Here is a 41,841-nt window from a genome sequence, read left to right on the forward strand (position 1 = left end):
CCCCGCCCTGCGACGAGCACGGGGCGGACTGCCCCGAGCTGGCCTGCGTGATCTGCGGCTGGGCGCTCGTCGGCCCCGTCGAGATCGCCCTCGTCCCGCGGCGCGCTCGCGCGCTGGGCGCCTGAGCTGGGCCGCACCCACCCCGGCGCCTCAGCCGGCGCCCGCACCCACCCGGCGCCTCAGCCGGCGCCGCCAGCCAGGCCGATCACCACGATCCCGCTCAGCGCCACGCTGACGCCGGCGATCTGGACGCGCATCAACCGCTCCCCCAGCACGACCCTGGCGAGCACGGCGGTCGCCACCGGGTAGAGCGACCCGAGCACGCTCACCACCGCGAGCAGGCCCTCAGTGGAGGCCTTGGCGAAGGTGCCGTTGGCCGCCGCGTCGGCGATGCCGATCGCGGCGAGCACGGGCAGGTCGCTCCAGCGCAGCCGCGCGTACGCCGTCTCGAAGCGCTCCCCACCGGGCGGGCGGGCGGAGCGTCGGGCGGCCGCCAGCAGGAGGACGAGACCCATGGTCGCGGCGGACACCCCGCGCTGGGTGAGCAGGGTCATCGGGACCGACGTACGTCCGGCCCGGGCGACGAACCACAGCACGAGCCCGAAGCCGACCGCCGCCACGAGGGCGAGCGCCACGGCGCGGACGCGGGCCGCCTCGGGAGCCTCCCCTCCGGCGGGGCGCAGCTCGGGACCGGAGGCCAAGACCACGCCCAGGATGGCGAGGGCGATCCCGAGGTCCTGTTCCGGCGAGGGCCGGTCCCCGCCGACCAGCCCGATCATGACCGGGACCACCACACCGGCCGCCGCGATCGGTGCGACCACTCCCATGGTCCCGGAGGCGAGCGCGGCGTAGAACGCGACGAGGGCCAGCGGCCCGACGACACCGGCCGCCGCGGCCCACGGGAGATAGCCGTGCGGTGCGTGCTCGGCGCCAAGCCACAGCACCCAGACCACGATCACGACGAGGGCCAGGCTCTGCGACACTGCGACGACGACGGTGGCCCGCAGCCGCCGGCTCACCAGCCCGCCGGCGAAGTCCGCCGACCCCCACAGGGCGCTGGAGAGCAGCGCGAGGATCGCGGCCATCCCCCGCAGCCTACGAGTCGCCCGACGGGGACGACCCTGCCGACGAGGCGTCCGGCGTGGCGGCGGGCGAAGGGGCGCCCGATCGAGGGACGGCGACCTACCCTCGAGGAGTGAGCGGCCAGGACCCGGGTGAGCCCCCCGAGGACTTCCAGCGGGCTGTGGCGGCCCTGCGCTCGGCCCGGCTGCGCCCCGAGGTCGTCCTCCAGGAGGCGCCGGCGCCGCAGCGGCTGGCGCCGTGGGCGGTGGCCCTCACCGCCGACGTCCTCCCCCCCGACGGCGGCGGCGAGGCCGAGCCGGAGGAGCTCGGCACCGGACGCTTCGTCCTGCTCTACGACCCCGACGGCCATGACTCCTGGGACGGGGTGTTCCGGGTCGTGACCTTCGTTCGTGCCGCGGTGGAGCCCGACGTCGCCGGGGACCCCATGCTGCCCTCGGTGGGGTGGTCCTGGCTGGTCGAGGCGCTGGAGGCCCACCAGGCCGACTACGCGCAGCCCAGCGGCACCGTCACCCGGGTCGCCTCGGAGTCCTTCGGCTCGCTGAGCGACCGCCCGCCGAGCGCGGAGCTGGAGATCCGGGCGTCCTGGACCGCCGCCGACCCCGAGCTCGGTCCGCACCTGCAGGCGTGGGGCGACCTGCTGGCCACCGCCGCCGGGCTGCCGCCGCTGGCGGCCGGCGTCGTGGCCCTCTCGCGGCTGCGCCGCGCCCGCTGAGTCACTCTCCCGGCCTCTTCCCAGCGCGCGTCCGCGCACTACAGGTGTGCCCGCACCGATCCGATGAAGGACAGGAGCGCCGGTACGCCCCACCCGGGGGTGAACGCCGGGGGCCGGAACCGGAGAACCAACGTGAGCGCACTCGTCGAGAGCCGGGGTACGCCGTACGCCGTACGGACTCCTCGGTTCACGGCCCTGGCTGTCATCACGGACGGCCGGCTGCGCGAGGTCGTCGTCCGGGGCCTGCACACCCTCGGCGCGCTCGAGGTCGTGGAGGCCGCGAGCATCGCCGAGGCCCGTGCGCGTACCCGCGCGGTCCCCCCGCTCGACCTGCTCGTCGTCGAGGTCAGCCTTCCCGACGGCTCCGGCGTCGCCCTCCTCTCCGAGCTGCGCGCCCAGGGGTGGCAGCGGGGCATCGCGCTCGCCGCCGACGGCGACCCCTTCTCCGTGCGCGCCGCGCTGTCCGCAGGGGTCCGCGGCTTCCTCGTGACCGAGGGGGACTCCCTGCACGGACGTACGTCCACCGGCTTGCCCCGCGGCATCCAGGACCTGTCGGCCCGCGAGGTCGAGGTGCTCCAGCTCGTGGCCGGCGGCCGATCCAATCGCGACATCGGCGAGGCGCTGCACCTGTCCGCCCTCACCGTGAAGAGCCACCTGGCCCGCATCTCCCGCAAGCTCGGCACCGGCGACCGCGCCGAGATGGTCGCCCTCGCGCTGCGGGCAGGCATCATCCGCTGACTCCCCGCCTCCCGGGCAGGTCGCGCACGCGGCCCTAAGGTGAGGCCCGTGACGGGGAGCGAGGAGCGCACGGTCGTCCCCCTGCTCGCGCCCCGGGACGGGCTGCCTCCGGTGGTCGAGGACCCGGTCGAGCTGGCCGAGACGGTCGCCGCCCTCGCCGCCGGCACCGGTCCGGTCGCGGTCGACGCCGAGCGGGCCTCCGGCTACCGCTACGGGCAGCGTGCCTACCTCGTGCAGCTGCGTCGCGAGGGCGCCGGCACCGCGCTTATCGACCCGATCGGCTGCCCCGACCTGTCCGCGCTCGGGGCGGCGCTCTCCGACGCCGAATGGGTCCTGCACGCCGCGAACCAGGACCTGGCATGCCTGGCCGACGTCGGCCTGCGCCCGCCGCGGCTGTTCGACACCGAGCTCGGCGCGCGGCTGGCCGGGCACCCCAAGGTCGGGCTCGGACCGCTCGTCGAGGAGGTGCTCGGGCTCTCGCTGGAGAAGGGCCACTCCGCGGCGGACTGGTCCACCCGGCCGCTCCCCGAGCCGTGGCTGCGCTACGCGGCGCTCGACGTCGAGGTCCTCGTCGACCTGCGGCACGCCCTGCACGCCGAGCTCGAGGAGCAGGGCAAGCTCGCCTGGGCGCTCGAGGAGTTCGACGCGGTGCGCAACGCCCCGCCGCCTCCGCCGCGGCCGGACCCCTGGCGCCGAACCTCCGGTCTGCACCGGGTCCGCAGCCCCCGAGGTCTCGCCGCGGTCCGCGAGCTGTGGACCACGCGGGACGCGCTGGCCCGCCAGCGCGACGTCGCCCCCGGGCGCCTGCTGCCCGACAGTGCCATGGTCGAGGCCGCGCTGGCCGCCCCGACGACCCTGGAGGCGCTCCTCGCCGTGCCCGGGTTCAACGGCCGGGGGGCACGCCGCTACGGCCCCCGCTGGCTCGAGGCCCTGCTGCGCGCGTACTCCTCCGACTTCCCGCCGGTCAGCCTGCCGAGCGAGGCTCCGCCGCCGGCGCGGTCCTGGCCCGACCGCGACCCGGCGGCAGCGGCGCGGCTCGCGGCGTGCCGGACCGCCGTCGCGGCGATCGCCGACGAGCACCGGCTGCCCGTGGAGAACCTGCTGGCGCCGGACACCGTGCGACGACTGTGCTGGACGCCGCCGGAGGACCTCGGCGAGGGTGCGGTGGCCGAGGTGCTGCGGGCGCACGGCGCGCGCACCTGGCAGGTGCAGCTCACCGCCCCCGTCCTCTCCGCCGCGCTGCGGCGGGTGCGAGACCACGCGTGAGTGCTCGGCTGCGCCTCGAACCGGTCGGCCTGGAGCGGGGCCGCGCGCTGGTCGAGGGCCACCTCGACGCGCTCGCGCCGTTGCACGCGGGGGCCGGCTGGCCGCACGCCGACACCATGGACGGCCTGCGCATGTCGCTCGCGGAGCCCATCGACGACGAGCAGACCGCGCTGCTCGCAGTGCTGGTCGACACCGACGAGGTGGTCGGCGAGGGGGGCTGGAAGGGGCCGCCAGGACCCGACGGCGTGGTGGAGATCGGCTACGGGTTGGCGCCGCCCTACCGGGGCCGGGGTCTCGGCAGCGAGCTGGTCGGGCTGCTCACGGCGTGGGTGCTCGACCAGGAGGGCGTACGGCGCGTCGTCGCGGAGGTCCTGGCCGACAACCTGCCCTCCCGGCGGGCGCTGGAACGTAACGGCTACCGGCTCACCCACGTCGACGAGCCCTACGTCTGGTACGCCTACGCGCCCTGACCGGGGGTGCTGGCCAGACTTTGTTACTGGTGAGTAGCATGGTTGGGTCAGGGTCCGCCGCCGCCCCCCGGAGCCGTCCGTGAGTCCTCGAACCAGCCGCGACGTCGTGTTCGTCGACGGAGTCCGTACGCCCTTCGGCAAGGCCGGGCCGACCGGCCTGTACGCCGAGACCCGTGCCGACGACCTCATCGTGACCCTGATCCGCGAACTGCTGCGGCGCCACCCGCAGCTGCCGCCGGCGCGCGTCGATGAGGTGGCGGTCGCCGCCACCACCCAGATCGGCGACCAGGGGATGACCATCGGTCGCTCGGCGGCCATCCTCGCCGGGCTGCCGAGCAGCGTCCCGGGCTTCGCGATCGACCGGATGTGCGCCGGCGCGATGACCGCGGTGACCACGGTCTCGAGCGGGATCGCCTTCGGCGCCTACGACGTCGCGATCGCCGGCGGTGTCGAGCACATGGGCCACCATCCGATGGGCGAGGGCATGGACCCGAACCCACGCTTCGTCGCCGAGCGGCTCGTCGACGCCGACGCCCTCGTCATGGGCAAGACCGCCGAGCGGCTCCACGACCGCTTCCCGCAGCTGACCAAGGCCCGGGCGGACGCGTTCGCCGCGGCCAGCCAGGAGAAGCTCGCCAAGGCGTACGCCAACGGCAAGATCCAGCCCGACCTGGTGCCGATCGCGACCCGCTCCGCCGAGCTCGGCTGGGGGCTGGCCACCACCGACGAGCCGCCGCGCCCGGGGACGACCGTCGAGGCCCTCGCCGGCCTGCGCACGCCCTTCCGCCCGCACGGCAACATCACCGCCGGGAACGCGGCCGGCCTCAACGACGGGGCCACAGCCTGCCTGCTCGCAGCCGCCGACACCGCCGCGGAGCTCGGCCTGGCCACCCGGATGCGCCTGGTCGGCTATGCCTTCGCCGGTGTCGACCCCGAGGTGATGGGCGTGGGCCCGATCCCCTCCACCGAGCGGGCCTTGGCCCTCACCGGCCTTCGCATCGAGGACATCGGTCTCTTCGAGCTCAACGAGGCCTTCGCGGTGCAGGTGCTCGCGCTGCTCGACCACTTCGGCATCGCCGACGACGACCCGCGGGTGAACCCCTACGGCGGAGCCATCGCCGTCGGCCACCCGCTGGCCTCCTCCGGGGTGCGCCTCATGACCCAGCTGGCCCGTCAGTTCGAGGACCACCCCGAGGTGCGCTACGGCATCACGGCCATGTGCGTGGGTCTGGGCCAGGGCGGGACGGTCATCTGGGAGAACCCGCACCACGACGCATCGAAGGGCTGAGGCATGGCTGACGCACCGAGCACCACGACGCTGGCGGGACCGGACGACGAGGTCGTCACCAAGGCGCTGCTGCGTTACGTCGAGCTCCCCTACGGGGCCGGGACGGCCGCGCTCATCACCCTCGACAACGGACGCGACCACACGCGGCCCTCGACCTTCGGTGCCGGCGGCCTCGCCTCGCTGTCCGCCGCGCTCGACGAGGTGGTCGCACGCAGCGACCTGGTCGCGGTCGCGGTCACCGGCAAGCCGTTCGTCTTCGCGGTCGGCGCCGACCTCACCGGCATGGGGCGGCTGCGCGACCGGTCGGACGCCCTCGCCGTCGCGCGCACCGGGCACGCGGTCTTCCGCCGTCTCGGGGAGCTGTCGATCCCCTCCTTCGCCTTCGTCAACGGCGCGGCCATGGGCGGTGGTCTCGAGCTCGCGCTGCACTGCACCTACCGCACCGTGTCCGGGAACGCGGCCGCGCTGTCCCTCCCCGAGTGCTTCATCGGCCTGGTCCCCGGCTGGGGCGGCACCTACCTGGTGCCGAACCTCGTCGGGGCCGCCGGTGCCGTCACGCTCATCATCGAGAACCCGCTCAGCCAGAACCGTCAGCTGCGGCCGGCCCAGGCGCTCGAGCTCGGCATCGTGGACCGGCTCTTCGAGCCGGCCGACTTCCTCGAGCAGTCCCTCGCCTTCGCGGCCCGGGTCGTCACCGGCGCCGAGCGCGTCGAGCGCGCGCCGGTCGACCGCTCCCCCGAGACCTGGGGCGAGGCGGTGGCGGCCGGTCGCGCCCTCGCCGAGGAGCGGCTGCACGGCGCCGCCCCGGCGCCGCTGCGCGCGCTCGACCTCATCGAGGCGGCGCGCACCCGGACCAGGGACGAGGGGTTCGCCGCCGAGGACGAGGCCCTCGCCGACCTGGTGCTCAGCGACGAGCTGCGGGCCTGCCTGTACTCCTTCGACCTGGTCCAGCGGCGCGCCAAGCGCCCGGCGGGCGTACCCGACGCCGCTCTCGCGCGGCCGGTCAGCAAGGTCGGCGTGGTCGGCGCCGGGCTCATGGCGGGGCAACTGGCCCTGCTGTTCGCGCAGCGGCTGAAGGTGCCCGTCGTCCTCACCGACCTCGACCAGGCGCGCGTCGACAAGGGTCTCGCCGGCGTGCGCGGCGAGGTCGACAAGCTGCTGAAGAAGCGACGGATCAGCCCGGACGAGGCGAACCGGCTCAAGGCGTCGGTGACCGGCTCGACCGACAAGGCGGCGTTCGCCGACGCCGACTTCGTCATCGAGGCCGTCTTCGAGGAGATGAAGGTCAAGCAGCAGGTCTTCGCCGAGCTGGAGGCCATCGTCTCCGACACCTGCATCCTGGCCACGAACACCTCGTCCCTGTCGGTCACCGAGATGTCCGAGCACCTGGACCACCCGGAACGCGTGGTGGGCTTCCACTTCTTCAACCCGGTGGCGCAGATGCCGCTGCTGGAGATCGCCCGTACGCCGCGAAGCGACGACGCCACCGTCGCGACCGCGTTCGCCGTCGCCAAGGCCCTGAAGAAGTCCGCGGTCCTGGTCAAGGACTCCCCCGGGTTCGTCGTGAACCGGCTGCTGACCCGGTTCATGGGCGAGGTGAACGCGGCGATCGACGAGGGGACGCCCATCGAGGTCGCCGACCACGCGCTGGACCCGCTCGGCCTGCCGATGTCGCCGATGATGCTGCTCCAGCTGGTCGGTCCGGCCGTCGCCCTGCACGTCGGCGAGACGCTGCACGACGCCTTCCCGGACCGCTTCGGGGTCTCGCGGAACCTCGCCCGGCTGGTCGCCTCGGGTCGGACCGCGGTCTACACATGGGGCGAGGACGGCCTGGTCGTCGACCCGGAGGTCGCAGATCTCTACGAGCTGGGCTCGCAGCCGTCGTCGGCGGAGCAGGTCCGGACCCGAGCCGTGGACGCGCTGGCGCAGGAGGTCCGGCTGATGCTCGACGAGGGCGTGGTGACCGCGGTGCAGGACCTCGACCTGTGCATGCTGCTCGGCGCCGGCTGGCCGTTCCACCTCGGCGGGATCTCGCCCTACCTCGACCGCACCGGCGCCTCTGAGCGGGTCACCGGTGCGCGGTTCCTGCCCCCCGGGGTCGCCAGCCTGCCGGCCTAGCGCCCATGTCGCTCCCCGCCGGCGTGGCGCTACGGCAGCAGCAGGCTGATGAGGCGGCAGCCGTCCGTGCCGTCGTCGCCTCGGCGTTCGGCGACGCGGTCGTCGGCGACCTGGAGGCCGCGCTGGCGAGACGGGCCGGCAGCATGGCGTACGTCGCGGTGGCGCCGGGCGGCGTGCTCGGCCAGGTACGGCTGACGTGGGGCTGGCTGGACGCCCCCGAGCGGCTCGTACCGGTGCTGGTCCTCAGCCCGCTGTCCGTGGCCCCGGCCTGGCGACGGCGCGGTGTGGGTCGCGCGCTGGTCGCGCGAGCGATCGCCGCAGCGGGCGAGGCGGGCGCCCCCCTGCTCTTCCTCGAGGGGGACCCCGCCTACTACGCCCGCTGCGGCTTCGAGCCGGCCGGTCCACTGGGCTTCCTGCGGCCCTCGGTACGCATCCCGGAGCCCGGGTTCCAGGTGGTGCGGCTGCCCGGGCACGAGTCCTGGATGACCGGAGCGCTCGTCTACCCCGACACCTTCTGGGAGTACGACCGCGTCGGGCTCCGGGACGGCGGAGCCGAGGTCGCCCGCCCCTAGCGTCACGGCCAGGTAGGGCCTCGGTACCGGCAGAGCTCACCCCCGGATCTCCCCATGGACGAACGCGGGGCGAAGCTTGCGGCGTTCGGTCGTCACCCGAACGCATGGCGTCACGGGCGTCACCGGTTCGAGGGAGCCCCGCGGCGGCGGTGAGTCGATACCGTCGGAGCGTGATCCCGCAGGACGTCCCGGTCAGCGACGCCGAACGGGCCGCACTGCGGCAGTGCGTGCTCGCCGTGGCGGTGCTGCACGACGTCGACCTCGAGCCCGACGACGCCGGCGTACGCCTGTCGTCGGGCCGGCTGGTCCCGTGGGAGACGCTGTCACTGGCGCTGCGGCCGGTCGACCCGAGCGCACCCGCGGCGCGGGCCCGGCTCGCCCGCTGGCTGGTGGCGCTGCGGATGATCTCGTGGCGCTCGCCCGACGACCTCGCGGAGCGCGCGAGACCGGTCGGCCTGCCGGTGGGGCACACGTTGCACCCCGGCCTGTCCTGGGTGCGCGAGCCGGTCCGCGGGGGCGCCGTGCACCTGGGGCTGGGGTTCGTGGGGGTCGGTGCCGACCCCGAAGGGGTCCACGTCCTGCCCGCGGGAGTCGTCGAGGTGGCCGCCGGGGACGCGGGCCTGCTGAGTGAGTGGTGGTCGCGGGCGCGAGGCTACGTCGAGGAGATGGGCGCGCTGGCCGCCCAGCGCTACCTTCGCCGGCCGGACGGCCCCCTGCGTCCGATGGGCGACGCCGACGTGGTGACCTTGCTGGCCTCCGAGGAGCTGCGCAGCGTCCTCGCGGCCGGACGGGCGCAGGGGCTGCGCGCCGCCGCGGTACCCACCCGACGCCGGGGTTGGCTGGACCTGTCCAGGACCGACCCGGCCTTCGCGCTGTGCGCGGCGTCGCTCGCCGAGCCCGACGATCGCGGGTTCCCGCGCCCGCTGCTCATCACCCGCGAGGAGGTGACGATGGCTCGCGAGGGCGGGGACCCTGTCCTGCAGGCGCTGCGCGAGCAGGCAGCCCCGGACCCCATCGTCTCCCCGATGGGCTGGGCCTGACCGGCGGCTCAGGTGGGGCTGTGCTCGGCCTGCGCCTCCAGGCCGGCCACCGCCTCGACGATCCCGCGAGAGATGTCCTGTGCGGTGAGGCCGAGGTCGTCGAGCAGCTCCGCGCGCCGGCCGTGCTCCAGGAATCGGGCGGGCAGCCCAAGGTCGCGGACCGGGGTCGGCACGCCACGGTCGCGCAGCAGCTGGGCGAGGGCGCTCCCGACCCCGCCGACGCGGACCCCGTCCTCGATGGTGACCACGAGACGATGCCGTTCGGCCTGGGCGAGCACCTCGGCCGGCATCGGCTTGACCCAGCGAGGGTCGACGACGCTCACCCCGATGCCCTGGTCGACGAGGCGACCGGCGACCTCGACCGCCAGCGCCGCCATCACCCCCACCGGCACCAGCAGCACGTCCGGGTCGCCGCTGCGCAGCAGGACGTCGACGCCACCCCGACGCTCGACCGCCGGCAGGTCGACGCCCACCGGACCGGTCGGGAACCGCAGCACGGTCGGCGCGTCGGAGACGCCGACGGCCTCCCGCAGCTCCTCGCGCAGCGTGACGGCGTCGCGCGGCGCAGCGATGCGCAGACCGGGGACGACCTGCAGGATCGCGAGATCCCACATGCCGTGGTGCGAGGCGCCGTCGGGGCCGGTCACGCCCGCCCGGTCGAGGACGAAGGTGACCCCGGCCCGGTGCAGGGCGCAGTCCATGAGCAGCTGGTCGAAGGCGCGGTTGAGGAACGTCGAGTAGACCGCCACCACCGGGTGCAGACCCGCGAACGCCAGCCCGGCGGCCGACGTCGCGGCGTGCTGCTCGGCGATGCCGACGTCGAAGACCCGTCGCGGAAAGGCCTCGGCGAAGCCGGACAGGCCGGTCGGGGCCAGCATCGCCGCCGTGATGGCGACCAGGTCGGCGCGCTCGCGCCCGAGGGTGAGCAGCTCGGCGCCGAAGACCGCGGTCCAGGTCAGGGGCGCCTCGTTCACCGGCTGCCCGGTCAGCGGGTCGATGACCCCGACCGCGTGGAACTGGTCGATCTCGTCCTGCTCCGCCGGCTCGTAGCCGAGCCCCTTGTGGGTGATCGCGTGCACGATGACGGGCCCGCCGTAGGTCCGCGCCAGCCGCAGGGCGTGCTCCACCGCCGCGATGTCGTGGCCGTCGACCGGGCCGACGTACTTCAGGCCCAGGTCCTCGAACATCCCCTGCGGCGCGACGATGTCCTTCAGGCCCTTCTTGACCCCGTGGAGGGTCTCGTAGATCGGAGGGCCGACCACGGGGGTACGCCCGAGGACGCTACGGCCCCAGTCGAGGAACCGCTCGTACCCCCCGGTCGTGCGCAGCGTCGCCAGGTGGTGGGCGAGCCCGCCGATGGTCGGTGCGTAGGAGCGGGCGTTGTCGTTGACGACGATGACCAGGGGCCGATGCTTGGCCGCGGCGATGTTGTTCAGCGCCTCCCAGGCCATGCCACCGGTGAGCGCGCCGTCGCCGATGACGGCCACGACCGACCGGCGCCCGAGCTCACCGGTGATCTCGTAGCCCTTGGCGATGCCGTCCGCCCAGGACAAGGCGGTGGAGGCGTGGGAGTTCTCGACGACGTCGTGGTCGGACTCGGCACGGCTCGGGTAGCCCGACAGCCCGCCGCGGGTGCGCAGGGAGTCGAATCCCCCGGCCCGCCCGGTGATGATCTTGTGGACGTACGCCTGGTGGCCGGTGTCCCACACGATGCGGTCCCGCGGCGAGTCGAACACCCGGTGCAGCGCCAGGGTGAGCTCCACCGCGCCGAGGTTGGGCCCGAGGTGGCCACCGGTGCGCGAGACCTCCTGGACCAAGAAGGTGCGGATCTCCGCGGCCAGCTCCTGGCACTGCTCGAGGGACAGCGCCCGCAGGTCCTTGGGCGAGCCGATCCCGGCCAGCAGCCCCACCGAAACACCTCCTGGACGCGCGCGTCGCGCGAGCCCCCAGTCTAGGTCGCGCGCTCCCGCTACGCCCCCGCACGCAGCGCGGACAGGCGCCCGATCGGGTCGTCGAGCAGCCCTTCGAAGGCTCGCTCGGCCGCGCCCAGCAGCGTCGAGTCGTCGCCCAGCCCGGGTGCGATGAGGCGCACCCCGTCGCTGGACGGCCGGAGCCCGCTGGCCAGGGCCTCTCGCAGCTCGTGCTCGACGTAGGGCAGCAGGTGCTGCATCTGCCCGCCGAAGATGACCACCGCCGGGTTGAAGATGTTGACCATGTTGGTCACGCCGAGGCCGAGCACCCGGCCCACCTCACGCAGCCCCGCCAGGGTGGCTGCCTCGCCACGGGCGGCCGCCGCCACCACGTCGCCGAAGGAGGCGTCCGCCGGGTGTCCGGTGGCCGCGCGGACGGCATCCTCGCCGACCTCCGTCTCCAGGCAGCCACGCCCCCCGCAGTGGCACGGCCGGCCACCGGGGTTGATGACCATGTGGCCGACCTCCCCGGCGTAGCCGCTCACGCCGGACATGGCCTGCCCGCCGGTGATGATCCCCCCGCCCAGGCCGACCTCGCCGGAGAGGTAGATGAGGTCCTGGACGTCGGCGGCGCCGCCGCGTACGTGCTCGGCCAGCGCGCCGAGGTCGGCGTCGTTGCCGACGCTGATCGGGACCGTCGCCGCGACGTGCTTGGCGACCAGGTCGGCCAGGGGGACGTCCACCCAGCCCAGGTTGGGGGCCAGCCGAACCAGCCCGTCGTCGCGCCGGACGATGGCCGGCACCGCGATGCCCACACCGACCAGGAGCGAGCGCCCCGGTGTGGTCTGGCTCAGCGCGCGGGTCGCAGTCGCTGCGCGCCGCAGCAGCTTGACCGGCTCGTAGTCCTGCGTGCTCAGCCCGAACTGACGCCGGTCCAGGATCTGCCCGCCCAACCCGACCCGGGCAGCGACGACGCGGTCGACGCCGATGTCGAGCGCGAGCACGTAGACCCGCTCCCGCTCGGGGGTGACGACCAGCGACGGGCGCCCCGCTCCGTGCCGCTCGCCGAGGGTCTCCTCGCGAATGAGGCCCGCCTCGGCCAGCTCCGCCGCCAGGGTCCCGATGGTGCTGCGATTGAGGCCCGTGGCGGCCGTGAGCCTCGCCCGTGAGGTCGGACCCTGGACGTGGACGGCGCGCAGCAGAACCGAGAGGTTGTGCCGCCGAACCTCGTCCTGGGTCCGACCGGGGCGTGCGTGCGAGAGCTCGTTCACCCCGCTGCCGCGGCTCGGCGCCGGGAAAGCGCGTCGACCGTCGCGGCGACGAGGAGGACCAGGCCGGTGAAGATGTACACCCACGCGGCCTTGAGCCCCAGCAGGAGCATGCCGTTGCTGATGACCGCGACGACCAGGCCACCGATGACGGCGTCGATCACGCGGCCCTTGCCACCGAACAGCGAACAGCCGCCGATGACGGCGGCGCCGACGGCGAGCAGCAGGTCCGTGCCCGTTCCGGTGGTCGGCGAGATGGAGTTGTTGCGGCTGGCGTAGAGGATGCCCGCCACTCCGGCCATGGTCGAACAGATCATGAAGCAGATCGTCTTGACCAGCTTCACGTTGATGCCGGCGCGACGGGCAGCCTCGGCGTTGCCGCCGATCGCGTAGACGTGGCGCCCGAAGGGCAGCCGCACGAGCAGGAAGGTCAGACCCAGCAACAGCACGAGCATGAGGACGACGACCTGGGGCACGCCCTGGATGGTGACCGCCTTGTTGAAGCTGCGGTCCTTGTTCAGGATGTAGGTCGCGTACCCGAGCAGGACGGCGAGTATCAGCGACTTCAGTCCCCAGACCAGCACGCTCTGTGTCGCCAGCCCGCTGCGGCGCCGCGAGATCATGCGCGAGTAGCCGAGCAGGGCGTACCCGCCCACGCAGACCGCGAAGAGCAGCCACCCGGCCCAGATCGGCAGGTTGTTGTTGTTGATCGCGAGCACCTGCTTGTCGGTGATCGGGACGGTGCCGCCCTCGCCGATGATCGCGAGCATCACGCCCTGCAGGCTGAGGAACGTCGCCAGCGTCACGACGAAGGACGGGATGCCCAGTCGCGTGACGACGAGCCCGATGAACAGGCCGATGACGGCGCCGGTCAGCAGGCAGGCCAGGATGCCGGCCCACCACGGCCAGTGGTGGTTGAACAGGGTCCATCCCATGACCGCACCACAGGTGCCGGCGGTGACGCCTGCGGACAGGTCGATCTCGCCGAGCAAGAGGACGAAGATCAGGCCCATTGAGATCGTGGTCACCGCCACGCCCTGGTTGATCAGGTTCGCGAAGTTCGCGGCGGTCTTGAAGGTGTCCGGGCGAAGGGCCGAGAAGATGACGAACAAGACGATCAGGCCGAGTACGGCGGGCAGCGAGCCGACATCGCCGCCGCGCAGCTTGTCGCGGTAGGCCTTGAGGCTGTCGACGACTCCGAGCTCTTGGGCCTGCGCGCTCTCCGCCGTGGCGACAGCGGGTGCGGTGGTGGTCATTCCTCGTCTCCTGACATCACGTGAGGGAGGACGTCCTCGGGGATGGGGGGAAGCGTCTCGGTGCCACCGGGAACAGGCTCTGGGCGCGGCAGACCGATGTCACCGCTGCGACCGGCGGTGATCAGCTCCACCACCTGCTGGTTGTTGACCGACGCGGCGTCGATCTGCGCCACCATCTGGCCGAGGTAGAGGACGGCGATGTCGTCCGCGACGGCGAACACGTCATTGAGGTTGTGGCTGATGAGGATCACCGCGAGGCCGCGGTCGGCGAGGCGGCGTACCAGACGCAGCACCTGCTCGGTCTGGGCCACACCCAGGGCGGCGGTGGGCTCGTCGAGGATGACCACCTTGGAGTTCCAGAGGACCGCCCGCGCGATGGCCACGGTCTGGCGTTGGCCACCGGAGAGGCTGGCCACGACCTGCCGGATGGAGGTGACCGTGCGGACGGACAGCCCGGCGAGGGTCTCCCCCGCCTTGCGCTCCATCTCGGTCTCGTCGAGCAACCCGTTCTTGGTCTGCTCGCGGCCCAGGAACATGTTGTGGACGATGTCGAGGTTGTCGCACAACGCCAGGTCCTGGTAGACGACCTCGATCCCGAGGTCGTTGGCGTCGCGCGGGGTGTGGACGTGGACCTCTTGGCCCTCGAAGGTGTAGACGCCCGAGTCGAACCCGTGGATCCCGGCGAGCCCCTTGATCAGGGTGCTCTTGCCGGCGCCGTTGTCGCCGACGAGCGCGGTGACCTTGCCCGAGTAGACGTCAAGGTCCACGCCGCGCAGGACATGGACCGGCCCGAAGCTCTTGTTCACGTCGCGCAGGGTCACCAGGGGGCCGCCCCCTGTCCCGGTCTGCGGCGACGGGCGTTCTGCTGTGACGGTCATGCACACCTCGTCCGGAAGGTCTGGAACCGGGGCCGGCGGCGGGTTGCGCCGCCGACCCCGGTCGGTCGGTCAGGAACTGCTTCTGACGCTGTCCAGTGTCGGACTAGCTGATGCCCTCCTGGGTGCAAACGGCAGCAGCGGCACCAGTGCAGACATTCTTAGCGGTGGTGTAGCCGGAGTCGATGACGACCTTCACGTTGTCCTTGAAGATCGCGACGGGCGTCGCGGCCGCGAAGGCCACCATCTTCTTGGTCTGGGTGTCCTCGATCTGGCTCGTGGCGATGCTCGAGGCGTCCTGACCGTTGATCAGCGCGATGGCGATCTTCGAGGCCAGGGCGGCCTCGAGGTTGGTGTTCTTGAAGACGGTCACGCACTGCTGGCCGAGCAGCACGCGCTGCAGGCCCTCGTCCGTCGCGTCCTGACCGGTGAAGGGGATCTTGCCGAGCACGCCCTCCTTGGCCATGGCCGCGGCCACGCCGCCACCCATGCCGTCGTTGGCCACGATGGCACCCTGGATGTTGCCCTTCTGAGCGGTGTAGAACTGCTCCCACACCGTCTGGGCGACGTTCGGGTCCCAGTTGCCGCTCTGGTCGCCGACCAGCTTGTAGGCACCCGAGGCGATCTTGGCCTTCAGCGCCTGGACGTAGCCCTGCTTGAACAGCGCCGCGTTGTTGTCGGTGGCGGCACCGTTGATGTAGACGATGTTGGCCTTGGTGACGCCCTTGTCGGTCAGGCACTTGATGAGGCCCTGACCCTGCAGCTCGCCGACCTTGACGTTGTCGAAGGACACGTAGTAGTCCGCGCCGCCGCCCAGCGTCAGCCGGTCGTAGTCGATGGTCTTGATCCCGGCCGCCTTGGCCTTGTTCAGGCACGCGGTGCCGCTCTGCGAGTCGAGGTTGACGATGATGAGCACCTTGACCTGCTCGGTGATCATCGCGTCGCAGATCTGCCCGAACTTGGGCACGTCACCCTCGGCGTTCTGGATGTCCGACTGGATGTTGGCGGCGTCGAAAGCCTTCTTCAACGACGGACGGTCGTTGTTCTCCCAGCGGGCCGAGGACTTGGTGTCGGGCAGGATCACACCGACCTTGCCAAGCGAGGCTCCGCTCGCCGCCGTGGAGGTACCCGTGCTCGCGGCCGCGCTGGTGCCGGCGCTCGAGCCGCCGCTCGAGCCGCTGCTCGAGCTGCTGCTACAGGCCGCAAGGGCCACGGCCGCTACCGCGAGTGCGGTGACGGCCAACAGGGAACGCTTGCGCATCGTGAGACCTGTTCCTTTCGGTGGATGACGCGGAATCGGTTGCTGAGAGACAGACCGAGCGTTGGCCCCGACAGGGGCGGCGCCGACGGACGGCCGGAAAATGTTGGCGGACACAACATATGGATCGTGTGCAACGTCAGCAAGCGTTCTCGTACAACGTTCTGGGCACAGCGATCACAATTCCGTAACGGGGCGTTAACCCGGATGGGCCGCGCCCCGAGTCCGGGCGTACCGCTCGCGCACCTCTGGGGCAGGGTCGCGCTCGACGACGCTGACGGCGCCTAGCGGCCAGTGCGGGGGCTCCACTCCGCCCGCCAGCGCCCAGGCCGCCTGGCGGGCGGCACCGTCGGCGACGTACTCGCCCGGGGGTGGCACGTGGACCGCGACCCCGAACAGCGCCGCCGCGACCTCCTGGACCGCGGGTGAGGCGGCCGCGCCGCCGATCAGGAACACCCGGCGCGGGCGTACGCCCTGCCGGACGAGCGCGTCCACCGCGTCGGCGAGGCCGCAGAGCATGCCCTCGACGCAGGCGCGGGCCACGTTGGCCGGCGTGAGGTTGCTCCTGGTGATCCCGTGCAGGCTCCCTCGCGCGTCGGGCAGGTTGGGGGTGCGCTCCCCGTCGAGGTAGGGCAGGAGGACGAGGCCATCGGCTCCCGCCGGGGCAGACAGCGCGAGGTCGCTGAAGGCGGCCGTGTCGACGCCGAGGAGCGACGCGCCCGCCGTCAGCACCCGGGCCGCGTTGAGCGTGGCCACGAGCGGCAGGAAGCGACCGGTGGCGTCGGCGAACCCCGCGACCTGGCCGCTGGCGTCCGCGGCGGGTGTGTCGCTGACCGCGAAGGCCGTACCCGACGTACCCAGGGACACCGCCACGTCCCCAGGGCTCAGTGCGAGCCCGAGCGCCGCGCCCATGTTGTCGCCGGTCCCCGGGGCGAGCAGAACGCCGTCCGGGGTGCTGCCCACGACCTCGGCCGGCGCGGCGACACGGGGAGGCACCGCCGGGTGTCCCAGCGCGCGCACCAGCAGGTCCTCCCGGTAAGCCCCCGCAGGCCCCGACCAGTACCCGGTGCCGGACGCGTCCCCGCGGTCGGTCGTCGGCTCCTCGCCGCGGCCGGCCAGGCACCAGGTGAGCCAGTCGTGCGGGAGCAGCACCCGGGCGGTGCGCGCGGCGTGCTCGGGCTCGACCCGGGCCATCCAGCGCAGCTTGGTGACCGTGAAGCTCGCGACCGGCACCAGCCCCACCGTCCGCGCCCACTCCTCGGGACCACCGAGCTCGGCGATGAGGTCCGCGGCGTCGGGCGCCGATCGGGTGTCGTTCCAGAGGATCGCGGGGCGGATCACCGCCCCGGCGTCGTCCAGCGCGACCATGCCGTGCTGCTGGCCGGCCACCCCGATGACGGCGACGTCGTCGAGCAGGCCCGCACTCGCCTCGGTGAGCGCGCGCCACCACGCCTGCGGCGGGCATTCCGTCCCCTCGGGGTGTGCCGCACGGCCGCTACGGACCAGCGCACCGGTGGCGACGTCACGCACGACGACCTTCACCGACTGCGTGGAGGAGTCGACCCCGGCGACGAGCGGCATGGCAGGTGACCCTAGCGAGCACGCGGTCCCCAGGAGCCGCCGAGCCTCAGAGACGCGGGACGAAACGCTTTCCCCGCAACGCCTGCTCGACCAGGTCGACCGCCCGCGACAGGGCCAGCAGCCGAGCGCCCTCGGCCTCCCACGCCTGCAGCGCCTCGGCGACGACCTCCGGGGAGACCACGTCGCGCAACTCGGTACGCGCGCTGCGATAGCCGTCCCGGGCGGCGCCGAGCGCGCCGGCGACGTGGTGCGCCGTGAACCGCGCGAGCACCACCGGATGTCGACGCAGGATCTCGTGCGCCCGGAACTCGGGTGGTGCCTGGTCGAGCAGCCAGGCGGCCGCCGACTCGACGAAGCCGTCGGACTCCGGCGGCTCCACCTCGCGCGGCCATCCCGGGGGAACGCTCATCGCCGGCTCCGGTGGAGCGTCGCGATGGTCGTGTCAGACGGATCGTGCGCCAGGGCGCCCGAGACGTCTGACACGACGTCAGGAGGCGAGGAGCTGGCGCAGCACGTACGGCATGATCCCGCCGTGGCGGTAGTAGTCCGCCTCGCCGGGGGTGTCGATGCGCACGACGGCGTCGAAGGTCGTGACCGTGCCGTCCTCGGCGATCGCCGTCACCTGCACGGTCCGCGGCGTGGCGCCCCCGTTCAGCGCGGTCACGCCGGCGATGTCGAAGGTCTCGCGTCCGGTCAGCCGGAGGCTCGCCGCGCTCCGCCCGTCGGGGAACTGCAGTGGCAGCACACCCATCCCGATGAGGTTGGAGCGGTGGATGCGCTCGTAGGACTCGGCGATGACCGCCCGTACGCCGAGCAGCGCGGTGCCCTTGGCCGCCCAGTCCCGCGAGGACCCCGAGCCGTACTCCTTGCCGGCGACGACGACGAGCGGGACGCCCGCCTCGGCGTAGGCCGCGGCGGCGTCGTAGATGGTGGTCTGCTCCCCCGTCAGGTGGTTGCGGGTGAAGCCGCCCTCGACGCCGTCGAGGAGCAGGTTGCGCAGCCTGATGTTCGCAAACGTCCCGCGGATCATCACCTCGTGGTTGCCCCGCCGCGACCCATAGGAGTTGAAGTCGCGCCGCTCGACGCCGTGGTCGGCGAGGTAGCGGCCAGCCGGGCCGTCCGGCTTGATGTTGCCCGCCGGGGAGATGTGGTCGGTCGTCACCGAGTCACCGAGCAGTGCGAGCACGCGCGCGCCTCGGATGTCCGTGACTGGCTGCGGGTCGCGCGGCATGCCGTCGAAGTACGGCGGCTTGCGCACGTAGGTCGACCCGGTGTCCCACGCGAAGGTCTCCCCCGTCGGCGTCGGCAACGACGTCCACCGCTCGTCGCCCGCGAAGACGTCGGCGTAGTCCTTGGTGAACATCTCGGCGGCGACGCAGGTGTCGATGACCTCCTGCACCTCCTGCGGCGAGGGCCACACGTCGGCGAGCAGCACCGGGTTGCCCTGGGGGTCGTGGCCGAGCGGCTCGGTGGCGAAGTCGTGGTCCATCGTGCCCGCGAGGGCGTATGCGACGACCAGCGGCGGGGACGCCAGGTAGTTCATCTTCACGTCGGGCTGGATGCGTCCCTCGAAGTTGCGGTTTCCCGACAGGACCGCGACCGCGGCCAGGTCGCTGTCGTTGATGGCGCGGCTCACCGGTTCCGGCAGTGGCCCCGAGTTCCCGATGCACGTGACGCAGCCGTAGCCGACGAGGTTGAACCCGAGCTTGTCCAGGTAGGGCGTCAGGCCGGCGCGGTCGTAGTAGTCCATGACCACCTTCGACCCCGGCGCGAGGGTCGTCTTCACCCACGGCTTGGTGGAGAGGCCTCGCTCGACGGCGTTCTTCGCGAGCAGGGCGGCCCCGACCATCACCGAGGGGTTGGACGTGTTGGTACAGCTGGTGATGGAGGCGATGACGACGGCACCGTGGTCGATCTCGCACCGCGTCCCGTCGTCGAGCACGACCGGCGTGGGTCGGGCGGCCCGCCCGCCGGGTGCGCTCGTGGACGGGGCGTCGCTGGCGGGGAAGGACTCCTCGTCGGCCACGTCGACCCCGTTGTCCTTGACGTAGCCGGTGAGCGCGCTGCGGAACGCCCACTTCGACTCCGACAGCGGGACCCGGTCCTGCGGACGCCGGGGACCGGCGATCGAGGGGACGACGCTGCCGAGGTCGAGCTCGACGTACTGGCTGTACACCGGCTCGTGGGCAGGGTCGTGCCACAGCCCCTGGAGCCGCGCGTACGCCTCGACGAGCGCGACGTGCTCCGCCGGGCGGCCGGTGAGCCTCAGGTAGCGCAGCGTCTCCTCGTCGATCGGGAAGATGGCGCAGGTCGATCCGTACTCCGGGCTCATGTTGCCGATGGTCGCGCGGTTGGCGAGCGGTACGGCGGCCACGCCCTCGCCGTAGAACTCGACGAACTTGCCGACGACGCCGTGCCGGCGCAGCAGCTCGGTGATGGTGAGCACGAGGTCGGTCGCCGTCGCCCCCTCCGGCAGCTCGCCGGTCAGCTTGAAGCCGACGACGTTGGGGATGAGCATCGACACGGGCTGGCCGAGCATCGCGGCCTCCGCCTCGATACCGCCGACGCCCCAGCCGAGCACACCGAGCCCGTTGACCATCGTCGTGTGGCTGTCGGTGCCGACGACGGTGTCCGGGTACGCCCGCAGGACGCCGTCCACGGTGCGGGTCATCACCACGCGCGCGAGGTACTCGATGTTGACCTGGTGCACGATCCCGGTGCCGGGCGGAACCACCTTGAACTGCTCGAACGCGGTCTGACCCCAGCGCAGGAACTGGTAGCGCTCCCGGTTGCGTCCGTACTCGATCTCGACGTTTCGGGCGAAGGAGTCGGGGGCGCCGAAGACGTCGGCGATGACGGAGTGGTCGATGACCAGCTCGGCCGGTGCAAGCGGGTTGACCCGGCCCGGGTCTCCCCCGAGGTCACGGACGGCCTCGCGCATCGTCGCCAGGTCGACCACGCAGGGCACGCCGGTGAAGTCCTGCATGACCACGCGCGAGGGGGTGAACTGGATCTCGGTGTCCGGCTCCCCCGCGGGATCCCAGTCCACCAGGGCGCGGACGTGCTCGGCCGTGATGTTGGCGCCGTCCTCGGTGCGCAGCAGGTTCTCGAGCAGGATCTTCAGCGAGTACGGCAGGCGGGCGGCCCCCTCGAGGCCCGGGATCCCAGTGGTCCGGAAAACCTCGTACCGCTGCCCGCCGACCTCGAGGCTGCCACGGCTGCCGAAGCTGTCGATGCCCGTCATGGAATCCCCTTGTCCCGCACCATCGTCTCGCCACCAGGTCCCGTCAGTATCCCGTGCCCAAGTATCTTGATGTCAAGATACTTGGGTCACCAGGACAGGCCGGCGCGGGCCAGCTCCGCCTCCAGGGTGAGCCGGTCCACGGCGTCCAACGGCTCGTGGCCGAGGCGGCGTGGGGTCGGGACGTCCAGGGCGAAGCAGGCAGCCACGAGCAGGTCGTCGTAGGCGATCCCGGCCGCCCGCAGCCGGGTGAGCTTGCCGGGCTGGTTGGAACGCTCGGCCCGTGCGTAGTCGGCGGCGAGGCGGTGCAGGTCGGCACCGATGCGCTCGATCGGCGGCCGGCTCGTCCGCAGCCCTCGCCCATGGTTCAGCCGGGCCGCGACCAGCGGACCGAACAGGTGGATCATCGCCCACAACGCCAGGACGGGGGCGACGACCACCGCGGGGTAGAGCAGGAGGGGCACGAGGGCGCCGTCACCTCCCCAGATCGTCCTCGATCCGCGTGGCACTCGATCCTCGCACCAGTTGGCTCCCGGCACACCTCCTGGCGCCTCAGGCGCCGACGGGGACGAACGCCCCGACGCACTCCACGTGGTGGGTCATCGGGAAGCAGTCGAAGGCACGCAGGTCGGCCAGCGCGTAGCCCAGGTCGGTGAAGGTGCGTACGTCGCGCGCGAACGCAGCGGGGTCGCACGCGACATAGGCCACGGCACGCGGGGCCAGCCGGGCCACCGCCTCGACGACATGGCGTCGGGCGCCCGCGCGCGGCGGGTCGAGAACCACCAGGTCGGCGCGGCGCACGTGCCCTGCGGCGAGCCAGTCCTCGACGGCGGCCTCGTGCAGGCGAACCGTCGGCAGGTCGTGCAGGTTGCGGCGGGCGTCGCCCACGGCGATCGCCGAGGCCTCCACGGCGTCCACCCGTCCGCCGGCGCCGAGCCGGGCGGCCAGGACGCCGGCGAACAGCCCGACGCCGGCGTAAAGGTCCAGGGCCTGCTCCCCCGGCCGGGGGTCGAGAAGCTCGATCGCGGTCGCCGACAGCACTTCGGCCGCACCTGGGTGCACCTGCCAGAAGCCGTCCCCGGAGACCCGCCAGGTACGTCCGCCAGCCGCCTCCGTCACCCGGGAACCTGAGACCGGGCGGCCGTCGACGCTCACCACCGTGCCGGCCACACCCCCGACGGCGACGGCGACCTCCCCTGCCCCGGGCCAGGTGCGCCGGAGGACACCGGTGGCGAGGACCCGAGTATCGGCGATCGGGCAGTCCTCGAGGACCTCGACGTCGTGCGAGCGGTGGCGGCGAAGCCCTGCCCGCTCCGAGGCGGCGTCGATCGCGAAGCGCTCCCGGGTCCGCCAGCCGAGGCCCTCGGGGGCGCCCGCCACCTCCTCGACCCGCACCTCACGCTCCACCCCGCCGAGGCGACGAAGCGACTCCGCGACCACGGCGGCCTTGAGCTCGCGCTGGGTGGCGAGGTCGGCGTGCTGCCAGTCGCACCCGCCGCAGCGCCCGGGCCCGGACGCGGGGCACGGGGGGACCACCCGTCCGGGCGAGGGCGTGATCACCTCGACCGCGTCGGCTCGCAGGTACCGTGCCGACCGGCCGGTGACGACCGCGCGGACCCGCTCGCCGGGGAGGGTGTGGCGGACGAAGACCACCTGGCCGTCGGCGCGCGCGACGCAGTGGCCCCCGTGGGCCACGGGGCCGACATCGAGCACGAGCTCGGCGGGCGTGGCGGGATCTGGGGTCACGGAGCGTCAGCGGCGGCGGGGGCGCTGTCCTGCTTCGGCTTGGTCGCCGATGCGCTGGTCACCTGCGAGGAGCGCAGCTGCCAGGGGACGCTCGTGACCATGACGCCGGGCGTGAACAGCAGGCGCCCCTTCAGCCGCAGGGCCGACTGGTTGTGCAGCAGGTGCTCCCACCAGCGGCCGACGACGTACTCGGGGATGTAGACGATCACCAGGTCGCGCGGGGAGCGGCGGTGGATCCCGCGGACGTAGCTCAGCACCGGACGGGTGATCTCTCGATACGGGGAGTCCAGGACCTTGAGCGGTACCGGGATGCCACGCCGGTCCCACTCGCTGGCCAGCCGCTCGGAGTCCCCGCTGTCGACGTTGACGGTCAGTGCCTCGATGGTCGTGGGTCGCGTCGCCCGGGCGTAGGCGATGGCCCGCAGGGTCGGCTTGTGCAGCTTCGAGACCAGGATGATCGCGTGCACCCGCGACGGCAGCGCGACGTCGGACTCGTCGGCGACCAGCTCGCTGCTCACCTTGTCGTAGTGGCTTCGGATGCCGCGCATGAGGAACCACAGGAACACCATGGCCACGACAGCGATCCAGGCGCCGTGGACGAACTTCGTGATGAGAACGATCACGAGAACGGTGCCGGTCATGACGAACGCGAAGGCGCTGATCCCCCGGCGCCGCATGGTCCGCCGTCGTTCGGGGCCGCTGAGATCCCCTGCCGCCAGCAGCCGGTTCCAGTGCCGGACCATGCCTCCCTGGCTGCAGGTGAACGACACGAACACACCGACGATGTAGAGCTGGATCAGCGTCGTCGAGTTGGCGCCCGACGCCCAGATCAGCAGCCCGGCGAACCCGGCCAGGAGCAGGATGCCGTTGCTGAACACGAGGCGGTCGCCACGCTTGTGCAGCTGGCGGGGCATGTAGCTGTCCTGGGCCAGGATCGAGGCCAGCACCGGGAAGCCGTTGAACGCGGTGTTGGCGGCCAACACGAGGATGATCGCGGTGATGAACTGCACGTAGTAGAAGGGCAGGTTGGTGTTCCCACCGAAGACCGACGCCCCGATCTGGGCGATGACCGTGGGGATCGGCTGGTCGGAGGGATAGCCGACGAGGTCGCTTGAACGGCTGGCGTCGACGTAGTGGACGTGCAGGGCGATGGCCAGGAAGGTCACGCCCGCGAACATGGTGAGGGCGATGCCACCCATGAGCGCCAGCGTCGCGGCCGCGTTCTTCGACTTCGGCTTGCGGAAGGCGGGCACGCCGTTGGAGATGGCCTCGACACCGGTCAGGGCGGTGCAGCCGGAGGCGAAGGCGCGCAGCCCCAGGAACAGCAACACGAGCGTGGACGGGTTCACCAGCTCCGGTTTGATCGGGTACTTGGCCGTCGAGGCGAGCAGGTGCTGGCCGGACGCGAGCCGGGCGACCCCAACAACGACCATGCCGATGATGCCGATCATGAACCCGTACGTCGGGATCGCGAAGGCGACGCCGGACTCGCGGATGCCGCGCAGGTTGAGCAGCACGATGATCGTGACGATCGACAGCGTCGTCGCCACCTTGTGCGCGTCCATCCACGAGAACGCCGGCGTCGAGGCCAGGTTCTCCACTCCGGCGGTCGTGCTCACGGCCACGGTCAGGACGTAGTCGACGAGCAGCGCCGCCGCGACCACCAGGCCGAACTTCGGACCCAGGTTGGTGTTGGCGACCTCGTAGTCCCCGCCGCCGCTGGGATAGGCGTAGACGTTCTGCCGGTACGCCGCCACCACGGTGAGCAGCACCAGCATCACGCCGCCGGCGGCGTACCAGGTGAAGTGCAGATACGCGGTGCCGGCCAGGGCCAAGACGATGAGGATCTCCTGCGTGGCATAGGCCACGGACGACATCGCGTCGCTGGCGAAGACCGGCAGCGCGATGCGCTTGGGCAGCAGCGTCTCGCCCAGCCGGTCGCTGCGCATGGCACGACCGACGAGGAAGCGCTTGGACCACTCGGCCAGGTGGGTCACGACGGGAAGCGTAGGGCTCCCGGGGCCGGCGCTCTCGAAGTCCTCGATGTGGCAGGCTGTCCGCCGTGCAGGTGGTGATCATGGGATGCGGCCGGGTGGGGTCGACCCTGGCCGCTCAGCTGGACTCCATGGGTCACAGCGTGACCGTCGTCGACCAGGAGGAGCACGCCTTCCGGCGCCTGCCCGCCGAGTTCGCCGGCCGCACCGTGACCGGGGTCGGGTTCGACCGCGACGTCCTGGAGGAGGCCGGCATCGAGCACGCCGAGGCCTTCGCCGCGGTGTCCTCCGGCGACAACTCCAACATCCTCGCGGCGCGCGTGGCGCGCGAGACCTTCGGCGTCGAGAACGTCGTGGCCCGCATCTACGACCCGCGACGCGCCGCGGTGTACCAGCGGCTCGGGATCCCCACGGTCGCCACCGTCGTCTGGACCTCCGACCAGATGATCCGCCGGTTGCTGCCCTCGGGCGGGCTGGTGGAGTGGAGCGACCCGACCGGCGCGATCCGCCTGGCCGAGATGCACGTCGACCGGGGCTGGATCGGGCACCGGATCCTCGACATCGAGGAGGCCTCGGGATCGCGCGTCGGGCTGATCACGCGGCTGGGCACGGGCACCCTGCCGCACAAGGACATGCTGTTCCAGGAGGGTGACCTGGTCCACGTGCTCGTCAGGGACGAGGACCTCACCCGGGTCGAGCTCGTGCTCGGCGCCAGGCCGGAGGCTGAGTCCTGATGCGCGTCGCCATCGCCGGTGCCGGCAACGTGGGGCGCTCGATCGCCGCCGAGCTCGTCGCGAACGAGCACGAGGTGCTGCTCATCGACCGGGACACCGACACGATCCGCCCGTCGTCCATCCCCGGCGCGCAGTGGCTGGAGGGCGACGCGTGCGAGATCGAGTTGCTCGAGCGGGCCGGCCTGCCCTCGTGCCAGGTCGTCGTCGCCGCGACCGGTGACGACAAGGTCAACCTCGTCGTCTCGCTGCTGGCCAAGACGGAGTACGGCGTCCCGCGGGTGGTGGCCCGGGTCAACCACCCGAAGAACGAGTGGATGTTCAACGAGGCGTGGGGGGTCGACGTCGCGGTGTCGACGCCCCGGATGCTCTCCGCGCTCGTCGAGGAGGCCGTGTCGATCGGCGACCTCGTCCGGCTGTTCACCTTCCGCCAGGGCGGGGGGAACCTCGTCGAGCTCACCCTGCCGCCGTCCTCGCCGTACTCGGGGACGCGGGTGGGCGACGTGCCGTGGCCGATGGACGCGGTCCTGGTCGCGATCATCAGGGACGGACGCGTGCTGCCGCCGTCCTCCGACGACTCCATCGAGTCCGGGGACGAACTGCTGTTCGTCACCACCTCGGACGTCGAGCCGATGCTCGAGGACCTGCTCTCCCCGCACGCCCACGGCCACCAGCACGGCTGAGCCAGCACGCGCCGCGGCCGGCCGACGCCCTCAGTCCGCGACGGCCTCGGGCGCCGGCTGCGCGGCGCGCTCGGGCTCGGCGGCCGCCTCGCGAACGGGGTGGGTCGAACGAAGGATCAGCCACGTGACGATGCAGGTGGGGATGAACAACGGGAGCCCGAGCGGGATGTTCGCCAGACCCAGCGCCGTGGTGGCCGACGCGGCATAGAGCGGAACCTGGACCGCGACCCTGATGCCGAACATCGCGGCCCACACCAGGCTGGCCCACGAGTACGCGCGCAGCCGCGCGGGGTCCCGGCGCCAGCGCACGCCCTCGCCCAGCAGCGGGCCGAGGATCAGCCCGAGCAGCGGCCAGCGCAGCAGGACCGACACGAGGTACGCCGTCCCGTAGCCGGCGTTCTTGACGACCGACAGGAAGTAGAACGACGTGGCGTCGCCTCGCCACTCGGCGTAGGCCGCCATCACCACGACTCCGAGCAGGCCGCTGACCGCCTGCTGGACGGTGCGGCGCTGCAGGAGCGCGAGTGCGGCGATGACCACCGCCGAGGCGACGGCGACCGCGACGGAGACGCCGAGACGACCGCCCGACACGGGATAGACCACCCCGAAGAGCACGCCGGGCACCGAGGACTCGACCACACCACGGGTCCCGCCGAGCAGGGCCAGCAGGTCGTGCGGGGAGTCGACTCCGGCGACCCGTGGGCGTGGGCTCACTGCCGAAGCTCGTAGCTGGGGTTGTACAGGGTCAGCACCCCCCGCTGGTCGGTCAACCGACCCCTCGCGACGATCGTGCGGCCCGGCTCCACGCCGCCCACCGTGCGCCGCCCGAGCCAGACCAGCCTGAGGCGTGCGGAGCCGTCGTACAGCTCGGCCTCGAGGGAGGGGACGCCGCCCTGGGGGCGCAGCGTCACGGTTCGAAGGGTCCCCGACACACAGACCCGGTCGCCGACGGTGCACGCTCCGATCGGCGTGCCGCCGACCTCGACGGTCTCCTCCTGCAAGTGCTCGGCCTCGAGCTCGTCGGAGGACGCCCCGATCCGGTGGAGGGCACGCCGCAACCGGGAGTGGCTGCGGTGACCCGGATCGACGTGCGAGGACATGGCAGCAATGTAACGCCGCGCGGGGTGTGCCGACTTCCCCCGCACGTGTGCCGCAGTACGCCTCAGCGGACCTCGACCACACGCGGTCCGCCCAGCGGACCTCAACCACACGCGGTCCGCCCAGCGGACCTCGACCACACGCGGTCCGCCTAGCGGACCTCGGTGATCTCCGGGCCCCGATCGAACGGCTCCAGCGGCGGGCGCTCGTCGGCGGTCGGCTCGAGGGCGTCCGGGAGGGTCAGCGGGATCGGCTCCTTGGGCGGCAGCGGAGCCGACCCGCGGACCACGACGCACCCGCGGAAGAGGTCCTCGAGCTCGGGGCGCCCGCCCGGTGGGAAGGCGGCCCCGGTGAACACCCCGCGCAGGAACCAGCGCGGTCCGTCCACGCCCACGAAGCGCGCCTCCTGCAGGCCCCGTCCGTCCGGTGTGTCCACCGGGACGAGCGAGGTCAGCTCGCGGCCGAACGCGCCGTCGACCTCCTCGGCCGACCCGCCTCCCGCCAGGATGCCCTCGGCCAGCTCCTGGCGGACCTCCCGCCACACCCCGCTGCTCCGAGGCGCCGCGAAAGCCTGGATCTGCACGGCGGCGTCGGGCAGGACCGCCGCCACGGACACCACCGACCCCGACTCCTCGTCGACCTCCAGGCGCAGCTCGAGCCCCGGCCGGCCGGGGACCTGCAGCCCGCCGAGGTCCAGCCGCGGGATCTCGGTATCGGGAGCCTCCGAGACGTCCCACGGCCCGTTCTCCCGCGAGTACGCCGGATCCGCCGGCTCAGGAGGCACCTCGGGCGCGTCGACGTACGCGCCGGCCGTCTCCTCCGCGGGCTCTGTCGTGGTCTCGCCCGCGGCCTCGTGGCTCTCGTCGCCCTCGTCGTCGCGCCTGCGCCGGAACAGCGGCACCGTCACTCCCCTCCCGTGGGGGCCGCCGCAGCGTGCCCCCCGGTTGATCCGAAGCCGCCCGACCCCCGGACGGAGCCGGGGAGCTCGTCGACCTCCCGGAACCCGGCCTCCTCGACGCGCTGGACGACGAGCTGGGCGATCCGGTCTCCCCGAGCGAACACCACCGGCTCCCGCGGGTCCAGGTTGACCACACAGACCTTGACCTCGCCCCGGTAGCCGGCGTCGATCGTGCCTGGGGAGTTCACCAGTGCGACGCCGTGGCGGACGGCGAGCCCCGAGCGCGGATGGACGAAGGCGGCGTAGCCCGCCGGCAGCGCGATGGCGATCCCGGTCGGCAGCAGGGCGCGCTCGCCGGGGGCGAGCACCGCGTCGACGGCCGTGCACAGGTCCGCACCCGCATCGCCGGGATGCGCGTACGCCGGGACCGGGACGCCGGGATCGAGTCGCTGGACGAGGACCTCAACGCGGCCACCGCCGCTCATGGGTTGACCTCGAAGCTGCGCACGGTGTGGCGGACCCGGTCGTCGTCTCGTGCCGCGAGCACCTCGGCGGGCCGCCCGTGCTCGGAGAAGTGCTCGAGCGGCACGACGACGAACAAGGCGGCGGCGGTCACCACGACCGGACCGCCCGCCGACCCCAGCCGACCCTCGGCGCAGCTCCAGATGCGCCGCCCGAGACGTCCGAGGACGCGCGCGTCGATGTGGACCGTCGAGCCGACCGGGACCGGGCGAAGGAAGTCGGTCTGCAGCCGGGCGGTCACGCTGGGGACCTGCAGCAGCCACTGGAGCGAGCCGAGGGCCTCGTCGAACGCGGCCGCCAGCAGCCCCCCGTGGGCCAGCCCCGGTGCCCCTTGGTGCCGGCCGGTGACCGTGAAGCGCGCCACCACGTTGACGCCCTCACCCGCCACCACCGACATCGCGAGGCCGGCCGTGTCGTCGCCGCAGGCGAAGCAGCGGGCGTAGTGGGACGGGACGGGTTCACCCGGCGCGGGGGCCGCCGGGTGCCGCTCCGGCGCCTGGGCGCCAGGAGGCACGTCGACGGTCCGTCCGGCGCCACCGGGAGGCTTGGACATCAAGCCCCGACCCTACTGCCGCTCGGCGGGGTGCCACCCTTGGCCCCGTGGAGGCCCAGGACGCGGATCGCTACGCGGAGTCGATGCCGCCGCCCTGGCCGGCCTGGCTGGCGGCCCTAGTGGTGGCCGCGACCTTCGGCATCGCGGTCGGCGCCGCGCTCGGGGGAGCGGCGGGCTGGGCTGCCACGGTCGTCTTCGTCGGGGGAACGGCGGCCTTCCTCGCCTGGGCCACCGGCCGGGTGAGCGTGACCGACGGCGAGTTGCGAGCCGGGCGCGCCCGCCTGCCCGAGTGGGCCCGGGGGCAGGCGCAGGCGCTCGACGCCGAGCAGGCCCGGCGGCTCCGCGGGGTCGACGCCGACCCGCGCGCCTACCTCTACCTGCGCTCCTGGGTTCCCACCGCGGTCCGTGTCGAGGTCACCGACCCCGCCGACCCGGCGCCGTACTGGTACGTCTCCACCCGTCACCCCGACCGGCTGGCCGACGTGTTGGAGCGTGGTCGAGGCGCGCACGGCCGCGAGACGGCATGATCAGGGGCACATGCCGGCGATCCAGGGTGTCCGGCGCGGGAGAGGAGCCGGAGAATGGCTGACGAAGGGCGCGTCGAGGCGGTCATGCTCACCGCCGCCGGGCTCGCCGCGGCGGCCGTGGCCCGCAAGGTCGTCGACGTCGTGTGGGTGGCCGTGTCCGGCCAGCACGCCCCGCAGGCTGACGACCCCGACGAGACGATCCCGCGGGCGGTGACCGGAGCACTCATCACCGGGGCGCTGCTGTCGCTGATCCACATGGTGGTCAGCCGCAAGACCCACGAGATCACCCGAGCCCGCAGGGCGCGGGCCTGAGCCGAGCGGCTCAGCGGGCCACGCGCAGGGCGCCGCGCACGATCTGGCCGGTCAGCCCGCCGGTCAGCGGCCGGCGGCGACGCAGGTCGCGCCGCAGCTCGTCGGCGAGATCCGCCGTCGTGCGCCGGTTGAGCCACGCTCCGTACGCCGCCCCGAGCATGAACGGCGTCGCCGTCCCGACCGAGCGCCCGGTCCGCGCCACGATCCGCCGCTGGATACGCGCGCGGGTGGTCCAGGTGAGCATGGACAGGCCGCTTCGTGGGTCCAGCGGGTTGGCCCCGCGGCGGTTGGCCCACGCGGCGGCGTACGCCAGGCTGCGCTCGGTCCCGGTCCCCGGGACGGCCAGCCCGTAGACCTCGTGCAGCTCGGCGACCAGCTTGACCTCGATCGCGGCCACCGTGAGCGCCTCGACGGCCAGCTGGAGGGGGATGGTCGCGAGGCCGAGGGCACTGCTCCACGTGATCGCCGCGAGCGCGCCTCCGCCCGCCCCGACCGCGGCGGTGGAGAGCGCAGCGTTGCGAACCAGGACGTCGGCGAGCGCGTCCCCCTCGAGCCCGGGATGGTGCCGGCGCAGCGTCTCCAGGTCGCGCACCGGCAGATAGGGCGCGACCTCGACGAGGGTGTCGCCGAACCATCGTCCCGTGGCGATCGCCACCGCGCCCGCCGAGCGGGCCGAGGCCGCCGCCGCGGCGCCCACCTCGCGAAGCACCGCCCGGCTGACCCGTTCGTGGGACTCGTTCGCCTGGATCAGCCTGGCCAGCGCCGCCCCCAGACGCGCCTGACCCGCCGGGTCGTCGACAACGACCGGCAGGGGGATCGGCGCAGCCGGTGCGGCGGGGGGCGACGGCCGGGACCGGACGACCCGCCAGCGCGACGGCTGCGCGCTCAGGCGGCGCACTCCCGGCACACCGGCTGGCCGCCCACCTGCTTGGCCAGCTGGCTGCGATGGTGGACCAGGAAGCAGCGGGAGCAGGTGAACTCGTCGGCCTGGCGCGGGAGCACCCGAACCGACAGCTCCTCGTTGGACAGGTCGGCCCCGGGGAGTTCGAGATTCTCCGCGAGCTCCACCTCGTCGACGTCCACGGCCCCCGAGGCCGCGTCTGAGCGCCGCGCCTTGAGCTCCTCAAGGCTGTCCTCGCCGAGTTCGTCGTCAGTCTTGCGCGGCGTGTCGTAGTCGGTGGCCACCGAAGCCCTCCGGTCGTTCCTGCATCCGTGACCCTGCCGGGTCCTTCCCTACTTGCCTGATGGACCCAACGGGTCCTGCGCACGCCCAACACCGGGGCGCCTCGTCGTATGCCCACCCGTCACCTGAGCGTCGTGGTGCGGGGATTGTGCCGTACCGGCGGGCCGCGTGTGCCCGCCGTGCCACAAGTCACAGACGACCCACAGCAGACTCGCAGCCGCAGGTCACCTGAGCCAGCGACTCATGTCTTCGGCACAAGACACCCCCAGATGAACGCTCGGCGACCGCCACGCGACGATCAGGGGTCGGATCGGACCTCAGGAGCGCCGCGATGCCCGTCTACGCCCTGGGCTCACTCGAGCCCACCATCCACCCTGATGCCTTCGTCCACCCTGACGCGGTCGTCATCGGCGCCGCCGTCATCGGGCCGGAGGCCAGCATCTGGCCGACCGCGGTGCTGCGAGCGGACAACGCCACCATCACGGTGGGCGCACGAACCTCCGTGCAGGACGGGACGGTGATCCACTGCACCGAGGAGCTGCCGACGACGATCGGCGCCGACTGCGTGGTCGGCCACAACGCCCACCTGGAGGGCTGCGTGGTCGAGGACGGCGCCCTCGTCGGCTCGGGCTCGGTCCTGCTGCACCGGGTCGTCGTCCGCAGCGGAGCCCTCGTCGCGGCCGGTGCCGTCGTCGCCCCGGGCACCGAGGTACCGTCCGGCGCGATCGCGATGGGCGTCCCCGCGCGCATCCGGGCGGGAGCCGCCGACGCTGAGGCGATCCTGCGCAACGCAGCCGTGTACGTCGCCGCGGCGCGGACCTACCGCCGGGAGCTGCGCCGGCTCGACTGACCGGCGGGCGGGACGCTCAGGAGAGGGTGCGGAACGGGTCGGCGTCCGCGTCGAGCCCGGCCAGGAGGTCGTGCAGCCGCTGCCAGACGCCGCCCGCCGCCGCCAGCGTGAACGCCTCACCCGCGGGCCGCCCGCGCAGCCCGCTCACCGTGGCACCGGCCTCGGTCGCCACCAGGCTGCCCGCCGCCAGGTCCCAGGGCTTGAGGCCCTGCTCGGCGTAGGCGTCGAGCCGTGCGCAACCCACGGAGCAGAGGTCGACGGCCGCACTGCCGAAGCGCCGGATGTCCCGCACGCGAGGCAGCACGGCGGCGACCCAGTGCGCCTGGGCCGCCCGCCGCCTGGCGTCGTAGCCGAAGCCGGTGCCCAGCATGGCCCGTTCGAGCACCGTGCAGGGCGAGGCGTGGATCGCCTCGCCGTTGCGGAAGGCGCCGGCGCCCGCGACCGCCCAGAAGGTCTCGCCGAAGGTCGGCACGTCGACCACCCCGACGAGCGGCACACCGTCGCGCTCCGCGGCGATGCTGACCGCCCACCCCGGCAGGCCGTACAGGTAGTTCACCGTCCCGTCGAGCGGGTCCACCACCCAGCGCACGCCGGAGGTTCCCGCCTGGTCGGCCCCCTCCTCGCCCACGATCGCGTCGTCCGGGCGGACCGCGGCCAGGCGGCGGCGGATCAGCGCCTCCGACGCGGTGTCCGCCTCGGTCACGACGTCGGTCGGCGTCGACTTCGTCGACCAGGACGGCTCCCCGGCCCTCCTGCGCTCGAGCAGGCCCCGGCCGGCCTCACGGGCGACCTCGAGGGCGAGCGCCAGGAGCTCGTCGGAACCGGTCACGACCCGGCCGCCTCCGCGAGCGCCGGGCGGGGGCCTCGAGGGTTCGGGCAGCAGGAGGCGAGGCAGACGTCCCAGGCAGGCCCGAGCGGGCTCAGCGCCCGCTTCGGCGCGCTCTCGAGCCGCTCCAGGACCAGATCGCGGACCATGCCGACGAACCGCGGGTCCGGTGCCGTGCCCGGGGTGGCGGCGCGGGCCAGGGGCAGTCCCAGCTGATGGGCCCGCTCCCGTGCCTGCGTGTCGAGGTCGTAGACCACCTCGAGGTGGTCCGAGACGAAGCCCACCGGGACCAGGACGACGCCGGGCACCCCCTTGGCGACCAAGTCCTCGAGGTGGTCGACGATGTCGGGTTCGAGCCAGGGCTGCGTGGGCGGGCCGGACCGGGACTGATAGACGAGGTCCCAGTCGCGGATCACCCCGGTGGCCGCGGAGACACCCGACGCGACCAGGGTCGCCGCGGCCCGGTGCTGGGCGACGTAGGCCCATCCGTCCGGGCCGCTGGTCTCGGCCGACGTCAGCGGGATCGAGTGGGTGGTGAACACCAGGCGGGCGCCGGCCTGGACCTGGGGCGGGAGGGACCGCAGGGCGGCCAACGTCGAGTCGACGAAGGGCTCCACGAAACCCGGATGGTCGAAGTAGTGACGAAGCTTCTCGATCCGGGGGGCGCCCTCCCCCACCTCGAGGTGCGCGTCCGCGAGGTTCTCGCGGTACTGCCGACACCCGGAGTACGAGGCGTAGGCGGAGGTCACGAACGCCAGCGCCCGGCCGATGCCGGCGGCTCGCATCTCCCGGAACGCCTGGGCGAGATAGGGATCCCAGTTGCGGTTGCCCCAGAACACGGGGAGCGGGTGGCCCGAGCCGGCCAGCTCGGTCTCGATCGCCGTCCGCAACCGGGCGTTCTGCTCGTTGATCGGGCTGACCCCGCCGAAGTCCAGGTAGTGGCGGGCCACCTCGGCGAGGCGTTCCTCCGGGATGCCACGACCGCGAGTGACGTTGCGCAGGAAGGGCATGACGTCGTCGGGACCCTCCGGGCCGCCGAAGGAGACCAGCAGCACGCCAACGTCTCGGTCTGCGCTCACGTCCCGATCCTGGCAAACCCCCCGCCGGCCCGCGCGCCCGGATGGCCGCCGAACCGCTGGACCTAGGCTGCCCGGGTGCCGAACCCGTACGCCATGCTGCTGCGCATCCCCGGCGCCGCGGCCTTCAGCGGGTCCGGCCTGGTGGCGCGCCTGCCGATCGCGATGGTCGGGATCGCGGTGGTCCTGCTGATCGGCGAGGAGACCGGCTCGTACGCCGTCGCCGGCGCGGTCGCCGCGACGACGGCGCTCGCCGAGGCGGTCATCTCCCCGCAGGCCGCCCGGCTCATCGACCAGTACGGGCAGCGTCGCATCGGCCTGCCTCAGCTCGCCATCCACGTGCTCGGCATGCTGTGCCTGGTCTTCGCGGTACGGCTCGACGCGCCGCGGTGGACCTACGTCCCCGCGGCCGTCCTGGCCGGGTTCATCCCCAACATCGGTTCCATGGTTCGGGCCCGCTGGCGCTACGTCCTCCCGAGCGGGGTCATGCTGCGCACCGCCTTCTCCCTCGAGTCCGCCCTCGACGAGGTCGCCTTCGTGGTGGGGCCGCCCCTCGTGACCGTCGTGGCCGCCCGCTGGAGCCCGTCCGCCGCGATCGTGGTGCTCGTCATCGGCTTCGGCGTCGGCGGGGGGCTCACCCTGCTGAGCCAGCGCGCCACCGAGCCACGGGCCGCGGGGCCGGCCGAGGCGGGCCAGGGCAGCGCGCTGCGGCACCGCGGGATGGTGGACCTCGTGGTCGTGCTGGCCTTCCTCGGCGGCATCTTCGGGGCGGTCGAGGTGGTGACCGTGGCGTGGGCGAGCGAGGCCGGCCACCCGGCCCGAGCCGGCTTCGTCCTTGCGTGCTACGCGGCCGGCAGCCTGATCGCCGGCCTGACCTACGGCGTTCGGCACCCGGCCAGCCCGCTGCAGCGCCAGCTGCTGGTCGGCTGCTGGGCGATGGCCGTGTGCACCACCGGGTTCGCGCTGGTCACCACACCGGTGGAGCTGTCCGCGGTCGCGTTCGTCGCCGGTTTCGCGATCGCACCGACTCTCGTGGTCTCTTTCAGCCTCATCGAGCGGCTGGTCCCGCGCGAGCAGCTCACCGAGGGCCTGACCTGGCTCACCACCGGGATCGTCGTCGGGATCTCCCTGGCGGCACCGCTGGCCGGACGCGCCGTTGATGCCGTCGGACCGCACCGCGCGTACCTGGTGGCGGTGGCCTCCGGCGTGCTGGCCGCCGTCACCGGAACGGCCCTGCGCGGCCGGCTCACCCCTCCCGCGACGGCGTGGCCGGCCCACACCGCCCCGGAGGGTGCGTAGGCTGCCGTCGTCGGCTGCGGACCCGCTGCCGATCTTCCGGTGCGCTGGGGGTCTGGACCATGCAGGACCTGCGGCTGCTGGGGACGAGCGAGGACGGCTCCCGCCTCGTCCTGCAGTCACCCGAGGGGGAGACCTACGGCCTCCGGCTGGACGAGCGGCTGCACGCCGCGCTTCGCGGGGACCGGGCACGCCTCGGCCAGCTGCAGATCGAGCTGGACCACGAGTTGCGCCCCAGGGAGATCCAGGCTCGCATCCGTGCCGGTGAGTCCGCGGAGCAGATCGCGGAGTCGGCGGGCGTACCGCTCGAGGCGGTCCGCCGTTTCGAGGGCCCGATCCAGCTGGAGCGCACCCACGTGTCCGACCTGGCGCGGTCCACGAATGTCCGGCGGGTCACCGACGCGGCGGCCCGGCCGCTGGGCGAGCTGGTCGCGGAGCGGCTGGAGGCGCGTGGCGTCCCGGCCGACGCGCTGGTCTGGGACTCGTGGCGGCGCGACGACGGCCGCTGGCTGGTGCGCCTGGCCTACTCCCACGCCGGCCGCGACCACCACGCCAGCTGGGTCTTCGACCCCTCGGTGCGAACCGTCGAGCCCGCCGACGACGAGGCGCGCTGGCTGACCGAGGAAGAGCGGGCGGTGCCGGAGCACCGGGAGCCGCGACGCCAGCCGGTCCGCCTCGCGGCCGTCCCGACGGTCGAGGAGTCCGAGCCGGCCGACGACGGCGAGCCCGCCGAGCAGCCCGGTGCGGAAGCCCCAGGGGATGTCTCCGCGGAGGTCCTCGGGCCGGTGCCGAGCCCGCCCGCGCCGCCGCAGCCCGCCCACGACGCCAGCTGGATCCCCGGCTTCGGGTCGACGCCGGCAGTGGAGCCCGAGCCGGTCGACGGGCCGGCAGAGGCACCGCGCAAGGGCCGGCACCGCCGGACCAGGGCCGAGGTCCCGCCCGCGATCCCCGAGGAGGGTGCGGAGGCCGCGCCGCGGACCACCCGCCCGCGACGGGCCAGCGTGCCGAGCTGGGACGAGATCCTCTTCGGCAGCAGCAAGCCCGAGGACTGACCGCCGCTCCGCGCCGCGATCAGGTGCCGGTCTCGACCGGGCGCGCCGGATCGCTGACCCAGTCGCTCCAGGATCCCGGGTAGAGGGCGGCCACGAGACCGAGCCGGGCCAGCGCGAGGACGGTGTGGGCCGCCGTCACACCCGACCCGCAGTACGCCCCCAGCGCTCGCCCGGCATCGACGCCGAGCCCGACGTAGCGTCGGCGCAACACCCCGACCGGCAGCCAGGTCCCGTCCTCGGCGAGGTCCTCGTCGGCCGGAGCGCTCACCGCACCCGGGATGTGCCCGGCGACGGGGTCGACCGGCTCCGCCTCACCGCGGAAGCGGGCCGCCGCCCGAGCATCCAGTAGCACCCCCTCGCGCGCCAGGTCGGCGGCGTCCGTCGCGTCCAGCGTCGGCATGCGGCCCCAGCCGGCCACGAAGTCCCCGGGCGGTTGCTCGCGTCCGGGCCCGACCTCGACAGCTCCCCCCGAGGTCACCCAGGCCCGCCAGCCGCCGTCGAGCTGGCGTACGTCGGGATGTCCGGCGTGGCGCAGCAGCCACCACGCCCGCGCCGCCGACGTCCCGTCCGCCTCGTCCATGACCACCACGATGCGACCGACGTCGACGCCCAGGCGGCGCAGCGAGGTGGCGAGCACCTGCTGATCGGGCAGCGGATGACGGCCTCCGACCCGGTCGGCGCGCACCGGGCCGGCCAGCTCCGTCTCGAGGTCGAGGTAGCCGGCTCGGGGCACGTGGCCGGCCTCGAAGGCCTCGCGCGGGGGCGGTCCGCCGAGGCGCCACCGCACGTCGAGCACCCGTGGCGGGTTCGGGCCGGAGAGGGCTGCGCGCAGCCACGCGACGTCGACGAGGGGGTCGGAGACGCCCACCGCTCAGCCGACCGCGGACAGCAGCGGGACGAGCATCTCCTCCGCGGTGAGCGAGCCGTGCTGACCCGGCAGCCTGCGTTCATGCGGGGCGGAGCTGCCGGCCAGGACGAGTGAGCGGTCGCGGGCCGCGGCGACCACGTCGCCCAGCCGCCCGCGCACGCTCGGCTCGACCGCGCCGAACCAGCCCTCGGCCACCGCCTCGTCCCGGGAGCGCACCCAGGCGCGCTCCCCCAGCCGCTCGCGCCACGCGGCGAGCACGTCGGCCGCGGCGCCCCGGCGGGCGTACACGTGCCGAAAGCGCGGCTCGCCGCCCAGCTGGGCGACCCCCGACGACAGCTGGGGGTCGCCCTCGACGTCGGCGGCGCTCGCCAGGTCGACGTCGACCATCCCGTGGTCCCCGGTCACGACCAGCAGCCCGCCCGGTGGCAGCTGCTCCAGCAGCGCCGCGACGAGAGCGTCGACGAGCGCGAGCTGGGCCCGCCAGTGGGGGGAGTCGACGCCACGCCGGTGTCCGGTGGCGTCGACGTCGGAGACATAGGCCAGGACCAGTGAGCGCGGGCCGGCCCGCAGGGCATCGCCGACGACTGCGATGCGCTCCCCCCAGGTGGCCGCGGGCCGGTACGTCGCGCCGCGCAGCGCCGCCACGGTGAGCCCGGAGCCCTCGAACTCCGGGGGACCGACGTGCGAGACGGCCACGCCGGCGGCTGCCGCCTCCTCGAAGAGGGTGCCGCGCGGCTGGACCAGGCTCGGGTCGACCCCGGTCGACCAGCGCAGCGCGTTGAGGATCCCGTGCCCCTGGAGGCGGAAGGTGTAGCCGACCAGCCCGTGCGCACCGGTCGGCAGCCCCGAGCCCAGGCAGGCCAGGCTGGTGGCGGTCGTCGACGGGACGCCGACGGTCAGGCTCACCTGGCTCATCCCGTGCATGACCGGAGCCACGGATGCCCCGGCGGCGGCGAGCCCCCTGGACCCGAGTCCGTCGACGAGCAGGACACAAACCCGCTCCGCGAGCGGGAGCCCCACGGTGTCGAGGTGACCGGGCAGCCCGAGGACGGCCACGACCGAGGGGAGCAGGCGCGCGATCGACGCCCCGCCGTACGCCGGCAGGACCAGCCCGTCCTCGCTCAACCGCGCGCGCCCGCGGTGGCCGTCGACAGCGCGCCGGCGAACGCCAGTGCCTGCCGCACCGCGTCCTGCCCGTCCCCGGCGTCGCTGACCCGGACCGACAGGTCATCGGCGCTCAGCGTGCCGGTGTAGCCGTGGTCGGCGTCGCACTCGGGGTCGCCGCAGGACGCCGGCTCGAGGTCGACCCGGCTGATCGCGCCCCACCCCAGAGTGACCACGACGTCGCGCGCCGGCTGGCCGCCGCGATAGCGGTCCGGGTCGGCGACGGTGCGGCTGACGGCGATCGAGCCGATCCGCGACAGCGGGACGGTCTCCACCGAGCTGATGGCGTAGGGCGTGGGGCTCGACTCGTCCGGCGGGCTGTCATCGGTGTGCCCGACCACGAGGCGGGACGGGGTCAGCACCAAGACCGTGACGTGCCGGCGAAGCTCGTCGCGGTCGAAGGTCGCCTCGTGGTGGACGAGGAACGCGCGCACCTGTTCGCCCGCGATGGCGGACTCCACCGTCTCGGCGACGAGGTCGGGGTAGTAGCCGCAGCGATCGATCGCCACCCGCAGGTCCGCGACGGAGGTGGGGTGCGCCATGGGTTCAGTCTGGCACCTCCGCGACCAGGCCGGCCCCGGCCGCGTGGCCGATGGGGATGGCCATGTCCCCGGGCGCCAGCCCGTCCTGCCCCGGGGTGAGGACCCGGCGCAGTCGAAGGGCCAGCGCGCCAGCAGCCAGGCAGCCGACGGTGACGAGGACGACCCAGGCGGCCGAGTGCCCTGCACCGAGCAGGACACCGGTCAATGCCGGCCCCAGCATGCCCGAGAGGCTCCAGGTCAGCGTCCCGACGGCGTTGTAGCGGCCGCGGAGGTCCTCGGGGGCCAGGTCGTTGATGATTGCCGGGGTGACCGGCTGCCACAGCGTCTCGCCGACCGCGAAGACGAGCGGGCAGAGCAGGACGAGCAGCACCGCACCGGCGCCCGAAGCCTTCGAGGCGAGGCCGAGGACCAGCCACGAGCCGGCCCACAGCAGTCCGACCAGGCCGAGCGCCCGACTGCGCCGGCGACCGCGAAGGACGCGGATGACGACCATCTGGCCGAGGACGATGGCCACGGTGTTGCCCACGTACCCGAAGGCGACTACCCGGTCGGAGACGCCGACCACCGTGCTGGCGAAGTACGGGAAGCCGACCTCCAGGGCGCCGTAGCCGCAGGTGAGCATGACCACCGACAAGACGGCCAAGCGGCGCAACGCCCGGTCGGCGGCGATGTCTCGCCAGGTCCCGGGCGACTCCTCCTCGGTGGGCGTGGCGGGAGGGATCGGGCCGCCCACCCCGCGCATCGAGAACATGATCGCGGCGAAGGCCAGGAACGCCAGCGCGTCGCCGAGGTACAGCAGTTGGAAGGTGACCGGCCGACGGGCGTCGACGAACAGTCCGGCCAGCAGGCCACCCACGCCGATCCCGAGGTTCAGGGCGGCGAAGTTCAGCCCGAACACCCGCTGCCGCTCGTCCTCGCCGACCAGCCGGGACAGCAGTGTCGCCCCCGCGGGCCACAGCCCCACGTTGCCCACCGCCGACACCGTCGCCGGCAGGAACGCCTGTGGCGCGGTGTGGACGAACGCCCAACCCGCGGTCGCGACCGCGCAGACCAGAGGCGACAGACGCAGGACCGGGCCGGGCCCGAACCGGTCCACGAGCCAGCCGGCCGTCGGCGTGAGCGCGAAGCTCAGCAGCGCCTCCCAGGCCACCGCGAGGCCAGCGATGCTCGCCGGGATCCCGCGGACCTGGGAGAGGTAGACCACGAGGAACGGCAGGACGAGGCCGTTGCCCAGCGCGCCGACCAGGACGGCGGCCAGCATCCGGCGGACCGGCGCCGGGAGCGGCGCGCCGGCCCAGCCCCGGAGGCGGCGCTCGGACAGGAGGCTCACGGTGCCGGAACGCTAGTCAGCACGACCGACGTCCTCGACCGGTTATCGGCCCCCGCCAGGCCGCCAGGGCGGGGACCGGGGGTTAGCGTGGAGCCCATGCACCCCGCCCTCAGCGTGCACCCCGACGTGGCAGCGGCCCTGGCCGACGGGCGTCCCGTGGTGGCCCTGGAGTCGACGATCATCTCCCACGGGCTGCCCCGCCCCGCCAACCTCGAGACCGCCCTGCGCATCGAGGAGGCGGTACGTGCCGCGGGCGCCGTACCGGCCACCATCGCGGTGGTGGACGGTCGGGTGTGCGTCGGGCTCGACGATGCGCTGCTGGACGCCGTCGCGATGCGTGACGACGTCGTCAAGGTGTCCCTGCGCGATGTCGGCACGCTCGTCGCCCGGGGCGGCATCGGGGCCACGACGGTGGCGTCCACGAGCCACATCGCAAGGCTGGCGGGGATCAGGGTCTTTGCGACCGGCGGGCTCGGCGGCGTGCACCGGGAGGCCCGCGACACCTGGGACGAGTCCGCGGACCTCACGACGCTGGGGGTCACCCCCGTCACCGTGATCTGCGCCGGGGTCAAGTCGATCCTCGACGTGGCCGCGACGCTGGAGCGCCTCGAGACCCTCAACGTCGGCCTGGTCGGCTACGGCACCGACAGCTTCCCCGGCTTCTACCTGCACTCCTCTGGACACGCGGTGGAGTGGCGGGTGGACAGCCCGGCCCAGGTGGCGGGGGTGATGGCCGCCCGACGGGCATTGGACCTGCAAGGCGCCCTCGTGGTCGCCAACCCACTGCCCCCCGAGGACGCCCTCGACCCCGAGCTGCACGACCGGGTGCTCGAGAGCGGCCTGGCCGCGGCGGCACGGACCGGCGTACGCGGCAAGGACGTCACCCCGTTCCTCCTCGACCACTTCCACCGTGAGACGCACGGTGCCAGCCTGGAGGCCAACGTCAAGATCGTGCTCCGCAACGCCGAGCTCGCGGCGCAGGTGGCCGCGGCCGACGCCGCGGTCCAGGAGCCCGCCTTCGCGTGAGCCGGGCCACCTACGTCGTCCTCGGCGACGTCATGACCGACGTCGTGTGCCTGCTGCGGGGTCCGGTCGTCGTCGGCTCGGACTCCCCCGCCGCGATCCGGGTGCAGGGCGGTGGCTCGGCCGCGAACACCGCGGCCTGGCTGGCCGCCACCGGCCATCGAGCGGTCCTCGTCTGCCGGGTCGGTGACGACCCGGCTGGCGAGGTGTCGGTGGCCACGCTGCGGCGCTCCGGCGTCGAGGTGGCGGCCACGGTCGACCCCGAGCGGGCGACCGGGACCTGCGTCGTGCTCGTCGGGCCCGACGGGGAGCGCAGCATGGTCCCCGACACCGGCGCCAACGCGGTATGGGCGCTGGGCGACCTCCCCGACGAGGGCTGGGGTTCGGCCACCCACCTGCACGTCAGCGGCTACGCGCTGGTCAACCCCGGGGCCAGGGACGCCGCCCTGGAGGCCATCCGGCGGACCCGGGCCGGCGGCGGCACCGTCTCGGTCGACGTGGCGTCGGCCGAGCCCTTGCGGGAGAACGGTCCGGCCCGCTTCCTGGGCGGGGTGGCCGGCGTGGACGTCCTGCTGGCCAACGAGGCGGAGGCGGCCGTCCTCACCGGCCGCGCCGACCCCGAGGAGGCGGGTCGGTCGCTGGCGGCGTACGCGGGCGTGGCGGTCGTGAAGCTCGGCGCGCACGGGGCGCTGCTGGCGCGCCGTACCGGGGCGATCGTGCGTCGCCCAGGGCGGCCCGTCGAGGTGATCGACACGACTGGCGCAGGTGACGCCTTCGCCGCGGGCTTCCTGCCGGCCTGGCGAGACGGTCTGGGCGACGAGGCCTCGCTGTCCGCCGGCAACGCCCTGGGCGCCGACGCGGTCGCCCGGCCGGGCGCGCGACCCTCACGAC

The 41,841-nt window shown here is 73.5% G+C and carries 42 protein-coding genes; 17 read left to right on the plus strand and 25 right to left on the minus strand.

Annotation, left to right across the window (positions count from 1 at the left end):
- Positions 1 to 179: 179 nt before the first annotated feature.
- On the minus strand, positions 180 to 1,085 hold the full coding sequence (locus VMI11_02565; protein ID HTY71287.1) for an EamA family transporter: 906 nt from the start codon (positions 1,083 to 1,085) through the stop codon (positions 180 to 182).
- 110 nt (positions 1,086 to 1,195) lie between these two features.
- On the opposite strand from VMI11_02565, the gene VMI11_02570 reads away from it, so the two are divergent.
- The 8 genes from VMI11_02570 (at position 1,196) to VMI11_02605 (ending at position 9,287) form a co-directional block, all read left to right on the plus strand.
- Complete coding sequence (locus VMI11_02570; GenBank protein HTY71288.1) at positions 1,196 to 1,795, plus strand: DUF3000 domain-containing protein; 600 nt, start codon at positions 1,196 to 1,198, stop codon at positions 1,793 to 1,795.
- 195 nt (positions 1,796 to 1,990) lie between these two features.
- Positions 1,991 to 2,533, plus strand: a complete 543-nt coding sequence (locus tag VMI11_02575) for a response regulator transcription factor (protein HTY71289.1) — start codon at positions 1,991 to 1,993, stop codon at positions 2,531 to 2,533.
- A 48-nt stretch (positions 2,534 to 2,581) separates the two neighbouring features.
- Positions 2,582 to 3,799 (plus strand): HRDC domain-containing protein, encoded by a 1,218-nt coding sequence (locus tag VMI11_02580; GenBank protein ID HTY71290.1) that lies wholly within the window; start codon positions 2,582 to 2,584, stop codon positions 3,797 to 3,799.
- Positions 3,796 to 4,269, plus strand: coding sequence for a GNAT family N-acetyltransferase (locus VMI11_02585; GenBank protein ID HTY71291.1), 474 nt, complete (start codon positions 3,796 to 3,798; stop codon positions 4,267 to 4,269). Before VMI11_02580 ends, VMI11_02585 begins: the two co-directional genes overlap by 4 nt.
- Before the next feature lie 79 nt (positions 4,270 to 4,348).
- A complete protein-coding gene (locus VMI11_02590) occupies positions 4,349 to 5,557 on the plus strand; it encodes a thiolase family protein (GenBank protein ID HTY71292.1) in 1,209 nt (402 codons plus the stop codon).
- A gap of 3 nt (positions 5,558 to 5,560) precedes the next feature.
- Positions 5,561 to 7,675 carry a 3-hydroxyacyl-CoA dehydrogenase NAD-binding domain-containing protein gene (locus VMI11_02595; GenBank protein HTY71293.1) on the plus strand — a complete coding sequence of 705 codons (2,115 nt, stop codon included), beginning with the start codon at positions 5,561 to 5,563 and terminating at the stop codon, positions 7,673 to 7,675.
- A gap of 5 nt (positions 7,676 to 7,680) precedes the next feature.
- Entirely contained in the window at positions 7,681 to 8,247 is a 567-nt protein-coding gene (locus tag VMI11_02600; protein ID HTY71294.1) for a GNAT family N-acetyltransferase, read from the plus strand.
- A 170-nt stretch (positions 8,248 to 8,417) separates the two neighbouring features.
- A complete protein-coding gene (locus VMI11_02605) occupies positions 8,418 to 9,287 on the plus strand; it encodes a hypothetical protein (GenBank protein HTY71295.1) in 870 nt (289 codons plus the stop codon).
- 8 nt (positions 9,288 to 9,295) lie between these two features.
- Here the strand turns inward: VMI11_02605 and dxs are convergent, their stop codons facing one another.
- From dxs to VMI11_02660, 11 genes are all read right to left on the minus strand, one after another.
- Positions 9,296 to 11,197, minus strand: coding sequence for a 1-deoxy-D-xylulose-5-phosphate synthase (gene dxs, locus VMI11_02610; protein HTY71296.1), 1,902 nt, complete (start codon positions 11,195 to 11,197; stop codon positions 9,296 to 9,298).
- 59 nt (positions 11,198 to 11,256) lie between these two features.
- Positions 11,257 to 12,468 (minus strand): ROK family protein, encoded by a 1,212-nt coding sequence (locus VMI11_02615; protein HTY71297.1) that lies wholly within the window; start codon positions 12,466 to 12,468, stop codon positions 11,257 to 11,259.
- Positions 12,465 to 13,721 (minus strand): ABC transporter permease, encoded by a 1,257-nt coding sequence (locus tag VMI11_02620; GenBank protein ID HTY71298.1) that lies wholly within the window; start codon positions 13,719 to 13,721, stop codon positions 12,465 to 12,467. Before VMI11_02620 ends, VMI11_02615 begins: the two co-directional genes overlap by 4 nt.
- Positions 13,718 to 14,599, minus strand: coding sequence for an ATP-binding cassette domain-containing protein (locus tag VMI11_02625; GenBank protein ID HTY71299.1), 882 nt, complete (start codon positions 14,597 to 14,599; stop codon positions 13,718 to 13,720). The genes VMI11_02620 and VMI11_02625 overlap by 4 nt, the downstream gene beginning before the upstream one ends.
- Before the next feature lie 103 nt (positions 14,600 to 14,702).
- Complete coding sequence (locus tag VMI11_02630) at positions 14,703 to 15,857, minus strand: substrate-binding domain-containing protein (protein HTY71300.1); 1,155 nt, start codon at positions 15,855 to 15,857, stop codon at positions 14,703 to 14,705.
- A 195-nt stretch (positions 15,858 to 16,052) separates the two neighbouring features.
- A complete protein-coding gene (xylB, locus tag VMI11_02635) occupies positions 16,053 to 17,435 on the minus strand; it encodes a xylulokinase (GenBank protein HTY71301.1) in 1,383 nt (460 codons plus the stop codon).
- 46 nt (positions 17,436 to 17,481) lie between these two features.
- Entirely contained in the window at positions 17,482 to 17,844 is a 363-nt protein-coding gene (locus VMI11_02640) for a hypothetical protein (GenBank protein ID HTY71302.1), read from the minus strand.
- A 78-nt stretch (positions 17,845 to 17,922) separates the two neighbouring features.
- Complete coding sequence (gene acnA, locus VMI11_02645; GenBank protein HTY71303.1) at positions 17,923 to 20,679, minus strand: aconitate hydratase AcnA; 2,757 nt, start codon at positions 20,677 to 20,679, stop codon at positions 17,923 to 17,925.
- A gap of 86 nt (positions 20,680 to 20,765) precedes the next feature.
- Positions 20,766 to 21,140: a hypothetical protein gene (locus VMI11_02650; GenBank protein HTY71304.1), complete on the minus strand. Its 375-nt coding sequence runs from the start codon at positions 21,138 to 21,140 to the stop codon at positions 20,766 to 20,768.
- Positions 21,141 to 21,228: 88 nt separating this feature from the next.
- Positions 21,229 to 22,422 carry a TRAM domain-containing protein gene (locus VMI11_02655; GenBank protein ID HTY71305.1) on the minus strand — a complete coding sequence of 398 codons (1,194 nt, stop codon included), beginning with the start codon at positions 22,420 to 22,422 and terminating at the stop codon, positions 21,229 to 21,231.
- Positions 22,419 to 24,419, minus strand: coding sequence for an APC family permease (locus tag VMI11_02660; protein HTY71306.1), 2,001 nt, complete (start codon positions 24,417 to 24,419; stop codon positions 22,419 to 22,421). Before VMI11_02660 ends, VMI11_02655 begins: the two co-directional genes overlap by 4 nt.
- A gap of 65 nt (positions 24,420 to 24,484) precedes the next feature.
- Here VMI11_02660 and VMI11_02665 point away from each other — a divergent pair, with 65 nt between their 5' ends.
- Both VMI11_02665 and VMI11_02670 read left to right on the plus strand, forming a co-directional pair.
- Positions 24,485 to 25,150, plus strand: a complete 666-nt coding sequence (locus VMI11_02665; GenBank protein ID HTY71307.1) for a TrkA family potassium uptake protein — start codon at positions 24,485 to 24,487, stop codon at positions 25,148 to 25,150.
- On the plus strand, positions 25,150 to 25,830 hold the full coding sequence (locus tag VMI11_02670; protein HTY71308.1) for a TrkA family potassium uptake protein: 681 nt from the start codon (positions 25,150 to 25,152) through the stop codon (positions 25,828 to 25,830). Before VMI11_02665 ends, VMI11_02670 begins: the two co-directional genes overlap by 1 nt.
- 30 nt (positions 25,831 to 25,860) lie before the next feature.
- Here the strand turns inward: VMI11_02670 and VMI11_02675 are convergent, their stop codons facing one another.
- The 5 genes from VMI11_02675 to VMI11_02695 form a co-directional block, all read right to left on the minus strand.
- The gene (locus tag VMI11_02675) at positions 25,861 to 26,544 is read right to left on the minus strand and encodes a DUF3159 domain-containing protein (protein HTY71309.1); all 684 of its coding nucleotides are present in this window, start codon (positions 26,542 to 26,544) and stop codon (positions 25,861 to 25,863) included.
- Complete coding sequence (locus VMI11_02680; protein ID HTY71310.1) at positions 26,541 to 26,930, minus strand: OB-fold nucleic acid binding domain-containing protein; 390 nt, start codon at positions 26,928 to 26,930, stop codon at positions 26,541 to 26,543. Before VMI11_02680 ends, VMI11_02675 begins: the two co-directional genes overlap by 4 nt.
- A 149-nt stretch (positions 26,931 to 27,079) precedes the next feature.
- On the minus strand, positions 27,080 to 27,829 hold the full coding sequence (locus VMI11_02685; protein ID HTY71311.1) for a DUF3710 domain-containing protein: 750 nt from the start codon (positions 27,827 to 27,829) through the stop codon (positions 27,080 to 27,082).
- A 2-nt stretch (positions 27,830 to 27,831) separates the two neighbouring features.
- A complete protein-coding gene (dut, locus tag VMI11_02690) occupies positions 27,832 to 28,311 on the minus strand; it encodes a dUTP diphosphatase (protein HTY71312.1) in 480 nt (159 codons plus the stop codon).
- Entirely contained in the window at positions 28,308 to 28,901 is a 594-nt protein-coding gene (locus tag VMI11_02695; protein HTY71313.1) for a PaaI family thioesterase, read from the minus strand. Before VMI11_02695 ends, dut begins: the two co-directional genes overlap by 4 nt.
- Before the next feature lie 47 nt (positions 28,902 to 28,948).
- On the opposite strand from VMI11_02695, the gene VMI11_02700 reads away from it, so the two are divergent.
- Together VMI11_02700 and VMI11_02705 are read left to right on the plus strand one after the other, a co-directional pair.
- Positions 28,949 to 29,428: a DUF3093 domain-containing protein gene (locus tag VMI11_02700; protein ID HTY71314.1), complete on the plus strand. Its 480-nt coding sequence runs from the start codon at positions 28,949 to 28,951 to the stop codon at positions 29,426 to 29,428.
- Between the two features lie 54 nt (positions 29,429 to 29,482).
- Positions 29,483 to 29,740 (plus strand): DUF4235 domain-containing protein, encoded by a 258-nt coding sequence (locus VMI11_02705; protein ID HTY71315.1) that lies wholly within the window; start codon positions 29,483 to 29,485, stop codon positions 29,738 to 29,740.
- Between the two features lie 10 nt (positions 29,741 to 29,750).
- Here the strand turns inward: VMI11_02705 and VMI11_02710 are convergent, their stop codons facing one another.
- Both VMI11_02710 and VMI11_02715 read right to left on the minus strand, forming a co-directional pair.
- Positions 29,751 to 30,638, minus strand: coding sequence for a hypothetical protein (locus VMI11_02710; GenBank protein HTY71316.1), 888 nt, complete (start codon positions 30,636 to 30,638; stop codon positions 29,751 to 29,753).
- A complete protein-coding gene (locus tag VMI11_02715; GenBank protein HTY71317.1) occupies positions 30,626 to 30,925 on the minus strand; it encodes a DUF4193 domain-containing protein in 300 nt (99 codons plus the stop codon). Before VMI11_02715 ends, VMI11_02710 begins: the two co-directional genes overlap by 13 nt.
- A gap of 329 nt (positions 30,926 to 31,254) precedes the next feature.
- Between VMI11_02715 and VMI11_02720 the strand changes: the two genes are divergently transcribed.
- The gene (locus tag VMI11_02720; protein HTY71318.1) at positions 31,255 to 31,773 is read left to right on the plus strand and encodes a gamma carbonic anhydrase family protein; all 519 of its coding nucleotides are present in this window, start codon (positions 31,255 to 31,257) and stop codon (positions 31,771 to 31,773) included.
- Positions 31,774 to 31,789: 16 nt separating this feature from the next.
- Here the strand turns inward: VMI11_02720 and VMI11_02725 are convergent, their stop codons facing one another.
- Positions 31,790 to 32,602 (minus strand): inositol monophosphatase family protein, encoded by an 813-nt coding sequence (locus tag VMI11_02725; protein ID HTY71319.1) that lies wholly within the window; start codon positions 32,600 to 32,602, stop codon positions 31,790 to 31,792.
- Positions 32,599 to 33,678 carry a ferrochelatase gene (locus VMI11_02730; protein HTY71320.1) on the minus strand — a complete coding sequence of 360 codons (1,080 nt, stop codon included), beginning with the start codon at positions 33,676 to 33,678 and terminating at the stop codon, positions 32,599 to 32,601. Before VMI11_02730 ends, VMI11_02725 begins: the two co-directional genes overlap by 4 nt.
- A gap of 75 nt (positions 33,679 to 33,753) precedes the next feature.
- Here VMI11_02730 and VMI11_02735 point away from each other — a divergent pair, with 75 nt between their 5' ends.
- Both VMI11_02735 and sepH read left to right on the plus strand, forming a co-directional pair.
- Positions 33,754 to 34,974, plus strand: coding sequence for an MFS transporter (locus VMI11_02735; protein HTY71321.1), 1,221 nt, complete (start codon positions 33,754 to 33,756; stop codon positions 34,972 to 34,974).
- A gap of 59 nt (positions 34,975 to 35,033) precedes the next feature.
- Entirely contained in the window at positions 35,034 to 36,023 is a 990-nt protein-coding gene (sepH, locus tag VMI11_02740; protein HTY71322.1) for a septation protein SepH, read from the plus strand.
- 19 nt (positions 36,024 to 36,042) lie between these two features.
- Here sepH and VMI11_02745 read toward each other — a convergent pair whose 3' ends face one another.
- The 4 genes from VMI11_02745 to VMI11_02760 are packed head-to-tail and all read right to left on the minus strand — an operon-like array spanning position 36,043 to position 39,927.
- On the minus strand, positions 36,043 to 36,891 hold the full coding sequence (locus tag VMI11_02745; protein HTY71323.1) for a sulfurtransferase: 849 nt from the start codon (positions 36,889 to 36,891) through the stop codon (positions 36,043 to 36,045).
- Between the two features lie 3 nt (positions 36,892 to 36,894).
- Positions 36,895 to 38,016, minus strand: coding sequence for an alkaline phosphatase family protein (locus tag VMI11_02750; GenBank protein HTY71324.1), 1,122 nt, complete (start codon positions 38,014 to 38,016; stop codon positions 36,895 to 36,897).
- A complete protein-coding gene (locus VMI11_02755; GenBank protein HTY71325.1) occupies positions 38,013 to 38,597 on the minus strand; it encodes a DUF5998 family protein in 585 nt (194 codons plus the stop codon). Before VMI11_02755 ends, VMI11_02750 begins: the two co-directional genes overlap by 4 nt.
- 4 nt (positions 38,598 to 38,601) lie before the next feature.
- Positions 38,602 to 39,927: an MFS transporter gene (locus VMI11_02760; protein HTY71326.1), complete on the minus strand. Its 1,326-nt coding sequence runs from the start codon at positions 39,925 to 39,927 to the stop codon at positions 38,602 to 38,604.
- Between the two features lie 96 nt (positions 39,928 to 40,023).
- On the opposite strand from VMI11_02760, the gene VMI11_02765 reads away from it, so the two are divergent.
- Both VMI11_02765 and VMI11_02770 read left to right on the plus strand, forming a co-directional pair.
- Positions 40,024 to 40,953 (plus strand): pseudouridine-5'-phosphate glycosidase, encoded by a 930-nt coding sequence (locus VMI11_02765; protein ID HTY71327.1) that lies wholly within the window; start codon positions 40,024 to 40,026, stop codon positions 40,951 to 40,953.
- On the plus strand, positions 40,950 to 41,841 hold an 892-nt coding region (locus VMI11_02770; protein HTY71328.1), incomplete at its 3' end, for a sugar kinase. The genes VMI11_02765 and VMI11_02770, both read left to right, overlap by 4 nt.

This window comes from Actinomycetes bacterium (genome assembly GCA_035506535.1).
Lineage (GTDB): Bacteria > Actinomycetota > Actinomycetes > DATJPE01 > DATJPE01 > DATJPE01.

Coding starts and splice junctions, on each gene's coding strand:
- sepH (HTY71322.1), top strand. CDS start 35,034: ATGCAGGACCTGCGGCTGCTGGGGACGAGCGAGGACGGCTCCCGCCTC.
- VMI11_02595 (HTY71293.1), top strand. CDS start 5,561: ATGGCTGACGCACCGAGCACCACGACGCTGGCGGGACCGGACGACGAG.
- VMI11_02755 (HTY71325.1), bottom strand. CDS start 38,597: ATGGCGCACCCCACCTCCGTCGCGGACCTGCGGGTGGCGATCGATCGC.
- VMI11_02720 (HTY71318.1), top strand. CDS start 31,255: ATGCCCGTCTACGCCCTGGGCTCACTCGAGCCCACCATCCACCCTGAT.
- VMI11_02630 (HTY71300.1), bottom strand. CDS start 15,857: ATGCGCAAGCGTTCCCTGTTGGCCGTCACCGCACTCGCGGTAGCGGCC.
- VMI11_02600 (HTY71294.1), top strand. CDS start 7,681: ATGTCGCTCCCCGCCGGCGTGGCGCTACGGCAGCAGCAGGCTGATGAG.
- VMI11_02620 (HTY71298.1), bottom strand. CDS start 13,721: ATGACCACCACCGCACCCGCTGTCGCCACGGCGGAGAGCGCGCAGGCC.
- VMI11_02695 (HTY71313.1), bottom strand. CDS start 28,901: ATGTCCAAGCCTCCCGGTGGCGCCGGACGGACCGTCGACGTGCCTCCT.
- dut (HTY71312.1), bottom strand. CDS start 28,311: ATGAGCGGCGGTGGCCGCGTTGAGGTCCTCGTCCAGCGACTCGATCCC.
- VMI11_02625 (HTY71299.1), bottom strand. CDS start 14,599: ATGACCGTCACAGCAGAACGCCCGTCGCCGCAGACCGGGACAGGGGGC.
- VMI11_02765 (HTY71327.1), top strand. CDS start 40,024: ATGCACCCCGCCCTCAGCGTGCACCCCGACGTGGCAGCGGCCCTGGCC.
- xylB (HTY71301.1), bottom strand. CDS start 17,435: ATGCCGCTCGTCGCCGGGGTCGACTCCTCCACGCAGTCGGTGAAGGTC.
- VMI11_02565 (HTY71287.1), bottom strand. CDS start 1,085: ATGGCCGCGATCCTCGCGCTGCTCTCCAGCGCCCTGTGGGGGTCGGCG.
- VMI11_02640 (HTY71302.1), bottom strand. CDS start 17,844: ATGAGCGTTCCCCCGGGATGGCCGCGCGAGGTGGAGCCGCCGGAGTCC.
- VMI11_02670 (HTY71308.1), top strand. CDS start 25,150: ATGCGCGTCGCCATCGCCGGTGCCGGCAACGTGGGGCGCTCGATCGCC.
- VMI11_02705 (HTY71315.1), top strand. CDS start 29,483: ATGGCTGACGAAGGGCGCGTCGAGGCGGTCATGCTCACCGCCGCCGGG.
- VMI11_02680 (HTY71310.1), bottom strand. CDS start 26,930: ATGTCCTCGCACGTCGATCCGGGTCACCGCAGCCACTCCCGGTTGCGG.
- acnA (HTY71303.1), bottom strand. CDS start 20,679: ATGACGGGCATCGACAGCTTCGGCAGCCGTGGCAGCCTCGAGGTCGGC.